General features: G+C 71.8%; 53 protein-coding genes (2 of these 53 only partly in view). 31 read left to right on the forward strand and 22 right to left on the reverse strand.

Annotated features, from left to right (window positions below; all coding sequences use genetic code 11):
* The 16 genes from prfA to ACIQE0_RS16985 all read left to right on the forward strand — a co-directional run.
* Window positions 1–1,034, forward strand: partial view of a peptide chain release factor 1 gene (gene prfA, locus ACIQE0_RS16910; protein ID WP_366333840.1) — the 3' portion only. It extends 46 nt beyond the left edge of the window; only the last 1,034 of its 1,080 coding nucleotides appear in the window; its start codon lies beyond the left edge, outside the window; it ends in the stop codon at window positions 1,032–1,034.
* Between the two features lie 36 nt (window positions 1,035–1,070).
* Window positions 1,071–1,916 carry a peptide chain release factor N(5)-glutamine methyltransferase gene (gene prmC, locus ACIQE0_RS16915; protein WP_366333838.1) on the forward strand — a complete coding sequence of 282 codons (846 nt, stop codon included), beginning with the start codon at window positions 1,071–1,073 and terminating at the stop codon, window positions 1,914–1,916.
* Between the two features lie 70 nt (window positions 1,917–1,986).
* Window positions 1,987–2,634 (forward strand): L-threonylcarbamoyladenylate synthase, encoded by a 648-nt coding sequence (locus ACIQE0_RS16920; protein WP_366333836.1) that lies wholly within the window; start codon window positions 1,987–1,989, stop codon window positions 2,632–2,634.
* Window positions 2,634–3,329 (forward strand): protein-tyrosine-phosphatase, encoded by a 696-nt coding sequence (locus tag ACIQE0_RS16925; RefSeq protein ID WP_366333834.1) that lies wholly within the window; start codon window positions 2,634–2,636, stop codon window positions 3,327–3,329. The genes ACIQE0_RS16920 and ACIQE0_RS16925 overlap by 1 nt, the downstream gene beginning before the upstream one ends.
* 236 nt (window positions 3,330–3,565) lie before the next feature.
* A complete protein-coding gene (gene glyA / locus ACIQE0_RS16930; protein WP_366333832.1) occupies window positions 3,566–4,951 on the forward strand; it encodes a serine hydroxymethyltransferase in 1,386 nt (461 codons plus the stop codon).
* A gap of 125 nt (window positions 4,952–5,076) precedes the next feature.
* A complete protein-coding gene (locus ACIQE0_RS16935) occupies window positions 5,077–6,429 on the forward strand; it encodes an MraY family glycosyltransferase (RefSeq protein ID WP_366333830.1) in 1,353 nt (450 codons plus the stop codon).
* 289 nt (window positions 6,430–6,718) lie between these two features.
* Complete coding sequence (locus tag ACIQE0_RS16940; protein ID WP_366333828.1) at window positions 6,719–7,156, forward strand: hypothetical protein; 438 nt, start codon at window positions 6,719–6,721, stop codon at window positions 7,154–7,156.
* A 279-nt stretch (window positions 7,157–7,435) separates the two neighbouring features.
* Window positions 7,436–8,230, forward strand: coding sequence for a F0F1 ATP synthase subunit A (atpB, locus tag ACIQE0_RS16945; RefSeq protein WP_402332797.1), 795 nt, complete (start codon window positions 7,436–7,438; stop codon window positions 8,228–8,230).
* A 77-nt stretch (window positions 8,231–8,307) separates the two neighbouring features.
* Window positions 8,308–8,577, forward strand: coding sequence for an ATP synthase F0 subunit C (gene atpE / locus ACIQE0_RS16950; protein WP_016570924.1), 270 nt, complete (start codon window positions 8,308–8,310; stop codon window positions 8,575–8,577).
* 43 nt (window positions 8,578–8,620) lie between these two features.
* The gene (locus ACIQE0_RS16955) at window positions 8,621–9,184 is read left to right on the forward strand and encodes a F0F1 ATP synthase subunit B (RefSeq protein WP_366333826.1); all 564 of its coding nucleotides are present in this window, start codon (window positions 8,621–8,623) and stop codon (window positions 9,182–9,184) included.
* On the forward strand, window positions 9,181–9,996 hold the full coding sequence (locus tag ACIQE0_RS16960) for a F0F1 ATP synthase subunit delta (protein ID WP_366333825.1): 816 nt from the start codon (window positions 9,181–9,183) through the stop codon (window positions 9,994–9,996). The genes ACIQE0_RS16955 and ACIQE0_RS16960 overlap by 4 nt, the downstream gene beginning before the upstream one ends.
* A 210-nt stretch (window positions 9,997–10,206) precedes the next feature.
* A complete protein-coding gene (atpA, locus tag ACIQE0_RS16965) occupies window positions 10,207–11,796 on the forward strand; it encodes a F0F1 ATP synthase subunit alpha (RefSeq protein WP_366333823.1) in 1,590 nt (529 codons plus the stop codon).
* 20 nt (window positions 11,797–11,816) lie between these two features.
* The gene (locus ACIQE0_RS16970) at window positions 11,817–12,740 is read left to right on the forward strand and encodes a F0F1 ATP synthase subunit gamma (RefSeq protein WP_366333821.1); all 924 of its coding nucleotides are present in this window, start codon (window positions 11,817–11,819) and stop codon (window positions 12,738–12,740) included.
* A 5-nt stretch (window positions 12,741–12,745) separates the two neighbouring features.
* Window positions 12,746–14,188, forward strand: coding sequence for a F0F1 ATP synthase subunit beta (gene atpD, locus ACIQE0_RS16975; protein ID WP_366333819.1), 1,443 nt, complete (start codon window positions 12,746–12,748; stop codon window positions 14,186–14,188).
* 108 nt (window positions 14,189–14,296) lie between these two features.
* Entirely contained in the window at window positions 14,297–14,680 is a 384-nt protein-coding gene (locus ACIQE0_RS16980; protein ID WP_066984149.1) for a F0F1 ATP synthase subunit epsilon, read from the forward strand.
* A 118-nt stretch (window positions 14,681–14,798) separates the two neighbouring features.
* On the forward strand, window positions 14,799–15,242 hold the full coding sequence (locus ACIQE0_RS16985) for a DUF2550 domain-containing protein (protein WP_402332691.1): 444 nt from the start codon (window positions 14,799–14,801) through the stop codon (window positions 15,240–15,242).
* A gap of 292 nt (window positions 15,243–15,534) precedes the next feature.
* Here the strand turns inward: ACIQE0_RS16985 and ACIQE0_RS16990 are convergent, their stop codons facing one another.
* Both ACIQE0_RS16990 and ACIQE0_RS16995 read right to left on the reverse strand, forming a co-directional pair.
* Entirely contained in the window at window positions 15,535–16,224 is a 690-nt protein-coding gene (locus ACIQE0_RS16990) for a response regulator transcription factor (RefSeq protein ID WP_366333814.1), read from the reverse strand.
* Window positions 16,221–17,450 carry a sensor histidine kinase gene (locus ACIQE0_RS16995; RefSeq protein WP_402332694.1) on the reverse strand — a complete coding sequence of 410 codons (1,230 nt, stop codon included), beginning with the start codon at window positions 17,448–17,450 and terminating at the stop codon, window positions 16,221–16,223. The genes ACIQE0_RS16990 and ACIQE0_RS16995 overlap by 4 nt, the downstream gene beginning before the upstream one ends.
* A gap of 246 nt (window positions 17,451–17,696) precedes the next feature.
* Here ACIQE0_RS16995 and ACIQE0_RS17000 point away from each other — a divergent pair, with 246 nt between their 5' ends.
* The gene (locus ACIQE0_RS17000; RefSeq protein WP_366333923.1) at window positions 17,697–18,284 is read left to right on the forward strand and encodes a hypothetical protein; all 588 of its coding nucleotides are present in this window, start codon (window positions 17,697–17,699) and stop codon (window positions 18,282–18,284) included.
* A 47-nt stretch (window positions 18,285–18,331) separates the two neighbouring features.
* On the opposite strand, the gene ACIQE0_RS17005 is transcribed toward ACIQE0_RS17000, so the two are convergent.
* The 3 genes from ACIQE0_RS17005 to ACIQE0_RS17015 form a co-directional block, all read right to left on the reverse strand.
* Window positions 18,332–18,904 carry a cob(I)yrinic acid a,c-diamide adenosyltransferase gene (locus ACIQE0_RS17005; RefSeq protein ID WP_384098141.1) on the reverse strand — a complete coding sequence of 191 codons (573 nt, stop codon included), beginning with the start codon at window positions 18,902–18,904 and terminating at the stop codon, window positions 18,332–18,334.
* A gap of 10 nt (window positions 18,905–18,914) precedes the next feature.
* A complete protein-coding gene (locus tag ACIQE0_RS17010) occupies window positions 18,915–19,697 on the reverse strand; it encodes an ABC transporter permease (RefSeq protein ID WP_402332697.1) in 783 nt (260 codons plus the stop codon).
* A 77-nt stretch (window positions 19,698–19,774) separates the two neighbouring features.
* Complete coding sequence (locus tag ACIQE0_RS17015) at window positions 19,775–20,557, reverse strand: ATP-binding cassette domain-containing protein (RefSeq protein WP_366333806.1); 783 nt, start codon at window positions 20,555–20,557, stop codon at window positions 19,775–19,777.
* Between the two features lie 80 nt (window positions 20,558–20,637).
* On the opposite strand from ACIQE0_RS17015, the gene ACIQE0_RS17020 reads away from it, so the two are divergent.
* The 4 genes from ACIQE0_RS17020 to ACIQE0_RS17035 all read left to right on the forward strand — a co-directional run bounded on the left by ACIQE0_RS17020 (window position 20,638) and on the right by ACIQE0_RS17035 (window position 25,740).
* A complete protein-coding gene (locus ACIQE0_RS17020; RefSeq protein ID WP_402332700.1) occupies window positions 20,638–21,279 on the forward strand; it encodes a TetR/AcrR family transcriptional regulator in 642 nt (213 codons plus the stop codon).
* A 143-nt stretch (window positions 21,280–21,422) separates the two neighbouring features.
* A complete protein-coding gene (locus tag ACIQE0_RS17025; protein ID WP_366333802.1) occupies window positions 21,423–22,271 on the forward strand; it encodes a 3-hydroxyacyl-CoA dehydrogenase family protein in 849 nt (282 codons plus the stop codon).
* Window positions 22,272–22,417: 146 nt separating this feature from the next.
* Window positions 22,418–22,741 (forward strand): STAS domain-containing protein, encoded by a 324-nt coding sequence (locus ACIQE0_RS17030; RefSeq protein ID WP_402332705.1) that lies wholly within the window; start codon window positions 22,418–22,420, stop codon window positions 22,739–22,741.
* Window positions 22,742–23,016: 275 nt separating this feature from the next.
* Window positions 23,017–25,740, forward strand: coding sequence for an ATP-binding protein (locus ACIQE0_RS17035; RefSeq protein WP_402332708.1), 2,724 nt, complete (start codon window positions 23,017–23,019; stop codon window positions 25,738–25,740).
* Between the two features lie 133 nt (window positions 25,741–25,873).
* Here the strand turns inward: ACIQE0_RS17035 and nucS are convergent, their stop codons facing one another.
* Window positions 25,874–26,536: an endonuclease NucS gene (gene nucS / locus ACIQE0_RS17040; RefSeq protein WP_384098151.1), complete on the reverse strand. Its 663-nt coding sequence runs from the start codon at window positions 26,534–26,536 to the stop codon at window positions 25,874–25,876.
* A 252-nt stretch (window positions 26,537–26,788) separates the two neighbouring features.
* On the opposite strand from nucS, the gene ACIQE0_RS17045 reads away from it, so the two are divergent.
* Window positions 26,789–27,181, forward strand: coding sequence for an SCO5389 family protein (locus ACIQE0_RS17045; RefSeq protein WP_366333794.1), 393 nt, complete (start codon window positions 26,789–26,791; stop codon window positions 27,179–27,181).
* Between the two features lie 119 nt (window positions 27,182–27,300).
* Here ACIQE0_RS17045 and ACIQE0_RS17050 read toward each other — a convergent pair whose 3' ends face one another.
* Window positions 27,301–28,350, reverse strand: coding sequence for an LLM class flavin-dependent oxidoreductase (locus tag ACIQE0_RS17050; protein WP_402332712.1), 1,050 nt, complete (start codon window positions 28,348–28,350; stop codon window positions 27,301–27,303).
* Window positions 28,351–28,613: 263 nt separating this feature from the next.
* Here ACIQE0_RS17050 and ACIQE0_RS17055 point away from each other — a divergent pair, with 263 nt between their 5' ends.
* Entirely contained in the window at window positions 28,614–28,928 is a 315-nt protein-coding gene (locus ACIQE0_RS17055; RefSeq protein WP_366333790.1) for an ATP/GTP-binding protein, read from the forward strand.
* Window positions 28,929–28,950: 22 nt separating this feature from the next.
* Here the strand turns inward: ACIQE0_RS17055 and ACIQE0_RS17060 are convergent, their stop codons facing one another.
* The 7 genes from ACIQE0_RS17060 to mce all read right to left on the reverse strand — a co-directional run bounded on the left by ACIQE0_RS17060 (window position 28,951) and on the right by mce (window position 39,415).
* Window positions 28,951–30,075: an ABC transporter permease gene (locus tag ACIQE0_RS17060; protein WP_402332716.1), complete on the reverse strand. Its 1,125-nt coding sequence runs from the start codon at window positions 30,073–30,075 to the stop codon at window positions 28,951–28,953.
* Window positions 30,072–31,334, reverse strand: coding sequence for an ABC transporter ATP-binding protein (locus tag ACIQE0_RS17065; RefSeq protein WP_402332719.1), 1,263 nt, complete (start codon window positions 31,332–31,334; stop codon window positions 30,072–30,074). Before ACIQE0_RS17065 ends, ACIQE0_RS17060 begins: the two co-directional genes overlap by 4 nt.
* A 123-nt stretch (window positions 31,335–31,457) precedes the next feature.
* A complete protein-coding gene (locus ACIQE0_RS17070) occupies window positions 31,458–32,231 on the reverse strand; it encodes an ABC transporter permease (protein ID WP_366333784.1) in 774 nt (257 codons plus the stop codon).
* Between the two features lie 3 nt (window positions 32,232–32,234).
* Complete coding sequence (locus ACIQE0_RS17075; protein ID WP_402332721.1) at window positions 32,235–33,263, reverse strand: ABC transporter ATP-binding protein; 1,029 nt, start codon at window positions 33,261–33,263, stop codon at window positions 32,235–32,237.
* A 157-nt stretch (window positions 33,264–33,420) separates the two neighbouring features.
* The gene (locus ACIQE0_RS17080) at window positions 33,421–34,359 is read right to left on the reverse strand and encodes a cellulose-binding protein (RefSeq protein WP_366333780.1); all 939 of its coding nucleotides are present in this window, start codon (window positions 34,357–34,359) and stop codon (window positions 33,421–33,423) included.
* A gap of 114 nt (window positions 34,360–34,473) precedes the next feature.
* Complete coding sequence (gene scy, locus ACIQE0_RS17085; RefSeq protein WP_402332725.1) at window positions 34,474–38,772, reverse strand: polarized growth protein Scy; 4,299 nt, start codon at window positions 38,770–38,772, stop codon at window positions 34,474–34,476.
* A 202-nt stretch (window positions 38,773–38,974) separates the two neighbouring features.
* Window positions 38,975–39,415, reverse strand: a complete 441-nt coding sequence (gene mce / locus ACIQE0_RS17090; protein WP_366333776.1) for a methylmalonyl-CoA epimerase — start codon at window positions 39,413–39,415, stop codon at window positions 38,975–38,977.
* Window positions 39,416–39,552: 137 nt separating this feature from the next.
* Here mce and ACIQE0_RS17095 point away from each other — a divergent pair, with 137 nt between their 5' ends.
* Together ACIQE0_RS17095 and meaB are read left to right on the forward strand one after the other, a co-directional pair.
* The gene (locus tag ACIQE0_RS17095) at window positions 39,553–40,755 is read left to right on the forward strand and encodes an acetyl-CoA C-acetyltransferase (RefSeq protein WP_402332728.1); all 1,203 of its coding nucleotides are present in this window, start codon (window positions 39,553–39,555) and stop codon (window positions 40,753–40,755) included.
* A gap of 88 nt (window positions 40,756–40,843) precedes the next feature.
* Complete coding sequence (gene meaB, locus ACIQE0_RS17100) at window positions 40,844–41,803, forward strand: methylmalonyl Co-A mutase-associated GTPase MeaB (protein ID WP_366333772.1); 960 nt, start codon at window positions 40,844–40,846, stop codon at window positions 41,801–41,803.
* Window positions 41,804–41,928: 125 nt separating this feature from the next.
* Here meaB and ACIQE0_RS17105 read toward each other — a convergent pair whose 3' ends face one another.
* The 5 genes from ACIQE0_RS17105 to ACIQE0_RS17125 all read right to left on the reverse strand — a co-directional run bounded on the left by ACIQE0_RS17105 (window position 41,929) and on the right by ACIQE0_RS17125 (window position 47,308).
* Entirely contained in the window at window positions 41,929–43,347 is a 1,419-nt protein-coding gene (locus ACIQE0_RS17105; RefSeq protein WP_402332732.1) for a hypothetical protein, read from the reverse strand.
* A 1,302-nt stretch (window positions 43,348–44,649) separates the two neighbouring features.
* Window positions 44,650–45,126 carry a MarR family transcriptional regulator gene (locus ACIQE0_RS17110; protein ID WP_366333768.1) on the reverse strand — a complete coding sequence of 159 codons (477 nt, stop codon included), beginning with the start codon at window positions 45,124–45,126 and terminating at the stop codon, window positions 44,650–44,652.
* Window positions 45,127–45,249: 123 nt separating this feature from the next.
* Complete coding sequence (locus ACIQE0_RS17115; protein ID WP_402332736.1) at window positions 45,250–46,023, reverse strand: AIM24 family protein; 774 nt, start codon at window positions 46,021–46,023, stop codon at window positions 45,250–45,252.
* Window positions 46,020–46,670: an AIM24 family protein gene (locus ACIQE0_RS17120; protein WP_366333764.1), complete on the reverse strand. Its 651-nt coding sequence runs from the start codon at window positions 46,668–46,670 to the stop codon at window positions 46,020–46,022. Before ACIQE0_RS17120 ends, ACIQE0_RS17115 begins: the two co-directional genes overlap by 4 nt.
* Window positions 46,670–47,308 (reverse strand): AIM24 family protein, encoded by a 639-nt coding sequence (locus ACIQE0_RS17125; RefSeq protein ID WP_402332739.1) that lies wholly within the window; start codon window positions 47,306–47,308, stop codon window positions 46,670–46,672. Before ACIQE0_RS17125 ends, ACIQE0_RS17120 begins: the two co-directional genes overlap by 1 nt.
* 222 nt (window positions 47,309–47,530) lie before the next feature.
* Between ACIQE0_RS17125 and ACIQE0_RS17130 the strand changes: the two genes are divergently transcribed.
* Window positions 47,531–47,881, forward strand: a complete 351-nt coding sequence (locus ACIQE0_RS17130) for a DUF3817 domain-containing protein (RefSeq protein ID WP_366333760.1) — start codon at window positions 47,531–47,533, stop codon at window positions 47,879–47,881.
* Window positions 47,878–48,186 (forward strand): MTH1187 family thiamine-binding protein, encoded by a 309-nt coding sequence (locus ACIQE0_RS17135; protein ID WP_366333759.1) that lies wholly within the window; start codon window positions 47,878–47,880, stop codon window positions 48,184–48,186. The genes ACIQE0_RS17130 and ACIQE0_RS17135 overlap by 4 nt, the downstream gene beginning before the upstream one ends.
* A gap of 47 nt (window positions 48,187–48,233) precedes the next feature.
* On the opposite strand, the gene ACIQE0_RS17140 is transcribed toward ACIQE0_RS17135, so the two are convergent.
* Entirely contained in the window at window positions 48,234–49,223 is a 990-nt protein-coding gene (locus tag ACIQE0_RS17140) for a DUF5937 family protein (RefSeq protein WP_366333757.1), read from the reverse strand.
* A gap of 76 nt (window positions 49,224–49,299) precedes the next feature.
* On the opposite strand from ACIQE0_RS17140, the gene ACIQE0_RS17145 reads away from it, so the two are divergent.
* The 4 genes from ACIQE0_RS17145 to ACIQE0_RS17160 all read left to right on the forward strand — a co-directional run bounded on the left by ACIQE0_RS17145 (window position 49,300) and on the right by ACIQE0_RS17160 (window position 53,632).
* A complete protein-coding gene (locus ACIQE0_RS17145; RefSeq protein ID WP_402332743.1) occupies window positions 49,300–50,640 on the forward strand; it encodes an MFS transporter in 1,341 nt (446 codons plus the stop codon).
* Window positions 50,641–50,736: 96 nt separating this feature from the next.
* Window positions 50,737–51,246 carry a MarR family winged helix-turn-helix transcriptional regulator gene (locus ACIQE0_RS17150; protein WP_402332745.1) on the forward strand — a complete coding sequence of 170 codons (510 nt, stop codon included), beginning with the start codon at window positions 50,737–50,739 and terminating at the stop codon, window positions 51,244–51,246.
* 130 nt (window positions 51,247–51,376) lie between these two features.
* Window positions 51,377–51,709, forward strand: a complete 333-nt coding sequence (locus tag ACIQE0_RS17155) for a DUF3817 domain-containing protein (RefSeq protein WP_384098186.1) — start codon at window positions 51,377–51,379, stop codon at window positions 51,707–51,709.
* A 222-nt stretch (window positions 51,710–51,931) separates the two neighbouring features.
* Window positions 51,932–53,632, forward strand: coding sequence for a methylmalonyl-CoA mutase family protein (locus tag ACIQE0_RS17160; protein ID WP_366333750.1), 1,701 nt, complete (start codon window positions 51,932–51,934; stop codon window positions 53,630–53,632).
* A gap of 34 nt (window positions 53,633–53,666) precedes the next feature.
* Here the strand turns inward: ACIQE0_RS17160 and ACIQE0_RS17165 are convergent, their stop codons facing one another.
* Together ACIQE0_RS17165 and ACIQE0_RS17170 are read right to left on the reverse strand one after the other, a co-directional pair.
* Complete coding sequence (locus ACIQE0_RS17165; RefSeq protein WP_402332748.1) at window positions 53,667–55,091, reverse strand: sensor histidine kinase; 1,425 nt, start codon at window positions 55,089–55,091, stop codon at window positions 53,667–53,669.
* A gap of 73 nt (window positions 55,092–55,164) precedes the next feature.
* Window positions 55,165–55,745: the 3' portion of a response regulator transcription factor gene (locus ACIQE0_RS17170; RefSeq protein WP_402332751.1), read on the reverse strand. 151 nt of this gene lie beyond the right edge of the window; the window shows 581 of its 732 coding nt (coding positions 152–732); its start codon lies beyond the right edge, outside the window; its stop codon occupies window positions 55,165–55,167.

Below are 55,745 nucleotides of genomic sequence, written 5' to 3' on the forward strand. Positions count from 1 at the left end.
AAAAGCGGCTGGCCGACCCAGCGGTCCACGCGGACCAGCGCGAGGCCATGCGGCTCAACAAGCGCTACGCCGAACTGACCCCGATCATCACCACGTACCGCGCGTGGAAGCAGACCGGCGACGACATCGGGACGGCCCGCGAACTGGCCGCCGACGACCCGGACTTCGCGAGCGAGGTCAAGGACCTCGAAGCCAGTCGCGAGGAGCTCACCGAGAAGCTGCGCCTGCTGCTCGTCCCGCGCGACCCCAGCGACGACAAGGACGTCATCCTGGAGGTCAAGGCCGGAGAGGGCGGCGAGGAGTCGGCGCTGTTCGCCGGCGACCTGCTGCGGATGTACCTGCGGTACGCGGAGCGGGCCGGCTGGAAGACCGAGATCCTCGACGCCAACGAGTCCGACCTCGGCGGCTACAAGGACGTCCAGGTCGCGGTGAAGACCAAGGGCGGCGGCGGGGCCACCGAGCCGGGCCAGGGTGTCTGGGCGCGGCTGAAGTACGAGGGCGGGGTGCACCGCGTCCAGCGGGTGCCCGCCACCGAGTCGCAGGGCCGGATCCACACCTCCGCGGCCGGTGTGCTGGTCACGCCGGAGGCCGAGGAGGTCGAGGTCGAGATCGTCGCGAACGACCTGCGGATCGACGTCTACCGCTCCTCGGGGCCGGGCGGCCAGTCGGTCAACACCACCGACTCCGCGGTCCGCATCACCCACCTGCCCACCGGCATCGTGGTCTCCTGCCAGAACGAGAAGAGCCAGCTCCAGAACAAGGAGCAGGCGATGCGCATCCTCCGCTCGCGGCTGCTGGCCGCGGCCCAGGAGGAGGCCGAGCGGGAGGCCTCGGACGCCCGGCGCAGCCAGGTGCGCACCGTGGACCGCTCGGAGCGCATCCGCACGTACAACTTCCCGGAGAACCGGATCTCGGATCACCGGGTGGGCTTCAAGGCGTACAACTTGGACCAGGTGCTCGACGGCGAGCTGGACCCGGTCATCCAGGCGTGCGTCGACGCCGACGCGGCGGCCAAGCTCGCCGCCGCCCAGTAAGACTGCAAGACCCAGGACGGATCGGCTGGAGGACCAGTGAACCTGCTGCTCGCGGAGGTGGCCCAGGCCACCCAGCGGCTGGCCGACGCCGGCGTGCCCTCCCCGCGCTTCGACGCGGAGGAGCTGGCCGCGCATGTGCACGGCGTCAAGCGCAGCCAGCTGCACACGGTCCCCGACGCGGACTTCGACGCCCGCTACTGGGAGGCCATCGCCCGCCGTGAGGCGCGTGAACCCCTCCAGCACATCACCGGACGGGCGTTCTTCCGCTACCTCGAACTCGCCGTCGGGCCAGGGGTGTTCGTGCCCCGCCCGGAGACCGAGTCGGTGGTCGGCTGGGCCATAGACGCGGTGCGCGCCATGGACGTCGTGGAGCCGCTGATCGTCGACCTGTGCACCGGCTCGGGGGCGATCGCCCTCGCCCTGGCGCAGGAGGTGCCGCGCTCGCGCGTGCACGCCGTGGAGCTCTCCGAGGAGGCCCTGGCCTTCGCCCGCAAGAACGTCGAGGGGTCCCGCGTCGTTCTCCACCACGGCGATGCGCTCTCCGCGCTTCCCGAACTGGACGGGCAGGTCGACCTGGTGATCTCCAACCCGCCGTACATCCCGCTCACCGAGTGGGAGTACGTCGCCCCCGAGGCCCGTGACCACGACCCGGAGCTGGCGCTGTTCTCCGGCGAGGACGGCCTGGACACCATCCGGGGCATCGAGCGGACCGCGCACCGCCTGCTGCGGCCCGGCGGCGTGGTCGTCATCGAGCACGCCGACACCCAGGGCGGACAGGTGCCGTGGATCTTCAACGAGGAGCGGGGCTGGGCGGACGCGGCCGACCACCCCGACCTCAACAAGCGGCCCCGCTTCGCCACCGCGCGCCGGGCGACGCCATGAACCGCCCCGCTCCGGCGCCCGATGCAGCCGATGCATCCGAAGTATTCGTTCCGCACGAGGAGGACCGCTAATGGCACGGCGATACGACTGCAGCGACGCGACCGACCGCGCGACCGGCCTGCGTGAGGCCGCCTCGGCCGTCCGGCGCGGCGAGCTGGTCGTGCTGCCGACCGACACCGTCTACGGCATCGGCGCGGACGCCTTCAGCCCGGAGGCCGTCGGCGACCTGCTGGAGGCCAAGGGCCGCGGCCGGGGGATGCCCTCCCCGGTCCTGGTCGGGTCCCCCAACACCCTGCACGGCCTGGTCACCGAGTTCTCCGAACAGGCCTGGGAACTGGTCGACGCGTTCTGGCCGGGGGCGCTGACCCTCGTCGCCAGGCACCAGCCGTCGCTGACCTGGGACCTGGGCGAGACCCGCGGCACGGTCGCGGTCCGGATGCCGCTGCACCCGGTCGCCATCGAACTGCTCACCGAGTTCGGCCCGATGGCCGTCTCCAGCGCCAACCTCACCGGCCACCCCTCCCCGCAGGACTGCGACGCCGCCCAGGAGATGCTCGGCGACTCGGTCTCGGTCTACCTCGACGCCGGGCCGACCCCCGCCGCCGTGCCGTCCTCGATCGTGGACGTCACCGGCAAGGTGCCGGTGCTGCTGCGCGAGGGCGCCATCAGCGCGGAGGAGCTGCGCAAGGTCGTACCCGAGCTCGAGGTGGCGCATTGATGCCGCCGCCGCAGGGACGTGGCATAGCGGGACCAGGCGCCGACCACTTCTCCGCCCCGGCGGAGAACCCGCCGTGTTTCCGCATCCTCCACGTCAGCACCGGCAACGTCTGCCGCTCGCCGATCACCGAACGGCTGCACCGGCACGCCCTCCAGGAGCGGCTGGGCTCCCCGCACGCGGTCCTCGGCTGCGGGCTGCTCGTGGAGAGCGCGGGCACCTGGGGTCATGAGGGCGCCCCGATGGAGGCGCACGCCGCGACGGTGCTCGCCGACTACGGTGCGGACCCCGCCGGCTTCATCGGCCGGGAGCTGCTCGACGAGCACGTCATCCGCGCCGACCTGGTGCTCACCGCGACCCGCGACCACCGCGCGCAGGTCATCTCGATGGGGCACTCCGCGGGGCTGCGGACGTTCACCTTGAAGGAGTTCAACCGCCTGGTTCGCGCCATAGATCCGGCCACTTTGCCGGCGCCCGACCCGGACCTGCCGGACGGCGGGCTGGTCGAGCGCGCCCGCGCGCTGGTCGGCGCCGCCGCCGCGCTGCGCGGCTGGCTGCTGGCGCCCAACCCGGAGTCCGACGAGGTCCACGACCCCTACGGCGCACCGATCACGTTCTTCCGCTCCATCGGCGACGAGATCAACCGTGCGCTCGACCCGGTCGTCACCGCCCTCACCGGGGTCCCGGCACCGGCGTAACGCACCGGCGCACGGCGGCACGGGCGCGCCCCCTGGCCCAGAAGGCCCCGGGAACGGCCCTGACGGCCTCTCTACGGCCCGCTGCCGACCCCGGGACCCGATCGGACCCGGCACGCCGCGCCCGATCCCTGTGCCGCGCCTACATTGGGATTGGGCCCTGCCGGGCGAGCAGGGCCGGACGGGCCCCGAGGGCACGTGCGACGTGCCCAGGTCCCCGCCGAGGCCCGGAGCCAGCGATGCCCGCCACCACCGCGTCATCCCGCCGCACCTCACCGGCCGGCCGCGCCCCGGCCGCCGACCCCCGGGCCGCAGCGGCGGCCGAGACCGCCGGGCAGCGGGCCAGGGACGCCGCCCGCGCCGAGGTCACCCGGCCACCCGGCTCGCCCGACTTCGCCGCGCTGCTGCGCCAGGACCCGGAGATCGCCGGCGTCCTGCTGGCGGAGAGCGGCCGGCAGAGCGACGGGCTCCAGCTGATCGCCGCCGAGAACTTCGTCTCGCCCGCGGTCCTGGCCGCCCTCGGCTCCCCTCTGGGCAACAAGTACGCCGAGGGCTATCCGGGCGCCCGGCACCACGCCGGCTGCGAGATCGTGGACCTCGCCGAGCGGATCGCGGTCGAGCGCGCCAAGGCCCTGTTCGGTGCCGAGCACGCCAACGTCCAGTCCCACTCGGGGTCTTCGGCCGTGCTGGCCGCCTACGCCGCGCTGCTGCGCCCCGGCGACACCGTCCTGGCGTTGTCCCTGCGGGACGGCGGCCACCTCACCCACGGCTCACCGGCCAACTTCTCCGGCCGGTGGTTCGACTTCGCCGGCTATGGCGTCGACCCGGCGAGCGGGCGGCTCGACCACGAGGCGATCCGCGCGCTGGCCCTGGAGCGCCGCCCCAAGGCCCTGGTCTGCGGCTCGATCTCCTATCCGCGGCACATCGACTACGCCGCCTTCCGCGACATCGCCGACGAGACCGGCGCCTACCTGATCGCCGATGTGGCGCATCCGATGGGGCTGATCGCCGGCCGCGCGGCGCCCAGCCCGGTCCCGTACGCCGACGTGGTGTGCGCCACCACCCACAAGGTGCTGCGCGGGCCGCGCGGCGGGATGATCCTGTGCCGGGCGCGGCTGGCCGAGCGGATCGACCGCGCGGTGTTCCCGTTCACCCAGGGCGGTGCCCAGATGAACGCGGTCGCCGCCAAGGCCGTGGCCTTCGCGGAGGCCGCGACGCCCGCGTTCCGGGCCTACGCCCAGCAGGTCGTCGCCAACGCCCGGGCGCTGGCCGACGGACTGGCCGCGCAGGGCCTGACGGTCACCACCGGCGGTACCGACACCCATCTGATCACCGCGGACACCGCCCCGCTCGGCCTGGACGCGCGCACCGCCCGCGGCCGGCTGGCGGCCGCCGGGATCGTGCTGGACACCTGCGCGCTGCCGAGCGCGAAACCGCCAGCGGGCGCGGCCTGCCCGACCGGAATCAGGCTGGGCAGCGCCGCGGTGACGACGCAGGGGATGGGCGAGGCCGAAATGCACCGCATCGCCGAGCTGATCGGGGCGGCGCTGCGCGAGGACGGTGCGGTGCGGGCCGCGATCGCCGGCCTGGTCGGCCGGTTCCCGCCCTACCCGGACCAGGGCTGACCTCGGGCGCGGGCGGTGCCGGAACCGCCCGCGGGGCGGCTGTCGTCCTCCCCGGTGTTCCCCTGTGTTCACGGCCAGGGTCCGGACACGCATAAGGTGTGGGGCTGTGATGGCCAGCTATCTCGATGGGGCAGCCCGTGCGTGAATACCTGCTGACGCTGTGCGTCACTGCCGCGGTGACCTACCTGCTGACCGGTCCGGTGCGGAAGTTCGCGATCGCGGCCGGTGCGGTGCCGGAGATCCGCGCGCGTGACGTGCACCGCGAGCCGACCCCCCGACTGGGCGGGATCGCGATGTTCGGCGGGCTGTGCGCGGGACTGCTGGTGGCCGCGCACCTGACCAACCTCAAGAGCGTCGCCGAGACCAACGAGCCGCGGGCACTGCTGTCGGGCGCCGCGCTGATCTGGATCCTCGGCGTGCTGGACGACAAGTGGGGCGTGGACGCCCTGGTCAAGCTGGGCGGCCAGATGATCGCCGCGGGCGTCATGGTCCTTCAGGGCCTGACGATCCTGTGGATCCCGATCCCGGGCATCGGCACCGTCTCGCTGACGCCGATGCAGGGCACGCTGCTGACCGTGGCGCTGGTCGTCATCACCATCAACGCGGTGAACTTCGTCGACGGCCTGGACGGTCTGGCGTCCGGCATGGTCGGCATCGCCGCGGCCGCGTTCTTCATGTACACCTACCGGCTCTGGTTCGGTTACGGCATCGAGGCGGCCGCGCCCGCCACCCTGTTCTCGGTCGTTCTGATGGGCATGTGCCTGGGCTTCCTGCCGCACAACATGCACCCCGCCCGGATCTTCATGGGCGACTCCGGATCCATGCTGATCGGCCTGGTGATGGCCGCCGGCGCGGTCTCGGTGACCGGCCAGGTCGACCCGGACCTGCTCAACCAGAAGGCGGGCGGTCTGCGCGAGGCGACCCACGCGATGGTGCCGGTCTACATCCCGCTGCTGCTGCCGCTGACGATCATCGCGGTGCCGGTCGCGGACCTGATTCTGGCCATTGTGCGGCGGACCTGGAAGGGCCAGTCGCCGTTCGCCGCGGACCGCGGGCACCTGCACCACCGCCTGCTGGAGATCGGCCACTCGCACAGCCGCGCAGTGCTGATCATGTACTTCTGGTCCGCGCTGATCGCGTTCGGCGCGGTGGCGTACTCCGCGAACGACGCCAGCATGTGGATCGTCCTGGGCATCGTGCTGCTGAGCGCCGTCGGCCTGGTGCTGCTCCTGCTGCCGCGCTTCACCCCGCGCGCCCCGATGTGGGCCCAGCAGCTGGTCCCGCCGCGCTACCGGCGGGTCCTGGACGGACCGGTGCAGACGACGGACACCGCGGCCGCCGGCACCGCCGAGAACGCGCCCTCAAAGGCCCCGGGGGAGGAGCGCCGACCGACGGTTCCGCCGGGCATCCACGGCGCCACGGCGATCGGCGACCGCTCACGTTTCGTGGAGCGCCGGAAGGCGGAGAGTCATCGCTGACGCCTCGTCAGGTCGCTCGAACGGGTGTCAAGAATCGGGATGGTTGACCCCATACCAGACAATCGACGGGTCGTCAGTGCACCGATGGGCGCGTTCACTCTCACGTGTGACAGGATCCACACGGGCGAGGTAAAGACCTCATCAAATAGTTTGTGATACGGTTCACGAGACCCGGCGATAGAGTCGAAGGACCGTAGTGCGACGGTTCCTTGGCCTGAAGGTTCTTCCGTCGGCCGGGTCTACGCTCGTCCCTGACGACACCACCCCCACCCAATGCCGGAGCGCCACCATGCAGTCGAATGACGCCCGACTACTTCTCCACGCCGTTGTGCCCACCATTGCCGTCGGCGCCGTCGCCACCGCCGTGAGCGGTGTGATGGCGGGCGCCACGGGTGCGCTCGGCGCAGTGGTCGGCACCGTGCTCGTGGTGCTGGTGATGGGGGCTGGACTCGTCGTCCTGCAGCAGACGGCGAAGAAACTTCCGCAGCTGTTCCAGATGATGGGCCTGTTGCTCTACACGGTGCAGATCCTGTTCGTGGCGGTGTTCCTCATCGCCTTCAAGGACACAACTCTCTTCGACACCAAGGCCTTTGCGTTCGCTCTGCTCGCAGCCACCCTCGTGTGGATCGCGGCTCAGACCCGCGGCCACATGAAGGCGAAGATTCTGTACGTGGACCCCGACTCCGTGAAGCCCAAGGCGGCGGAGACGGCGGGGTCGCCGACGTGACACGTAGGGCCGAGATAAGCGGCCTCATGCGGGCCTGCTATCGTCCGGTGCCAACTGCGGCGCTGCTGGCACAGGCGGCTGAGCTCCCGGAGTCCACGAGATGGAACGGGAAGTTCTCGCGGCCGATGCCTGTGCTCCGGACCGGCCTCGTGCCGGCCCGCCGCCCCCTAATCCGTAAGACCAGTCCAGTGCCGCTCCGTGGCTCAACGCCGCGCCGACACAACGAGGTTGCCGTACCTATGCGCCACGCTGAAGGAGCTCGCGGTGAGTGCTGAAACGATGCTCGCCTTCGAGACCGACTGCCACATCTTTTCCGGGTGCGGCTTCGATGCTCCCGGGCTTCATAACTTCGTCTTCCAGCCGCTCTTCACCATCGGCGGCTTCGAGTTCAACAAGCCGATGCTGCTGGCTCTGCTCAGCACGGTCGTCGTGGTGTGGTTCTTCTGGGCTGCATTCGGCCGGGCCAAGGTTGTTCCCGGCAAGCTGCAGATGATCGGCGAGGCGGGCTATGACTTCGTGCGCCGCGGTCTCGTCTATGACGCGCTCGGGAAGAAGGAGGGCGAGAAGTACGTCCCCTTCATGGTCTCGCTGTTCTTCTTCGTGTGGATCATGAACCTCTGGTCGATCATCCCGCTCGCCTCCTTCCCGGTGACGTCGGTGATCGCCTTCCCCGCGGGTCTCGCCGCGATCGTCTACATCCTGTGGGTCTTCCTGACCTTCAAGAAGCACGGCTTCGTCGGCGCCTTCAAGAACTTCACCGGCTATGACAAGTCGCTCGGCTGGGTCCTCCCGCTGCTGATGGTCATCGAGCTCTTCTCGAACCTGATCATCCGGCCCTTCACCCACGCGGTGCGGCTCTTCGCGAACATGTTCGCGGGCCACCTGCTGATCCTGATGTTCACCGTCGCCAGCTGGTACCTGCTGAACGGGATCGGCTTTGTCTACGCCGGCGCCTCGTTCATCATGACGATCCTGATGACGGCCTTCGAGCTGTTCATCCAGGCCGTCCAGGCGTACGTCTTCGTCCTTCTGGCCTGCAACTACGTCCAGGGCGCGCTCGCCGAGCACCACTGAGCACCCCGGCCTCCCACCACAACAGCTGTCCGGTGGCCAACCCCCACCGGTACGTGAAACGAGAAGGAAGTAACGGCATGTCCGCTGCTCTCGAGATGGTCAACCACCTCGCCGCCGCCGGCGACTCCGCCAAGACCACGGTCGTCGGCAACGTCGCCGCCATCGGTTACGGCCTCGCCGCCATCGGCCCCGGCGTCGGCGTCGGCATCATCTTCGGTAACGGCACCCAGGCCCTGGCCCGCCAGCCCGAGGCCGCCGGCCTGATCCGCACCAACCAGATCATGGGTTTCGCCTTCTGTGAGGCGCTCGCCCTGATCGGCATCGTCATGGGCTTCGTCTACAAGTAAGCCGAAGCCGCATCGACTATCCATTCAGACGGAAGGCACTGATGTGAACGCCCTGAACTTGGCGGCGGAGGTTCCTGAGAACCCCCTCGTCCCGCCGATTCCAGAGCTGGTCATCGGCCTGATCGCTTTCTTCATCGTCTTCGGCTTCCTCGCCAAGAAGCTCCTCCCGAACATCAACAAGGTTCTGGACGAGCGCCGGGCGCAGATCGAAGGCCGTATCGAGGATGCCGAGGCGACTCAGGCCGAGGCGCAGCAGGTTCTCGCGGACTACCGGGCCCAGCTCGCCGACGCCCGCCACGAGGCGGCGCGCCTGCGCCAGGAGGCGCAGGAGCAGGGCGCGACGCTCATCGCCGAGATGCGCGCCGAGGGCCAGCGGCAGCGTGAGGAGATCATCGCCGCCGGCCACGCCCAGATCGAGGCGGACCGGAAGACGGCCGCCCAGGCACTGCGCCAGGACGTGGGCAAGCTCGCCACCGAACTGGCCGGCAAGCTCGTCGGCGAGTCCCTTGAGGACCACGCCCGGCAGAGCCGGACCATCGACCGCTTCCTCGACGACCTTGAGGCGAAGACGGCGTCGGACGCGACGAAGGCTGAGGCCGGCCGATGAATGGAGCGAGCCGCGAGGCACTCGCCTCCGCACGCGAGCAGTTCAACGCGCTGACGGACAACACCTCCGTCGACGCGGCGAAGCTCGCCGAGGAGCTGGCTGCCGTCACCGCTCTGCTCGACCGCGAGGTGTCGTTGCGTCGGGTCCTCACCGACCCGGCGCAGCCCGGCGAGGCGCGGGCCGAGCTGGCCCGGCGGCTCCTCGGCGGCCAGGTCGGCGAGGCCACTCTCGACCTGGTGGGCGGCATGGTCCGCTCCCGCTGGTCGCGCTCGCGTGACCTGCCGGACGCGATCGAGGAGCTGGCCTACAGCGCCGACCTCGTCGCGGCGCAGCGGGACGGCCGCCTGGACGACGTCGAGGACGAGCTGTTCCGGTTCGGCCGGATCATCGCCGGCAGCGGTGAGCTCCGCCGTGCACTCACGGACCGGAACGCGACGGCGTCCGCCAAGACGGAACTGCTGCACACACTGCTGGGCGGCCGGGCCAACCCGGTCACCGAGCGGCTGGTGATCCGCCTTGTCGCACAGCCGCGGGGCCGTAGCCTGGAGGCAGGGCTCGACGCCCTCTCCAAGCTGGCGGCTGCCCGCCGGGACCGTATGGTCGCGGTGGTCACCTCCGCGGTGCCGCTCAGCGAAGGACAGCGGCAGCGCCTCGGCGCGGCGCTGGCCGAGCTGTACGGCCGGCAGATCCACCTGAACCTCGACGTGGACCCTGAGGTCCTCGGCGGCGTCCAGGTCCGGATCGGCGACGAGGTCATCAACGGGACCGTCGCGGAGCGCCTCGACGAGGCGTCCCGGCGGATGGCCGGCTGACCCAGCCACCAACTCAAGAGCTGCACACCCGGCGGCCGACACCGGACCCGCCGGACCGAAAGGTCCGGCCGCGGTCCGGAACGACGCCCCGGAGAACAGCACAAGCACCACGGCGGCCCGAGTTGGGCCGTAAGCGGAATCCGCTGGGGGAGACGCCCCCAGTACCCCCGCATGTAACTTCGGGCCCAACAAGGAGAGCAGGGAACCCAGATGGCGGAGCTCACGATCCGGCCGGAGGAGATCCGGGACGCACTGGAGAACTTCGTCCAGGCGTACAAGCCGGACGCGGCCTCGCGCGAAGAGGTCGGGACGGTCAGCGATGCCGGCGACGGCATCGCACACGTCGAGGGTCTGCCCTCGACGATGGCGAACGAACTGCTGAAGTTCGAGGACGGCACGCTCGGTCTGGCGCTGAACCTGGAAGAGCGCGAGATCGGTGCGGTCATCCTCGGTGAGTTCAGCGGCATCGAGCAGGGCCAGCCGGTGCAGCGCACCGGTGAGGTGCTCTCGGTCGCCGTGGGCGAGGGCTACCTCGGCCGCGTCGTCGACCCGCTGGGCAACCCGATCGACGGTCTCGGCGAGATCGAGACCGAGGGCCGCCGCGCCCTGGAGCTGCAGGCCCCGGGCGTCATGGTCCGTAAGTCGGTGCACGAGCCGATGGAGACCGGCTACAAGGCCGTCGACTCGATGGTGCCGATCGGCCGCGGTCAGCGTCAGCTGATCATTGGCGACCGCCAGACCGGCAAGACCGCCCTGGCCGTCGACACGATCATCAACCAGCGCGACAACTGGCGCTCGGGCGACCCGAAGAAGCAGGTCCGCTGCATCTACGTCGCCGTCGGCCAGAAGGGCTCCACCATCGCGTCCGTGCGCGGCGCGCTGGAGGAGGCCGGTGCCCTGGAGTACACCACCATCGTCGCCGCCCCGGCGTCCGACCCGGCGGGCTTCAAGTACCTCGCGCCCTACACCGGCTCGGCCATCGGCCAGCACTGGATGTACCAGGGCAAGCACGTCCTGATCATCTTCGACGACCTCTCGAAGCAGGCCGACGCCTACCGCGCCGTGTCCCTGCTGCTGCGCCGCCCGCCGGGCCGTGAGGCGTACCCGGGCGACGTCTTCTACCTGCACTCGCGTCTGCTGGAGCGCTGCGCCAAGCTCTCCGACGACATGGGCGCCGGTTCGATGACCGGTCTGCCGATCGTCGAGACCAAGGCCAACGACGTCTCGGCGTTCATCCCGACCAACGTCATCTCCATCACCGACGGCCAGTGCTTCCTGGAGTCGGACCTGTTCAACGCCAACCAGCGTCCGGCGCTGAACGTCGGTATCTCGGTCTCCCGCGTCGGTGGTTCGGCCCAGCACAAGGCCATGCGCCAGGTCTCCGGCCGTCTGCGCGTCGACCTCGCCCAGTACCGCGAGCTGGAGGCGTTCGCCGCCTTCGGTTCCGACCTGGACGCGGCCTCCAAGCAGCAGCTGGAGCGCGGTAAGCGCATGACCGAGCTGCTCAAGCAGGACCAGTACGCCCCCATGGCCACCGAGGACCAGGTCGTCTCCGTCTGGGCCGGCACCAACGGCAAGATGGACGACGTGCCGGTCGGCGACATCCGTCGCTTCGAGCGCGAGCTCCTCGACCACCTCCACCGGGAGAAGAAGGACCTGCTGACCAGCATCCGCGAGGGCGCCAAGATGTCGAACGACACCATCGGTGCCATCTCGGACGCGGTCGACGCCTTCAAGCGGCAGTTCGAGACCTCGGACGGCAAGCTGCTCGGCGAGGACACCCCGGCCACCGGCAAGTGACGACGGAAGGGACCTGATCCATGGGAGCCACGCTCCGGGTCTACAAGCGTCGCATCCGCTCCGTCTCCGCGACCAAGAAGATCACTCGGGCGATGGAGATGATCGCCGCCTCGCGCGTCGTCAAGGCGCAGCGTCAGGTGGCGGCATCGACGCCGTACGCCAGTGAACTGACCCGCGCGGTGACCGCGGTTGCCACGGGTTCGAACACCCAGCACCCGCTGACGACCGAGGCGGCAAAGCCCGTCCGGGCCGCGCTGCTGCTCATCACGAGCGACCGCGGTCTGGCCGGTGCCTACTCCTCCAACGTCATCAAGGCCGCGGAGCAGCTCACCGAGCGGCTCAAGGCCGAGGGCAAGGAGGTCGACGCCTACATCGTCGGCCGCAAGGGTGTGTCGTACTACGGCTTCCGCGAGCGGAAGGTCGTGGAGTCGTGGACCGGCTTCACCGACAGCCCGACGTACGCCGATGCCAAGATGATCGCCGCTCCGCTGATCGAGGCTGTCCAGAAGGACACCACCGACGGCGGGGTGGACGAACTCCACATCGTCTACACCGAGTTCATCTCGATGATGACGCAGAACGCGCTGGACGACCGTCTGCTGCCGCTCTCCCTCAAGGGAGCGTCGGAGGACGGGGCCGAGGAGCAGTCCAAGGGCGAGATCCTGCCGCTCTTCGACTTCGAGCCGTCGGCCGAGGACGTCCTGGACGCCCTGCTGCCGCGGTATGTGGAGTCGCGGATCTACAACGCGCTGCTGCAGGCCGCCGCCTCCAAGCACGCCGCCACCCGGCGTGCGATGAAGTCGGCGACCGACAACGCCGAAGAGCTCATCAAGTCGCTCTCGCGGCTTGCCAACGCGGCCCGCCAGGCCGAAATCACCCAGGAAATCAGCGAGATCGTCGGTGGCAGTGCCGCACTGGCCGACGCGACCGCGGGGAGTGACTGACAACTATGACCACCACTGTTGAGACGGCCACGGCGACGGGCCGCGTCGCGCGGGTCATCGGCCCGGTCGTCGACGTGGAGTTCCCCGTCGACGCGATGCCGGACATCTACAACGCCCTCACCGTCGAGGTCATCGACCCGGCCGAGAAGGGCAAGACCAAGACCCTGACGCTGGAGGTCGCGCAGCACCTCGGCGAGGGCCTGGTCCGGACGATCTCCATGCAGCCCACCGACGGTCTGGTCCGCCAGGCCACGGTGACCGACACCGGCAACGGCATCACCGTGCCCGTCGGTGACATCACCAAGGGCAAGGTGTTCAACACCCTCGGCGAGATCCTCAACAAGCCCGAGGCGAACGCCGAGGTCACCGAGCGCTGGGCGATCCACCGCAAGGCCCCGTCCTTCGACCAGCTCGAGTCGAAGACCGAGATGTTCGAGACCGGCGTCAAGGTCATCGACCTGCTGACCCCGTACGTCAAGGGCGGCAAGATCGGTCTGTTCGGCGGCGCCGGCGTCGGCAAGACGGTGCTCATCCAGGAGATGATCTACCGCGTTGCCAACAACCACGACGGTGTCTCCGTGTTCGCCGGTGTCGGCGAGCGCACCCGTGAGGGCAACGACCTCATCGAGGAGATGACCGACTCCGGCGTCATCGACAAGACCGCGCTGGTCTTCGGTCAGATGGACGAGCCGCCGGGCACCCGTCTGCGCGTCGCGCTGGCCGGCCTGACCATGGCCGAGTACTTCCGTGACGTCCAGAAGCAGGACGTGCTGTTCTTCATCGACAACATCTTCCGCTTCACCCAGGCCGGTTCCGAGGTCTCGACCCTGCTCGGCCGGATGCCCTCCGCGGTGGGTTACCAGCCGAACCTGGCCGACGAGATGGGTCTCCTCCAGGAGCGCATCACCTCGACCCGTGGTCACTCGATCACCTCGATGCAGGCGATCTACGTCCCCGCGGACGACCTGACCGACCCGGCGCCGGCGACCACCTTCGCCCACCTCGACGCGACGACGGTTCTCTCCCGTCCGATCTCGGAGAAGGGCATCTACCCGGCGGTCGACCCGCTGGACTCGACGTCCCGGATCCTGGACCCCCGCTACATCTCGCAGGACCACTACAACTGCGCCTCGCGCGTGAAGTCGATCCTGCAGAAGTACAAGGACCTCCAGGACATCATCTCCATCCTGGGTATGGACGAGCTCAGCGAGGAGGACCGGCTCACGGTCTACCGCGCCCGTCGTATCGAGCGCTTCCTGTCGCAGAACACCCACGTGGCGAAGCAGTTCACCGGTGTCGACGGCTCGGACGTGCCGCTGGACGAGTCGATCGCGGCCTTCAACGCGATCGCCGACGGCGAGTTCGACCACTTCCCGGAGCAGGCGTTCTTCATGTGCGGTGGTCTTGAGGACCTGAAGAAGAACGCCAAGGAGCTTGGCGTCTCCTGACCCCGTGCTCCCGGACCGGGGGCGGCCTGGCCGTCCCCGGTCCGTACGACCACTAGTATTTGACCCAACATCTGCCACACCAGGCAGGTGGAGACCCGAGGAGCCATCGTGGCTGAGCTGCACGTCGAGTTGGTCGCCGCGGACCGGCAGGTCTGGTCCGGCGAGGCCAGCCTGGTCGTCGCGCGCACCTCGTCGGGCGACATCGGCGTCATGCCCGGACACCAGCCGCTGCTCGGCGTGCTGCAGTCGGGCCCGGTGACGATTCGCACGACCGGTGAGAGCGGGGACGGCACCGTCGTCGCCGCGGTGCACGGCGGCTTCATCTCGTTCGCCGACAACAAGCTGTCTCTGCTCGCGGAGATCGCCGAGCTGTCGGACGAGATCGATGTCCAGCGCGCGGAGCGGGCTCTGGAGCGGGCGAAGTCGGAGGCCGACGCGGCCGCCGAGCGCCGCGCCGACGTCCGACTGCGTGCGGTGGCGGGCGTCCACTAAGGCTCCGCCACCGTCGAGATCGATCCTCAGCCGCGGGCTGCCCGGAGTTCCGGAGCGGTCCGCGGCTGAGGCAATGCAGGTGCGTTTCTTCGAATACATGGCGAGGAGGTCGGTCGAGATGGTCCTCGCTCTGCTTGTGAGCGGCGCGGTCGTGCTGCTGGTGCTGCTGGGGCTGTTCGTCTTCGGACTGAGGCGGCGGCTCATCCAGCGCTCCGGTGGCACCTTCGACTGCAGCCTGCGTTGGAACGTGCCGGAGGACGAGCCCAGCGGCAAGGGCTGGATCTACGGGGTGGCGCGGTACAACGGTGACCGGGTCGAGTGGTTCCGGGTGTTCTCGTACGCGCCCCGTCCCCGTCGCCTGCTGGAGCGCTCCGCCGTCGAGGTGCTGGAGCGCCGCACCCCCCAGGGGGAGGAGGAGCTCGCGCTGCTCTCCGACTCCATCGTGCTGGCCTGCGCCCACAACGGCACCCGGGTGGAACTCGCGATGAGCGAGGACGCCCTCACCGGTTTCCTGGCGTGGCTGGAGGCGGCGCCGCCGGGGCAGCGGGTCAACGTGGCCTGAGCGGAGTGCGGGGCGGGGGCTTGATGCTTGCCGGTCGTCCGGTGCTGCTTGGGCCTTGTTGCTTGCTTTTCGTCTTTCGTGCCTCGTGTCTCGGTGCTCGTTCCTCGTTCCGCGTGCCTCGTGCCTCGTCGTTCGTCTCTCCCCGTCGCCGGGTGTTGTGTCGTGAGGCTGCCGGGGTGGGCGCGGCGCGGTGACGTTCGTCCTGCTCGGTGCGGGAACAGCCGCCGTCTCGCCGTTGTTGTGGCCCCGCAGGGGGCGTACGTGCCCCCTACGGGATCCGTTCGAGCCTCCCCTACGGGGCCGGTACCCCCAACTCCTGTGCCAGGACGGCCGCTTGGACCCGGCTGCGCAGTGTCAGCTTGGCCAGGAGGCGGCTGACGTGGGTCTTGACGGTGGCCTCGGCCATCGCCAGCCGCAGCGCGATGTCGGCGTTCGACAGTCCCTGGCCCAGGCAGCCCAGCACCTCCCGTTCCCGCGGGGTCAGCGCGTCCAGCACCGTCGGGTCGGGCGTCCTGCGGTCCAGCGGCGGGCGGCCCGCCGGGCGCGGGCGGGCGAACTCGGCGATCAGCCGCCGGGTCACCGCCGGCGCGATCAGCCCCTCGCCGGCCGCCACCGTGCGCACCGCGGTCAGCAGCGCCGGCGCGTCACTGTCCTTGAGCAGGAAGCCCGCGGCCCCCGCCCGCAGTGCGCCGAAGACGTACTCGTCCAGGTCGAAGGTGGTCAGCACCAGGACGTCGGCCAGTTCCTCCGCGGTGATCCGGGCGGTGGCCGAGACCCCGTCCAGCCGCGGCATCTGAATGTCCATCAGCACCAGGTCGGGACGTAACGCGCGGGCCTGGCGGACCGCCTCCTCGCCGTCCATCGCCTCCCCGACGACATCGATGTCGGGCGCGGAACGCAGGATGAGGACCAGCCCGGCCCGTACGGCGGACTGGTCCTCGGCGACGAGGACCCGGATCGGCTGGGTGGCGGCGCCTGTCATCGTTGTTCTTCCTCTCCGGTGGCGGGCAGCGCTGCCCGGACCAGCCAGACTCTTCCGTCCGGCCCGCCTGCCGGGCCGGCTTCGAACTCCCCGCCCAACAGGGCGATCCGCTCCCGCATGCCGACCAGGCCGGCCCCGGAACCGGGCGCGCGGGGGCCCGGCCGGTCGCCGTGGGGACTGCGGACGGCGACGGTGAGCGCGCCGCCGGGAGCGTGGGCGAGCCGTACCAGGACCTCGCCGGGCGCGGCGTGTTTGAGCGCGTTGGTCAGTGACTCCTGGACGATCCGGTACGCGGCCAACGCCACCGGTGCCGGCGGCTTTCCGTCGTCCGGGCCGTCCGGTCGCCGGGCGTCGTCCAGGGCGAACGTCAGGCCGCTGGCGGCCCCGTTGGCGCGGGCCTGCTCGACCAGGGCCTCCAGGCCGTCGAGGGTGGGTGTGGCGGCCGGCTCCTCGCCGGTGGTGGCCTCGGGGTCCCGCAACAGCCCGATGAGGCGGCGCATTTCGGCCAGGCCCTGGACGCTGTTCTCGCGGATCACGGCGAGGGCCGCGCGGGTCGCGGACGGGTCGTCGATGGTCTGCGCCGCGGTGGTGTGGATGGCGATCGCCGAGAGGTGGTTGGCGACCAGGTCGTGCAGTTCCCTGGCCATGCGGGCGCGTTCGCCGACGATCGCCTGGGTGCGGTCCATCTCGGCCAGCAGCGCGGTCTGTTCGGCCCGCAGCCGGGCGGTCTGCGCGGCGTCGCGGTGGTCGCGGGTGATCACGCCGGTCCAGGCGGGCGCCATGGTGACCATCGCGATGCCGATGCCGATCAGCACCACCTGCGGGTCGGGCCAGGCGGCCGCGGTGGTGACCGTGGCCAGCACCGTCACCAGCACCGTGTAGACCGGGATGCGCCGGGCCGCGGCCGGCGATCCGTACAGCACCGCGGCGTACAGCACGTCCGTGAACATCAGGACGGTGGCGACCAGGGTGCCGGTGCAGACGTCCAGGGCCAGCGCCGGTACCGCGAGGGCCAATGCAGCCAACGGGGCGGTACGGCGCAGGAGTTCGGCCACCGCCGTCACGGCGAGCGCGACCAGGGTCAGCGAGGCGGGCAGGCCGAACAGCGGGGGACCGCCGTGCAGATCGAGCACCCACAGCAGCACTCCGGTGCACAGCCCGCCGGTCGCGAGGAGCACGTCGAGGCGGTGCGGACGGCCGGGCGCGGCGGGATGGTGGGCGGTCACCCCTCCATCAAACACGGCGGCGGGGCCGGGCGCCGCCACCTCGGGACTTCCGGCTACGCCGTGCCCGGTCCGCGCACGGGCCGTCTCCCCCTCACCGTGGCATGCCTACATCGAAAGATGCAGCGGGAGATCGTCGCCGGCGACGACGTACCGGGCGCTGCCGGCTGGAAGCCTGGGTGGGAACGCTCGGCCCGCCGGGAGCACCGGAACCGCCGGGACGCGGAGCGGCCGGAGAGGAGAGATGCCGTGGTCGTCGCCCTGATCATCGCCTGCGAGGTGGGCTTCTGGGTGCTGCTCGCCGCCGGCCTGGCACTGCGCTATCTGGCGCGGATGCCGAAGACCGGTGCGGCGGTGCTGCTGCTGGAGCCGCTGCTGGAGCTGGTGCTGCTGATCGTCACCGCGATCGATCTGAAGAACGGCGCCACCGCGGACTGGAAACACGGCCTGGCCGCCCTCTACATCGGCTACACCGTCGCCTACGGCCACTACACGATCAAGTGGGTCGACGGGCACGTCGCCCACCGCTTCGCCGGCGGCCCGCGCCCGGTCAAGCGCTACGGCATGCAGCGCTTCGTCCACGAGGCGAAGCTGTGGGTGCGCACGGTGCTGATGGCGGCGGTGGGGGCCGCGCTGCTCCAGGGCGCCATCTGGTACGTCGGCAAGGACGGGGATGTGTCCTCGCTGCGGGACTGGCAGGCAACGGGGCTGCGCATCGTGATGATCCACGCGGTGATCGCGCTGACCTACCTCATCTGGCAGAAGAAGGACCCCAAGGGCCGGACCGCGCCGGAGGGCGAGGCGCAGGGCCGGCCCCGCGAGAAGTCCCTGAACTAGGCGTTACCGCCCCGCCGTTGCCCGCAGGGCGGCCCCGGGGAACCCGGTCAGCGCTCGCCGCCCGGGACCCAGAGCACGTCCCCGACCTCCTTGTTGGCCATGCGGGCCAGGATGAACAGGAGGTCGGAGAGGCGGTTGAGGTAGGTGGCGGCGAGCGGGTTCATGGTCTCGCCGTGCTCCTCCATCGCCGCCCAGGTGGCGCGCTCGGCCCGGCGGACGATCGTGCACGCCTGGTGGAGCAGGGCCGCGCCGGGGGTGCCGCCCGGGAGGATGAAGCTGCGCAGCTTCTCCAGCTCCGCCAGGAAGCGGTCGCAGTCCGCCTCCAGCTTGTCGATGTAGGACTGTTCGACGCGCAGCGGCGGGAACTCCGGGTTCTCGACCACGGGCGTCGACAGGTCGGCGCCGACGTCGAAGAGGTCGTTCTGCACCCGCAGCAGCACCGCGGCGACCTCCTCGGGCAGCGCACCGAGCGCCAGCGCCACGCCGATCGCCGCGTTGGCCTCGTTGGCGTCCGCGTAGGCCGAGATCCGGGTGTCGGTCTTGGCGGTCCGGCTCATGTCACCGAGCGCGGTGGTGCCCTTGTCGCCGGTACGGGTGTAGATGCGGGTCAGATTCACCATACGAGCGAGACTACGCCGCGGACCGGCGGAAGGCGCGGGTGCACAGCGCCATCGACAGGGCCGTGAGACCGGCCGCGACCAGGGCGCCGCGCAGCACCACCGGCGAGGCGTAGGCACCGGTGAACGCGGCCCGCACCGCGTCCACGAGATAGCGCAGCGGCATCAGATGCGACAGCGCGTCGAGCCAGCCGGGGGCCAGCGCCATCGGCAGCATCAGCCCGGACAGCAGCATCGCGGGCATGGTGACGGCGTTGACCACCGGCCCGAACTCCTGCGGCATCCGCACCCGCAGGGCCAGCGCGTACGACAGCGAGGCCAGCGCGATGGTCAGCACCGCGACGAAGGCGAGCCCGACGAGGATGCCGCCCAGCGGCGCGCGCAGCCCCATGGCCACGGCGACGAGCACCAGCAGCACGGACTGGAGGACCAGCAGCGCGGCGTCCCGGAGCACCCGCCCCAGGAGCAGCGCGGAGCGGCTCACCGGCGTCACCCGCATCCGTTCGAGCACCCCGTACTGCTTCTCCACGATCAGCCCGAAGCCGCCGAACGACGCGCCGAACAAGGCGAGTTGGAGCAGCAGTCCGGGCACCAGCACCTGCCAGGAGTTGCCCGTGGACGACAGCGGCAGCCCGGTCAGCAGCGGGCCGAAGAAGAGCAGGTAGAGCAGCGGCATCAGGACGCCGAAGAGCATCTGGAGCCGGGAGCGCAGGGTCTGCCGGGCGTACCGCCCGAAGATCAGCGCGGTGTCGGAGAGGAAGGCGCGGGCGCGGGGGACGGGGGAGGGGAGGGACATGAGGGCACTCCTTTGCGGCGCGACGACCGAGCGGAGGCCGGCCGTCGAGCCGGGCGAGGGACGAGGGAGGCGGACGGTCACACGGCGACGGGTGCGGTCTCCTGAGGCGCGGGGCCGCGCCCGGTGAGGGCGAGGAAGGCGTCCTGGAGGGAGGCGTCGGCGGAGCCGGCGTGCGCCTGCTTGAGGGCGCCGGGGGTGTCGTCGGCGACCACCCGGCCCCGGTCGACGACGACCAGCCGGTCGGCGAGCGCATCGGCCTCGTCGAGGTAGTGGGTGGTCAGGAAGACCGTGGTGCCGTGGGTGTCGCGCAGGTGGCGGACCAGGTCCCACAGGTCGGCGCGGCTGCCGGGGTCCAGGCCGGTGGTGGGCTCGTCGAGGAAGAGGACGGCGGGGCGGTGGACGAGCCCCATCGCGAGGTCCAGCCGGCGCCGCTGGCCGCCGGAGAGCGCGGCGGTCCGGCGCTCCAGCAGCTCGGTGAGACCGAGGTCCGCAGTCAACTCCTCGGCACGCAGCGCCGCTTGACGTGCCGTCAGGCGGTAGAGGCGGGCCTGGGTGAGGAGTTCCTCGCGGACCGAGAGGGTGGGGTCGGCGCCGCCGGACTGGGCGACGTAACCGGTCACCCGGCGCACCCCCACCGGATCGCGGGCCAGGTCGTGGCCGGCGACGGTGGCGGTGCCGCCGGTGGGCGCGAGCAGCGTGGTGAGCATCCGCAGGGTGGTGGTCTTGCCGGCGCCGTTGGGGCCGAGGAGGCCGAGGATCTCGCCGCGCTCGGCGGTCAGGTCGATACCGCGGACGGCGTCGACGGGGCCGTGCTTCGTCATGAAGGTCCGGGTCAGGCCGGACGCGCTGAGGACGGGCATGGCCACAGAAAAACAGAGTCCATGAAAAATTGCAATGCCTCCAAGATTTGATGAACCCCAACGAAGGGTAGGGTGGGGGCATGGCAGAGGGGCTCAGGGAGCGGAAGAAGCGGCAGACCCGCCAGTACATCTCGGACGTGGCCACCGGGCTGATCCTGGAGCGCGGCTTCGACGCGGTGACCATCGCGGAGATCGCCACGGCGGCGGACGTCTCGGTCAACACCGTCTACAACTACTTCCCGGCCAAGGAGGACCTCTTCCTGGACCGGAGCAAGGAGCTGATCCAGCGGCTCTCCCGCTACGTCCGGGGGCGCGCCGCCGGGGAGTCGGCCGCCGCCGCGGTGCTGCACCAGCTGCGCGCGGAGGTGGAGAGCGTCTCGCCCAGGGTCGGGCTGATGGTCGGCTATGCGCGCTTCATGGAGGTCGTCCAGGGATCGGCCGCCCTCCAGGCGCGCATGTGGCACATGCAGCGCCAGCAGTACGAGGACCTGGAGGCGACCCTCCGCGAGGAGACCGGCGCCGCCGAGGACGATCCGCTGCCCCGCCTGATGGCCGGCCAGATCACCTGGCTCCATCAGATGCTGACGGTCGCCATCGCCCAGGCGATGCTGGCCGGCCGCGAGCCCGTGGAGGTCTCCCGCGAGGCGCTGGTGCTGCTGGACGAGATGGAGGAGCTGCTGGGCGAGCGGGTCCTCAACTACGCCGTGCGGACGGGCGGCTGACGGTCCCCCGGCGGCCGGCCGGGCGCGCGGGTGTGATGTCGGTCATTCCTCGCGTGACGCGCATCTCTTCCTGGCCAAACGATCGTGATCGACCGCTAACGTCGCTCAGGACCGTCAAATGCACAGGGTGTGAGGGGACAGCAGTGGCAAAGAAGCTGGCCGTCATCGGCGCCGGACTGATGGGTTCCGGTATCGCGCAGGTCTCGGCCCAGGCGGGCTGGGACGTCGTCCTCCGCGACGTCACGGACGAGGCGCTGGCCCGCGGCAAGAGCGGAATCGCCGCCTCCTACGAGAAGTTCGTCGCCAAGGGGAAGCTGGAGGCCGCCGCCGCCGAGCAGGCGCTGGCCCGCATCACCACCACCACCGACCTGGACGCGGTCGCCGACGCGGACCTCGTCGTCGAGGCCGTCTTCGAGAAGATCGAGGTCAAGCGCGAGATCTTCCAGGCGCTGGACAAGCTCGCCAAGGACGACGCGGTGCTGGCCTCCAACACCTCGGCGATCCCGATCACCAAGATCGCCGCGGCCACCTCCCGGCCCGAGCGGGTAGTCGGCACGCACTTCTTCTCGCCGGTGCCGATGATGCAGCTGTGCGAGCTGGTGCGCGGCTACAAGACCAGTGACGAAACCCTCGCCACCGCCCGGGAGTTCGCCGAGTCGGTCGGCAAGACCTGCGTCGTGGTCAACCGCGACGTGGCCGGCTTCGTCACCACCCGGCTGATCTCGGCGCTGGTCGTCGAGGCCGCCAAGCTCTACGAGTCCGGGGTGGCCACCGCCGAGGACATCGACACCGCCTGCAAGCTCGGCTTCGGGCACGCCATGGGCCCGCTGGCCACCGCCGACCTGACCGGCGTCGACATCCTGCTGCACGCCACCGACAACATCTACACCGAGTCCCAGGACGAGAAGTTCGCCCCGCCGGAGATCATGCGCCGCATGGTGGACGCCGGCGATATCGGCCGCAAGAGCGGGCAGGGATTCTACGCACACTGATGCCGCGTCAGGGCTGCACTCCAGCGGGGTCACCCCGCGGGGTGATTTCGGTATCGGTTCGCTTACAGACGGCAACTTCGCCGTGGGAGAGGCAGTCAGATCGGTAGACGACAATGCACCACAACCCATGACATCGGGGAGCGCATATGCACATCAGGGGCGACCACGCCGAGCTGGTCGTCGGGGGCCGCCTCGACGTCCGCAGCGCGGCGGACGCCCGTACGGTCCTGCACACCGCCGTGGACGCCGGGCGCGGTGATCTGGTGCTCGACCTGACCGAGCTGGACTCCTGGGACGCCACCGGCCTCGGCGTGATCATGGGTGCGCACCGACGGGCCGGCCGCCACAACCGCCGGCTCGTGCTGCGCGGGGTGCCGCCGCAGATGCAGCGCCTCCTGGTCGCCACCCGGCTCCATCGCATCCTCGCGATCGAGGGCGGCATCGAGGCGGGTTCGCTTCCCCGGGTGTGAGGCCGGGGTCATGGTGTGGTCGCGGCGGCCGCGGCCCTGGGGTGGGGCAAGTCGGGCGAATCGCATATCTCGCCTGATCTGGGGTCGTTTCCGTCAAGGTGGCACCCCGGCTGTGCCCCCGTACCGGGGCCGGGTCTATGGTTCGGTTGCCCGCCGTGTGCCATCATCCGCGGCGGGGTACCGGACCAGACGCGACGGCTGAGGACAATCGCCGGAGCCGGGGGAGTGCGGACGGCCGGAAGCACCGACGGCACGCACACCTGGGAGCTTGCAGCATGGACCCGAACACCCACCCGGGGCCCGAGGAGTACGGCGAGCAGGACGGCCCGGACGGGCCGCCGGCCACCGAGCCCGCCGGCCGGCCGGGCGGAACCGACGGCCTGGCGCGCGTCGTCCGCCTGGTCTCCGGCCCCTACCTGGTCACCGTCAACCCCGTCGACGGCTGTGAGATACAGCCCTGCCCGCCCGGCGAGCGCCCCGCCCCGCCGGAGAAGCGCGACCCGCAGGAGCGCGCCGAGGAGGCCCGCGCCGCCCAGCCGCCGGCGCCCACCGGCCCGCTCTCCTTCGCCGGCCACGAACTCCCCCTCGAAGAGCGCGACGAGGACATCGCCCGGCTGGTGCGGCTGCTCAGCCGCGGCCGCTCGGTCCGGGTCACCGGCCCCCCCGGCTCGGGCCGCACCCGGCTGCTGGACGCCGTCGCGAGCGGCGTGGCCGACCTCGCCCCGGACGGCGTGGTCCGGCTCTCCGGCTACCACCGCAGCGTCACCGACGTCCTCCACGCGCTGTTCGCCGCGGTCTACCGGGCGCCGCAGCACCGCCCGGAACGGCCCGAACTGCTGCGCCTCCTCGGCGGCGTCGGCGCGGTCGTCGTCCTCGACGACCTGGAGTTCGGCGGCGCCGCGCTCGACGAACTGCTCGCCGCCACCCCCGAGTGCGCCTTCCTCCTCGCCGCCACCCCGGACGTGCCCGCGCCCAGCGCCGAGGCCCACCTCGAAGAGGTCTTCGTCGGCGGCATCGGCAAGGACGCCGGCCTGCGGCTGCTGGAGCGCGCCCTGGAGCGCCCGCTCACCCAGGACGAGAAGAACTGGGCCGCCGACCTGTGGTTCGAGTCCGAGGGGCTGCCGCTGCGGTTCGTCCAGGCCGCCGCCCTGCTGCGGCAGCGCGACAAGGTCCGGACCGAGCCCGGCGCCCTCGACGACGGTTACGGACTCTTCCCCGAGGAGGGCACCGCCGCTCCGGTGGACCCGGCCGCCCGCGAGGTCCCGCTGCCGGCCCTCGACGAGGCCGCCGCGCCCGCCCCGCTGCTCGCCTCGCGGCTCGGCGCCGCCGCCCAGGAGACCCTCCGCCTCGCGGTCGCCCTCGGCGGCGAACTGCCGCACCAGGCGCACCTGCCGGCCCTCACCCAGGACACCCACGCCGACGCCGTCCTCGGCGATCTGCTCGGCTGCGGTCTGGTCAGCCCGGTCGGCGGCCACTACCGCCTGGCCGCCACCGTCCACGACCAACTGGCCGCCGCCGGCTACGCCGAGGACGCCACCGCCCGGGCGCACGCCGTCGCCCAGCACTACGCCTGGTGGGCCGGGCACCCCTCGGTCACCCCCGAGCGGGCCGCCGTCGAGGCCGCCGCGGTGCTGGCCGCCATGGCCGTGCTGACCGGCAGCCGGGACAACGGCCACCCGGCCGCCGCGGTGCTGCTGGCCCGTACCGCCGCGCCCGCGTTCGCCGCGGCGCTGCACTGGAGCGCCTGGGAGCGCAGCCTGCGGCACGGCCAGGAGGCCGCCCGGCTGGCCGGCGAGGTCGCCGAGGAGGCGTACTTCCACCACGACCTGGGCGTACTGGCGCTGTGCAGCGGCAACATCGACCGGGCGCGCGCCGAACTGGAGGCGTCCATCGGGCTGCGCGGGGTGCTCTCCGACCGGGACGGCGCCGTCGCCGGACGACGGGCCCTCGCGCTGGTCATCGACCGCGCCCGGGCCGCCTCGGCGGACGCGCCGACGACCCTGATGGCCTCCGTCGGCCCGGCCGCCACCGCCGCCGTCCCGACCGCCGAGGCCGCGCCTGCGGCCCACGAGACGTCCGCAGGACCGGCCGACGCGGCCTCGCCCGACGTGGTGTCCACCGCCAAGCTCCAGGCCGTCGCCCCGCCCCAGGGGCCCGCCACCGCGGCCACCGCCCGCCTGGCCGGGGCCACCCCGGCGGCCGGGCAGCCGGCCGTCTCGCCGACCGAGACCACCGCCGCCCTCCCGTCCGCCAAGGCCGCAGCCAAGGCCGCCGGGAAGCCCGCGGCCAAGAGCCCCGCCAAGGCCGCCGCGGCCGGTGGCCTTGGCGCCACCGGGGGCCTGCGCCACGGCATCCGCCGTGCCAGCCGCCGCAACCTCATCGGCGCCGGCGCCGGAGTGCTGCTGGCCGCCGTGCTCGGCACCGTCGTCACCCTCGGCATGACCTCCGACAGCAGCACCCCGCACGACGACAAGATCACCACCGAGCAGTCCCCGACGTCCGGCGACGACACCCAGCAGCCGACCCTGGACCCGAACACCGGCCTGCCCGTCACCGAAGACGGCAGCACCCGGCCCGGCCACCCCGGCACCCCGAGCCAGAAGCCCACCACCTCGCCGTCCGCGCCCGGCGCCACTGGCGCCCCCACCGACCCCGGCACCCCGACCGGCCATCCCACCTCCGGCACCCCGACCGGCCACCCCACGTCCCCCACCGGCCACCCGACCCACCCCACGCACACCCCGACCGAGAAGCCCACGGACACCCCCAGCGAGCCGACCGGTTCGCCCACGGACCCCACCCCGCCCCAGAAGCCCACGGACACCCCGACCGGTCAGCCGCCGACGACGCCCGGCGGCTCCTCCGGCGGCAGCCCGTCGGGCGGCAACTCCGCGGTGGCGCCCTCCCTCAGCAACAGGAACACCACGGGCACCACACCGTCGTCATCCGGCCAGGCGTCTTCCAGCCAGTCGGCATCCGAGGGCACCCCGGCCGGCTGACCCCCGGGGCCCCAGGCGCACCGCCCGGCCCACCCGTACACGCCGGAACGCCACGACGGCCCGGTACGCACCGCCCGCCACCAGGCGGACGGGTCGCGTACCGGGCCGTCGTCGTACGGTCGGTGCGGCGGGGTCAGAACAGCCGCAGCTTGTCGTCCTCGATGCCGCGCAGCCCGTCGTAGTCCAGCACCACACAGCCGATGCCGCGGTCGGTGGCCAGCACCCGGGCCTGCGGCTTGATCTCCTGAGCTGCGAAGACGCCCTTCACCGGGGCCAGATGCGGGTCGCGGTTGAGGAGTTCGAGATAGCGGGTGAGCTGCTCGACGCCGTCGATCTCACCGCGCCGCTTGATCTCGACGGCGACGGTCTGGCCGTCGGCGTCCCGGCACAAGATATCCACCGGGCCAATGGCAGTGGGGTATTCACGCCGAATCAGCGAGTAGCCCTCGCCCAGTGTCTCGATCCGGTCGGCGAGCAGTTCCTGGAGGTGGGCCTCCACCCCGTCCTTGATGAGCCCGGGGTCCACGCCCAGCTCGTGCGAGGAGTCGTGGATGATCTCCTCAAGGGTGATGATGAGCTTCTCGCCGCCCTTGTTCTCCACCGTCCAGACGCTGCCGTCGCCCTCCTTGAGGGTGCAGGGCGGGGACATCCAGTTGAGGGGTTTGTAGGCCCGGTCGTCCGCGTGGATGGAGACGGAGCCGTCCGCCTTCACCAGGATCAGGCGGGGTGCGGAAGGGAGATGAGCGGTGAGCCGCCCCGCGTAGTCCACGGAGCAGCGGGCGATGACGAGACGCATGGTGCGCCACGCTACTCGAAGCCGGGGCACCGGCGCGATTCGCCCCCGCTCCGGAGGCCCTTTACGGCGGAAACCGCCGCACCCCCGGCGCCCGCGCATGGCCGGTTGTATGTCCAATCTCCTGGTGCGGGCCCCATGCGCGGCATACCGTTGACGCGGGGGGTCGCGGGGCGAACACGCTCTGTCGCGAATTCCCCTTGTCCCGACCCGTCAGGCCCCTCCGCCCCGGCGGGGCCGCGAGAGGAGAACCTCATGTCGCTCGACGTCTCACCGGCCCTCCTCGAACAGGCCGAGCGAGGCGAGGTCGACGAAGCCGCGTTTGTCGACTGCGTCCGGACTTCCCTGCCCTACGCATGGGGGATGATCAGCTCACTGGTGGACCGGCTGAAGGCGGACGGCGGAGAGTTCGCCGACAACCAGACGCCCCCGCCGGACGAGCAGGCGCGCGGCCAGCTGCTGCGCGCACTGGCAAGTGACGCCATCCGCGGCTCGCTGGAACGTCACTTCGGTGTGCGCCTCGCCTTCCAGAACTGCCACCGGGTCGCGGTCTTCCCGCTCGACCCGGCCGTCGACCAGCGGCTGGCCCGATTCACCTCGGTCCGCGGCCAGTTGCTGAACCAGTCGCCGCAACTCCGCGACTGCTGATCGGAGTTGCTGCCGCTGAGCCGGCCGGCCGGAGCCCCCTTCCGGCGTCGGACACCGGCGGCAGCACCACCGACCAGCCGCGCCCGCGCCCGTGGCCCCGTCGTCCGCCGCCGGCGGGGTCACACCAGCTGCGGCAGCACCTCGGCGCCCAGCCGCCGGACGTTCTCCTCGGTGGCGGCGAGGTCCCCGGAGCCCTCCACCAGCAGCGCGAACCGCCGGATGCCGGTGCGCTCCGACGTCGCCGCCAGCCGGTCCACACACCACCGGGGCGGGCCCACCGGGTGCAGCGCGCACAGCAGTTCCGCGTACGCCAGCGGATCGCGCATCGCCCGATACCGGCCGTCGACCGTCACATGCGCCCCAAGACCCTGCCGCAGCCAGCCCGGCATCGCCTTGGTCAGCGTCTCCCTGGCGGCCGCGCGATTGTCGGCGACCTGCACCACCCCTGCCGAGACATGCTCGGCCGCGGCCACGTCGGCGGGGTCGCGCCCGGCCTGGAGCGCCGCCGCCCGCCACAGCGCGACCATCTCCGCCTTCTCCTCGTCGCCGCAGTGCATCCCCAGCAGCATCGGCAGCCCGCGCGCGGCGGCCAGCCGGACCGAGGACGGCGAGGTGCACGCCACCACCACCGGCGGCCCGGCCGTCAGCCCGTCCGGATCGTCCGGGTCGGTCAGCGCCTCGGCGGACCGCGGCACCACCGCCACCTCCCGGAAGGCGTACCGCTCGCCGTGCGCACCCACCCGCGGCTCGCGCAGCCAGCGCAGCAGCAGGTCCAACGACTCGGGGAAGCCGCGGTCGTAGGCGGCCAGGCCGGAGCCGAACACCTCCAGATCCACCCAGGGCCCGCCCCGCCCGACGCCGAGCGTGAACCGGCCCTCGGACGCCAGGTGCAGCAGCGCCGCCTGCTCGCCGAGCGCCACCGGATGCTGGGTCGGCAGCACGCTGACCGCCGTCCCCACCCCGATCCGCCGCGTCCGGCCCAGCAGCAGCGCGGCCAGCGTCGCGGCCTGCGGACACACGCCGTACGGGACGAAGTGGTGCTCGGCCAGCCAGACGTCGTGGAGTCCGGCCTCTTCCGCGACCAGTGCGGAACGCACCGCGCGGTGCAGTGCTTCCCCCTGTCCCTGACCGGGGAACTGGGCGGCCAGGATGAACGCCCCTACGCGCATCGCTCTCTGCCTCCTTGCAGCCGACGCGACCTCCCCCCTCACCCCGCAACAACGTGCGGCGCCTGCCCAGGGCACGGCCTGACGCGAAATTTCCAGATCATCGCAGAAATGTGACGGCGGGCTTTTGCCCCTGACCGCGCCGCGTACGCTGGTGACAGCCCTCCCCCAAGCTCTCCACTCCGCCTCCACGCCCGGCGACGTTCGTGCGGGGACGGCCGTGGGCAGGGGGACTCCTCATCCCGTCGACCCTGCCGAGGTGTTCTGTGTCTCCGCGTCGAAACCGCCAGCGCGGTGCGAAGCCCGCCGACCGCACGGGGGCCGGCCGCTACGGCCTGGAATCCACCGAGGAGTGGCGCGGGGAGGACTGGGTGGTCCGGCAGGTCGGCGGCTCCGGAGCGGTCAAGCACTACCGCTGCCCCGGCTGCGACCAGGAGATCCCGCCCGGCGTCCCGCACGTCGTCGCCTGGCCCCAGGGCGGCGACGTCGACGACCGCCGGCACTGGCACCGGGCCTGCTGGAACGCACGGGACCGCCGGAGCGCACGGCTCCAGCGGTCCCGGAACGCCCCCCGCTACTGAGGCGCCAAGCTGACGACACGTCCTAGACGTCGCGCTGCTCCTGGACGAGGAAGGCGGCGCCCAGCACCACGCCGGCGACGACGGTCAGGATCAGCAGCGGGGTCCAGCCGTGCGGGCCGGAGTCGAGGAACGACATGCCGTACAGGGTCGCCAGGGAGTTGGGGATCGAGTAGTTGATCAGGCCCTCGGTGAGCCACCGCATGCTCGGTGCGCCGAGCATGAAGACCGCGAGCAGCATCGGCAGCAGGACCACCCCGAACATGGCGCTGATGGCGCCGGCCGAGTGCCGCAGCAGGGAGCCCAGCGCCAGGGACAGCAGGCCGAGCATGGAGACGTACAGGCCGGCGCCGACCGTGGCCCGCAGCCATTCGTCCACCGACGGCATCCGGCCGCCGGCGATGCCGGCCATGGCGAGTGCCACGATCGTGGTAGCGAGGGTGGTGACCACGAAGGCGAGCAGGAAGAAGACGATCGCCTTGGCGCCCAGCACCCGGGCCCGGCTGGGGCAGGCGGTCATGGTGGTCCGGATCATCCCCGTCCCGTACTCGGAGGAGACCACCAGGACGCCGAGCGGGATGATGCACAGGGTGCCCAGCATCACGCTGAAGAAGCCGAAGGCGATACGGGGGTTGACCGTGACGTCCGACAGGGCGGCGGCGGCGAGCAGGCCGACGCCGACGATCAGCGCGACCATCACGCCCAGCGTCCACACCGTCGACCGCACCGACCGGATCTTGGTCCACTCGGCGGCCAGCGCATGGCCCAGGTGGGTCGGGCGGACGGGGAGGGGGGAGACGTAACCGGCCATGGGGAGCTGGTGGTTGAGGGGGGCGGGCGGCTGCTGCGGGGCCGGTGCCTGCGGGGGCTGCGGGCCCGGCGCGGGCGCGGCGGCCTTGAGCAGCATCGTGCCGCCGCCGGCGCTGCCCGGTCCGTGGGCCGACAGCGGCCGCGGCTCGGGGTGCTCGCCGGCCGGGGGCTGGGCCGGGGGGAGCGGCTGCGCCTTGAGCACCATGGTGCCGGCCTCCTGCGCGGGTGGGGGCGGCTGCGGTGCGGCGGGCGGCATCGGCCCGGCGCCGGGCGCGGGGGAGGACGGCATCGGCTGCGCACCGGGCTGCGGCTGGGGCTGCGGCTGCTGAGGGCTGGTCATCGGGCGTCCTGGGGGTGCGGCATGGGCTGGTCGGCGGGGGCGGCGGGGGCCGGCGGCACCGGCACCGCGGAGGGCTGCTGCCCGTACGGGTGGGGCGCACCGTACGGGCCGGGTGCCCCGTACGGGTGACCCTGCTGCGGGGGCACCGGGGCGGCGCCGGCGGCCTGGGCGTACGGAGCGGGCTGGGCGTACGGGTTCGGCTGGGCGTACGGGTTCGGCGGTGCGGCCGCCGCGGGCGGCAGGTGGCCCGGCACGGTCGGTTGGCCCGGCGCGTGCTCCTGGGGAGCGGCGCCCGGCGGCAGATGTCCGGCGGGCGCCGGCTGGAAGCCGGAGCGCCGGTCGTCGCTGGAGCGGTAGTCGACGGAGCCCTGCGTCATCTGCATGTACGCCTCCTCCAACGACGCCTGGTGCGGCGACAGTTCCCACAGCCGGACGTCGGCCGCGTGCGCCAGATCGCTGATCCGGGGCAGCGGCAGCCCCGTCACCCGCAGCGCGCCGTTCGCCTCCGGCTCCGCCCGGCCGCCCGCCTCGGCGACCGCCGCGGCCAGCTTCGCGCGCTGCTCCGGCGCGTCGTCCGGCGTCCGCACCCGTGCGAAGTCCGCGGAGTTGGCCGAGATGAAGTCCTTGACGGGCATGTCCGCGAGCAACCGCCCCCGGCCGATCACGATCAGGTGCTCGGCGGTCAGCGCCATCTCACTCATCAGGTGCGAGGAGACGAAGACCGTACGGCCCTCGGCCGCCAGCTGCTTCATGAGGTTCCGCACCCACAGGATGCCCTCCGGGTCCAGGCCGTTGACCGGTTCGTCGAAGAGCAGCACCTGCGGATCGCCGAGCAGCGCCGCCGCGATCCCCAGCCGCTGCCCCATCCCCAGCGAGAACCCGCCCGAGCGCCGGTGGGCGACGTCCTGCAGACCGACCACCCCCAGCACCTCGTCGACCCGCTGCGCCGGAATCCCGGAGAGCTGCGCCAGCGACAGCAGATGCGCCCGCGCGCTGCGCCCGCCGTGCACCGCCTTGGCGTCCAGCAACGCGCCCACCTGGCGCGGTGCGTTGGGGGTCCGGCGGAACGGGCGGCCGCCGATCGTGGCGTACCCCGACGTCGGGGCGTCCAGCCCCAGGATCATCCGCATCGTCGTCGACTTGCCGGAGCCGTTGGGCCCCAGGAACCCGGTCACGGTTCCCGGACGCACCTGGAACGTCAGGTCCTGCACGGCCGTCTTGGGCCCGTAGCGCTTCGTCAGGCCGACTGCCTCGATCATTCTCCGCCCCTCGCACGATGGTCGGGGCAGAGCCCCCACGTGCCCCCGTCAGGGGTATGAGGCTATCGGGATGTTGACGGTTCCCGTCGGTACGTCCGCTCGGCCGGCGCACCGGCCCCGCGCTCAGGCGTCCCGCCGCCGCAGCAGGACGAAACCGGCGATCAGCGCGGCCGCCGTCCATGCCGCCATGATGCCGAAGCCGCCCCACGGCCCGTACGGCGCCGCGTCGTTGACCGGCGCGACGACCTGCATGATCTTCGAGCCGGCCTGGTCCGGGAGGTAGCGGCCGATCTTCTGGGTCGACGAGACGTTGCTGAGGATGCTGGAGATCAGGAAGAAGAACGGCATCAGGATGCCCAGCGACAGCATCGGACTGCGCAGCATCGTGGCCACCGCCATCGAGAACAGCGCGATCATCGCCATGTACAGCCCGCCGCCGACCACCGCCCGCAGCACCCCCGGATCGCCGAGGTGCGCCCGGTGCGCGCCGAGCGCCGTCTGCCCCGCGAAGAACGCCGCGAAGCTCGTCGCCAGCCCGACCACGAAGACCAGCGCGGTGGCCACCAGCAGCTTGCAGAACAGGAACACCCCGCGCCGCGGCACGGCACCCAGCGAGGTGCGGATCATTCCCGTGCTGTGCTCGTTGGAGACCACCAGCACCCCGAAGACGATCATCGCCAACTGCCCCAGCCCCATCCCCGCGAAGCTGACGTTGGTCGGATCGAAGGCGAGCCGCCGCTGGTCCGGCAGCGAGGCGAAGTCCCGCCGCACCAGCGTGCAGATCAGCACGCCCAGCGCCACGGTCACCACCAGCGCGGTGCCCAGCGTCCACACCGTCGACCGCACCGACCGGATCTTGGTCCACTCCGACCGCAGGACCTGCCCGACGACAGCCATCCGTCAGCTCCTCTTCCGTTGCTGCCAGTTCGCGCCCCAGCCGCCCGTCGCCGCCCCGCCCGACAGCGCCCCCTCGGGCACCGCGGACGGCGCCGGCGCCCCGTCCTCCACCGCCTCCGCCGGCTCGCCGTCGTGCGCGTGGTACTCCACCGCCCCGGCCGTCAGCTGCATGAACGCCTCCTCCAGGGAGGCCTGTTGGGGACTGAGCTCGTGCAGCACCAGATGGTGCGCGGCGGCCAGTTCCCCCAGCCGCTCGGCCGGCACCCCGTCGACCTCCAGCGCCCCGCCCCGGCCCGCGGACGCCTCGATGCCCTCCCCGTGCAGCACGTCCAGCAGCCGCTCCCGCTCCGGGCACCGCAGCCGCACATACGACCGCGAGTTCTCCGCGATGAACTCCGCCATCGAGGTGTCCGCCAGCAGCCGGCCCTGCCCGATCACCACCAAGTGCTCGGCGGTCAGCGCCATTTCGCTCATCAGATGGGACGAGACGAACACCGTCCGCCCCTGGGCCGCGAGGTTCTTCATCAGATTGCGGATCCAGTGGATGCCCTCCGGATCCAGCCCGTTGACCGGCTCGTCGAACATCAGGATCCGCGGATCGCCCAGCAGCGCCCCCGCGATCCCCAGCCGCTGGCCCATCCCCAGCGAAAAGCCCTTGGCCCGCTTCCGCGCCACCGAGGTCAACCCGACCAGGTCCAGCACCTCGTCGACCCGTCTGCGCGGGATGCCGTTGCTCTGCGCCAGGCACAGCAGATGGTTGGCGGCAGTGCGCCCCCCGTGCATCGCCTTGGCGTCCAGCAGCGCCCCGACGTAGGTCAACGGGTCCTTCAGCTGCGCGTAGTGCCTGCCGTCGATCCGGACCGTGCCGGCCGTCGGATTGTCCAGACCGAGCACCATCCGCATGGTGGTGGACTTCCCCGCGCCGTTGGGACCGAGGAAGCCGGTGACGGTCCCCGGCCGTACGTCGAAGGTCAGCTGGTCCACCGCGACTGTGTCCCCGTAGTGCTTGGTCAGCCCCTTGAGCTCGATCATGTAGAGCACGCTAGGGGCGCGGTCAGGGCCCCGCCACCGGGGCGCTGCCGCCCGGAGGACCCGCCCCGCATCCCCCGGCACACGACTGCGCCCCCGCTCCGCCACAGCGGCGGTACGGGGGCGCGGACGCGCTCTGTGGAACTCTCCGACGGATTCCTCAGCGGCTCTGCTGGGCCGGCACACCGCGGGAGGTGGACTCCTCGTCGCCCGGCGCACCGGCGGCGGCCACCGCGGCACCCGTCAGCGTCGCCAGCATCTCGCGGACGTTGGTCAGCTGCGCGTTGATCGAGTCGCGGCGGTTGGTGAGCGCCGCCAGCTCGCGCTCCGATTCGCTGCGGATCCGGTCGGCCTTGGCGTTGGCGTCCGCCACGATGTCCTCGGCCTGCCGCTGCGCGGTCTCCACCGTCTGCCGGGCCCGGCGCTCCGCGTCCGTCCGCAGCTTCTCCGCCTCCAGACGCAGCTGCTCCGCCCGGTGCTCGATCTCCGCCAGCCGCTTCTCCGCCTTCGCCTGACGCGACGCGAGGTCCCGCTCGGACTGCTCACGACGCTTGGCGAGGTTGGTCTCGAAGTCCGCGGCGGCCTGCGCGGCCTTGGCGCGGGTCTCCTCGAAGAGGGCGTCCGCCTCCTCGCGCTTGGACTGCGCGTCCTTCTGTGCGTCGGAGCGCAGCGTGGCCGCCTCGCCCTTGGCCTTCTCGACGATCCGGGCGCCCTCGTCCTCGGCCTTCGCCTTGCGGTCGACCGCGAACTGCTCCGCGTCGTGACGAACCTGCTGGGCGGCCGACTCGGCCAGCTCACGGTGCTGCTCGGCGGCCCGGCGGGCCTCCTCACGCAGCTCCTTGGCCTCCTCCTCCGCGAGGCGGAGGATCTTCTCCACGCGCGCCCCGAGGCCCGCGTAGGAGGGCTCGGCGTCGGTGACCTGGGTCTGGGCGTTCTGCGTCTCGAGGTGCAGCTCCTCGATGCGCTTCTCCAGCGAGGTGATACGGGCCAGCGCACTGTCGCGATCCGCGACCAGTTTCGTAATGCGGTCATCCACCTGACCGCGGTCGTACCCACGCCGCACGAGCTCGAAGCCGAAGGGGGAGGAAGTGTCGCTCATGGGGTTCCTGTCGAAAGAGACCGGTGAGGTGATAAAGAGAATCCTAGGGGTCTTAACGGCGTGTCATCGAGTCATTGCGCGTTTGAAGTGGAGAATGACCCCTCATTTGAGTGGCTACCCTTCAGACTGCTTGCCACTCGAACGAGTTGTTCCCGCCCCCGCACCGGCCTTCACCGCACCGCCCTTGCCGTCCCCACCCCCCTGCGCCGGCACCTCGAACGACTCCAGCGCCTCCAGCACGTCCTGGACGCGGGAGATCTCGGCGTTGATGTCCTTCCGGCGACGCACCAGCACCTCCAGCTCGTGCTTGCCCTCCTCCACGAGCCGGGTCGCCTCCTGCTCCGCCTCGGTGCGCATCTTCTCCGCGTCGCGCACCGCCGCGGCCTTCTTGTTCTCGGCCTCCTTGATGAGCGCCTCGGCCTTCTTCACCGCGGCGATCCGGACCTTGCTGGCCTCGCTGTTCGCGTCCGCCATCAGCTTGTCGGCCTTCTGCTCGGCCGTCACCTGCTGCTCGGTGGCCTGCGCGATGAGCTTGTCGACCCGCTCGCCGGCGTTCTTCATCGCCTCCGACGACTCCCGGCGGGCCCGCTCGTGCAGCTCCTCGACCTCGGACTCGATCCGGACCCGCAGCTCCTCGGCCCGGTCCCTTATGGCCGTCGCGTCCCGCCGCGCCTCACTGAGCAGCGTGTCGGCGTCCGTACGGGCCTTCTCCACCCGCGCGTTGCCCTCGCCGGTCGCCTCCCGCACGATCCGGTCGGCCTCCTTGCGGGCCGCCCCGACCATCGTGTCGGCCTGCTCCTCGGCGGCGGTCGCCGCCTTCAGCGCCTCCTCCTGCGCCTTGGCGACCAGCTGATCGGCCTGCTCGGCCGCGTCACCACGGCGCTTCGCGGCGTCCTTGCGGGCCTTGTCCCGCTCCGCCTCGGCCTCGGCCTCGGCCTTCGCACGCGTCCGCTCGGCGGCCGCCTCGGCGTCCTCGCGGACCTTCGCGGCCTCCGTACGCGTCGCGTTGGCGTGCTCCTGCGCCGCGGTGACCGTCTCCGCCGCCTCGGCGCGCAGCCGGTCCGCCTCCGCCGTGGCCGTCGCCACCATCCGGTCGGCCTGCTCCCGCGCATCGGCGCGCGTACGGTCCGCCTCCCGCTCGGCGTCCGCGGTCCGCTCGGCCGCCTCCGACCGCAGCCGCTCGGCCTCGCCGGCGGCCTCCGCCACCAACTCGTCGGCCTGCGACGCGGCGCCCGCGCGCGTCTTGTTGGCCGCCGTCCGCGCCTCGTCGGCGGTCCGCTCGGCGTCCGTCCGGGCGCCCTCCAGGACCTCGTCCGCCTCGGCCCGCAACCGCTCCGCGGCCCCGGTCGCCTCCGCGACCATCTGCCGCGCCTGCTGCTCGCCCTCCGACCGCAGCCGCTCGGCGGCCTCCTGGCCCTCCCGGACCGTGCGGTCCGCGTCGTCCTGCGCCGAAGACGTCAGCTCCGTCGCCTCGTCGACGATCCGCTCCGCCTCGGCGCGCGCCTCCGTCAGCAGCCGGTCGGTCTGCTCCGCCGCCTCCGACCGCATCCGGTTCGCGTCGCTGCGCGCCTCCGCCCGGGCCCGCGCCGCGTCCTGCTCCGCCGACCCCAGCGCGTCCGACGCATCCGTCCGCAACTGCTGTGCCTTCGCGGTGGCGTCGGCGACCAGCTTCTCGGCCTTCGCCTTCGACTCCGCGCCCAGCTTCTCCGCCTCGGCGGTCGCCTCGGACACCAGGCGGTCGGCCTGCTCGGCGGCCTCGGTACGGGCGGTGCCCGCGTCCCGACGGGCCTCGTCGAGCACCCCGGCCGCCTCCGACCGCAGCCGCTCGCTCTCCTCGATGGCCTCCGAAACCGTCTGCTCGGCAAGCGACGCGGCTTCCTGAGACGCCTCCTGCGCCTCCTGACGCACCCGCGCCGCGTCCTGCGAGGCCCGCTCGCGCTCGGCGTACGCGTCCGCCCGGACCCGGTCGGCCTCCTCCTGCGCCTCGGACTTCGTACGCTCCGCGGCATGCTCGGCCGCCGAACGCAGCCCGGAGATCTCCTCGTTGGCCTGCTCGTGCAGCCCCGCGACCGCGTCCCGCACCTGCTGCGCGGTCTGCTCGGCCGCCGCCACCAACTCCGCCGCGCGCCGGTCCGCCTCCTCGACCAGCCGCTCGGCCTCCTCCTGCGCCTCGGCGACCCGCGTACGGGCCGACGCCAGCAGCTCCTCGCTCTGCTCCCGCGCGGACGTCCGCTCCTGGTGGGCCTCCTCGCGCGCCTCGCCCAGCAGCTGCTCGGCCTCCCGGCGCCGCCGCGCGGCCTCCTCCTGGGCCTCGGACAGCGCCTCCGCGGCCTCCGCGCCCGTGCGCTCGGCGGCGGCCGCCGCCTCCGCACGCACCCGGTCCGCGGTCTCCTGCGCCTCCGCCTTGAGCCGCTCGGCCTCCGCCGCCGCCTCGCTCCGCAGCCGCGCCGCCGCCGACTCCGCCTCGGCCCGCGCCGTCGACGCGTCCCCGGCGGCCTCCGCGCGCAGCCGCTCGGCCTCCTCCTCGGCCTGCTGCTGAAGCGACCGCCGCCGCTCGGCGGCCTCCGCCTTGAGCCGGGCCGCCTCCTCCTGCGTCTCCCGCCGCAGCTGCTCGGCCTCGGCGCGTGCCTCCCGCAGCGACTTCTCGGCCGCCGCCAGCTTCTCCTCGGCCTCGGTGCGCAGCCGGTCCCGCTCGGCCTGGGCCTCCGCGCGCCGCTCCTCGGCGGCCTCCTCGGCCTCCGCGCGCAGCGTCGCGACGCTCTGCTCCGCCTCGTCCGTCAGCTCCTCGACGGCCTGCTTGCCCTCGGCCAGCAGCTGCTCGGCATCGGTACGGGCCCGCTCCAGCGCCTCCTCGGCCTGCCGGCGCAGGGTCGCGGCCCGCTCGATGGCCTCCGTCCGCACCCGCTCGCTCTCCGCGACCGCGCCCGAACGGGTCTCCTCCGCATCGGACTTGGCCTTCGCCAGCAGCTCCTCGGCGGTCCCGGCCGCCTCCTCGATCTGCTGGACCGCCTCGCGGCGCGCCTCACCGCGGATCCGCTCGCCCTCGGCGACCGCGTCGGCCCGCAGCTGCTCCGCCTCACCGCGCAGCCGCCGCGCCTCCTCCTGGAGTTCGGCGGTCTTGGCCCGGTACTCCTTGGTGTCGTTCTTCGCCGCGCCCTTGAGCTGCTCAGCGGTGTCGTGCGCCTGCTCGCGCAGGCGGTCCGCCTCCGCCTCCGCCTCCCGGCGCAGCCGCTCCGCCTCCTCGACGGCGGTCTTCGTCGTGGCCTTGGCGTCCTCGGACGCCTTGGTCAGGATCTCCTCCGCGGCCCGCGCGGCCTTCGCCAACTGCGCGGCGGAATCCTCCGCGACCTTCGAGCGCGCGGTGTCCTGCGCCTCGGCGACCAGCCGCTCCGACTTCGCCCGGGCGTCCGCCCGCAGCTGCTCGGCCTCCGCCGTGACCGCCTCGGCCTTCTTGGTCGCCTCCGCGACCAGCCGCGCGACCTCCGCCTTCGCCGTCCGCGTGCGCTGCTCGTTCTCCGACTCCGCCGACGACAACCGCTTGGCGGCCGCCTGCTGCGCCTCCTCGACCAGCTTCTCCGACTCGGCCCGCGCCTCGCGCAGCGCGGACTCGGCCTCCTGCATCTGCGCCTCGGCGGCCCGCGTCAGCTCCGCGGCCTGCCGCCGCGCCTCGTCCGACTCCGCACCGGCACTGGAGCGCAGCTGCTCGGCCTGGTCGGTGGCCTCCTGGGCCTGGCTCGACGCCGCGTTCAGCAGCCGCTCGGCATCCGTGCGTGCCCGGCGCAGGATGGATTCCGCTTCGGCCCGCGCCTCCTCGGCGGCCGTGCCCAGCCGCTCCCGCGCCCGGTCGGCCAGCCGCTGCGCCTCGGCCCGCGCCGTCGCCAGCGCCTGCTCGGCCTCCGCCCGGGACTCCTCCAGCAGGCGACGCGCCTGCGACTCCGTACGGGCCCGCAACTGCTCGGCCCAGGCGACGTTCTCGTTGACGTGCGATTCGACGGTCTGGCGGCGCTCGTTGAGCTCCTCGTCCAGCCGCTGCCGACGCGCGACCGCCTCGGCATGCAGCTCGGCCTCCATACGGGCCTGCTGCTCCGCCGACTCCTGCAGCAGCCGCTGGGTCTGCGCCCGCGCCTCCCGCACCTCGCGCTCGGCGTCCGAACGCAGCTGCTCGGCCTGGATCTGCGCGGTGCGCAACAACTGCTCGGCCTGGTGGCTGAGGTTGTCGTAGGCAGGCCGGGAGGCGAGGTTGCGGCGCGCCTCATGGAGCTTGGCACGCAACACCTCGACCTGGTAGCCGAGGTCGTCGGCGTGCTGGACCGCCTTGTCCCGCTCGGTCTTCAGCCGCTCCATCTCGGCCTCGAACTGCGAGAGATGGTCGGCCTCAGCCCACTGACGATCCTGGCGCTCGTTGCCCCGCACTGCGCGGTCCCATCCGTCCCCTGGTCATGGCGGCGGCCGGCTCCGGCGCCGATCCCGTACACGTCGCCGCATACCGGAACTCGCGCCCTTCGGAGCTGACCCTTCCGAAGAAATGGTGTCAGATCATCGGCAGAGTATGGACGCAAGCCCCACTCCCGTACCCCGGCCGAAGCTGCACTCTACCGGCCGGGGAAGCGGAAGGTCAGTGGCCAGTCGCGTCGGGGAGCGCGGCGGTGACGAGTTCGGTCAGCACACCGTGGCAGTCCTTGGGGTGCAGGAAGGTGATCCGCGACCCCATCGAACCCCGCCGGGGCTCGTCGTAGAGCACTCGGACGCCCTTGTTCCGGATGTCCTCGGCCGCCCCGTCCACGTCCGCGGTGCCGAACGCGATGTGATGTACGCCCTCGCCGTTCTTGGCCAGCCACTTGCCCACCGCGGAGTCCTCCCGGGTCGGCTCCAGCAGCTGGAGGTAGGAGGCGCCGCCGTCCGAGGTCTCGTTGATCTTCAACATCGCCTCGCGGACACCCTGCTCCTCGTTGACCTCGGTGTGGAACACCTCGAAGCCATACGTGGCACGGTAGAACTCGACGGTCTTGTCGAGGTCGAAACAGGCGATCCCGATGTGGTCGATTCGCGTCAGCATGGTTCCAGTGCACCGCCCGCACGGCTGGTTACGCAACGTGCGCGCGATCACACCCGCTTCCCGGTGACCCGGCGTCTACCCCTCAGTACATTGACGGGAACCCTCGTTAACTTCCCTGCACAGGAAGGCCGCATCGTATGTCTGCAACGAACGGCACCACCTCCGTCATCGTGGCCGGCGCGCGCACCCCCATGGGCCGCCTCCTGGGGTCGCTGCGCAGCTTCTCCGGGGCCGACCTGGGCGGTGTGGCCATCAAGGCGGCGCTGGACCGCGCGGGTATCGGCGGCGACCAGGTGCAGTACGTGATCATGGGTCAGGTGCTCCAGGCCGGGGCGGGGCAGATCCCGGCGCGCCAGGCCGCGGTCAAGGCCGGCATCCCCATGGGCGTCCCCGCGCTGACCGTCAACAAGGTCTGCCTCTCCGGCCTGGACGCCATCGCGCTGGCCGACCAGCTCATCCGCGCCGGGGAGTTCGACATCGTCGTCGCCGGCGGCCAGGAGTCCATGACCAACGCCCCGCACCTGCTGCCGAAGTCCCGCGAGGGCTTCAAGTACGGCGCGGTGGAGATGCTCGACGCCATGGCGCACGACGGCCTCACGGACGCCTTCGAGGGCATCGCCATGGGCGAGTCGACCGAGAAGCACAACACCCGCCTCGGCATCGCCCGCCCCGAGCAGGACGAGGTCGCCGCGCGGTCCCACCAGCGGGCCGCCGCCGCGCAGAAGAACGGTCTGTTCGAGGCGGAGATCACCCCGGTCGAGATCCCGCAGCGCAAGGGCGACCCGGTGCTCTTCAGCAAGGACGAGGGCATCCGCGGCGACACCACCGCCGAGAGCCTGGGCAAGCTCCGCCCGGCCTTCGCCAAGGACGGCACGATCACCGCCGGTTCGTCCTCGCAGATCTCCGACGGCGCCGCCGCGGTCGTCGTCATGAGCAAGGCAAAGGCCGAGGAACTGGGCCTGGAGTGGATCGCCGAGATCGGCGCGCACGGCAACGTCGCCGGCCCCGACAACTCCCTCCAGTCGCAGCCGTCCAACGCCATCAACCACGCCCTGGCCAAGGACGGCCTCACCGTCGCGGACCTCGATCTGATCGAGATCAACGAGGCGTTCGCCGCGGTCGCCGTGCAGTCGACGAAGGACCTCGGGGTTTCCCCGGAAAAGGTGAATGTCAACGGTGGCGCCATCGCGCTGGGCCACCCCATCGGCATGTCCGGCGCCCGTATCGTGCTGCACCTCGCGCTGGAGCTGCGGCGGCGCGGCGGCGGGATCGGCGCGGCGGCGCTGTGCGGTGGCGGCGGCCAGGGCGATGCGCTGATCCTGCGCGTACCGGGCAAGTGACCGCTGGCCGCGCGCCGGCCGGGACCGGCGCGCGGCGCGGCAGCAGCGCGTACCAGCCAGTGAGTCGAGGTCGAAGGAGCCGAGCGCGATGGTGGACGTCCCCCAGCTGGTGGAACAGGCCCGGCAGGGCCGGCCGAGGGCGGTGGCCCGGCTGATCTCCCTCGTCGAGGGGGCGGCGCCGGAACTGCGCGAGGTGATGGCGACGCTCGCGCCGCTGACCGGCAACGCCTACGTGGTCGGCCTCACCGGCTCGCCCGGCGTCGGCAAGTCCACCACCACCTCCGCCCTGGTCACCGCCTACCGCAAGGCCGGCAAGCGGGTCGGCGTGCTGGCCGTCGACCCGTCCTCGCCGTTCTCCGGCGGTGCGCTGCTCGGCGACCGGGTCCGGATGAGCGAGCACGCCTCGGACCCCGGGGTCTACATCCGCTCCATGGCCACCCGCGGCCACCTGGGCGGCCTGGCCTGGGCCGCCCCGCAGGCGATCCGGGTGCTGGACGCCGCCGGCTGCGACGTGGTCCTGGTCGAGACCGTCGGCGTCGGCCAGTCCGAGGTCGAGATCGCCTCGCAGGCCGACACCAGCGTGGTGCTGCTGGCCCCCGGGATGGGCGACGGCATCCAGGCCGCCAAGGCCGGAATCCTGGAGATCGGCGATGTCTACGTCGTCAACAAGGCCGACCGGGACGGCGCCGACGCCACCGCCCGCGAACTGAACCACATGCTGGGCCTGGGGGAGTCCCGGGCGCCCGGCGACTGGCGGCCGCCGATCGTCAAGACGGTCGCGGCCCGGGCCGAGGGCGTCGACGAGGTCGTCGCGGCGCTGGAGAAGCACCGGGCCTGGATGGAGGAGCGGGGCGTGCTGGCCCAGCGGCGGCTGGCCCGCGCCGCCCGCGAGGTCGAGACGATCGCCGTCACCGCCCTGCGCTCCCGGATCGGCGACCTCTCCGGCGACCGCCACCTCGGCGCCCTGGCCGAACGCATCGTCGCCGGCGAGACGGACCCGTACCGCGCGGCGGACGAACTCGTCGCCGGCCTCACGAACGGCTCGTAGGGCCCACCCGGCGGAGCCGTCTCACCCCCGCGTCGCCCCCCGGGCCGGCGCGGGGGCGCTCCCGGGCGCATCCGGCCACGCGCCGGGCCGCACCCGGCTGCGCCCCCAGGTGCATGCTGAGGGGATCAGCCCCAAGGGAGTGGGTAATCGAAATAAGTGCGGGCAGGTCTGACCTCAAAATCCAGTCGACTTACCGTCATGTTTGACGGCGGGTTGGCCCGTAGCCTTGCCTCGATGTCATCCACCTGTTTGGTGTCCGTGCTGTCAGGCCCCTTTTGCTCGCACATGATTCGGTAATGGGCCTGGGAGAAATCGCTGCACCGCTTCCGCCAGAAGATTTCAATCAGGTCCGTCCTGTTGGCGGCCAGAATCTTGTCGTTGAACGTCGGAAGTACTCTTGTCGGCATTCCCGCGAGATTCTCCTGGACCGCTCCACTCGCCAGTTTGCTGAGCTTGCCGCTCAATTCCGACCCCATGTTGTAAAAGGCGAAGTTCACTTGAGTCACGGCACTCATGTAACCTGCCCACTGCCCATCGGTGTAGGGTACTGTCGATGCCTTCTTGCTGATAGCTGCAAGCGTCAGGGCGCGCGCATACGCCAGCTGTGATTCCAGCTCCTTCCACGTTTCACTGAGAAGCAGTGAAACGTCCTTCGACATGTTGTTTGTGACGTCGCTCAGGAGATTGTTCCAAGCTTTGTCGCGTGCCGTGTAAAGCTCCGTATAGACGCTACTTCTGAGTTGATTGTTGCTGATGATGATTGCGGCTATCGATACCAAGCTCTTGGCGATCGAGGCGCCGATGTTGGCCAGCGGGGCGACCATGACCGGCAGTGAAGAACTAATGACTCCGATCGCGAACTTCGCTATTTCGACGGCAAGGTCGACCCCGTACAATACGATGTTGGCGGTATTGCCGGCGTAAATCGCTTCCTTCAGCTTGATCGCGCTGGCCACCTCCGAGGAGATGGCTGACCCCATAATGCCGGCGACGGCCCTCGCGTCCCCGTTCAACCCGGCTTCCATGCCCCCCTTTATGGAATCGAAGAAAAGCCCCGAGTGCTGGTAGGACCGTCCGAAATCGGCGAGGAATCCGGCCGCGCCGAAGACCTGCCCCAGGAGGGGCGTGTAGGCCTTCCCTGGATTGTTGAGGGATTCTTTGAGGTCGTCGGTGACTCCTGCGCCCTTGAGGATTTTGTCGAACTCCTGGCGCGCGAGATCTGCGATCTGTTGGTCGGACATCTGCGCGAGCCCGTCTCGTGGCCCCGGCTGACTCTCGGGTCCCCCGGCCAACTGATTGACGAACTGTTGCGCCACTTGGAGCTGTTCGTTGTTCAGGCCCTTCTGATTGAGCTTGGACAGCATCTGCTGTCGCTGCGCTTCGGTGATGACGGCCCCACCGGCACGCGCGCTTGCCATCGACTTGACACTCGCAGATGAGGATCTGTCGAGGGCATGGGCTGCCGGGAGTCCGGAAACTCCCAGCATCGCGAGGCATATGGTGAGGGTTACGGTGGGTTTCGCCGCCTTGCGGGCGTACTTCATGAGAACTCATCTCGCTGAGTGAGAAGCATGGGAGATGTGGATCCCTGCTCACGGAACCGCAGCCCCGAGACCATCCCGCCGCCGACGGGGGAAAGGAATATGCGGGGCTGGAGTCACGACCCATACGTGGATCCTGACAAGTGGGCAGCAGGCAGCTTTCCGTGGAACAGGTTGCTGATTTACGGGAGGTGACGGACAGTCGGGAGGTGCCTGCCGATTCGGCCACCCGGGTCCGGTACGTGACTGTGCATGCACGGCAGAGCCGTTGTGGCATGAGGTGTGCGGACGGTGGAGTTCGGCGTACTGGCGCATTCGCCGTGGTGCTGCTGTGCAGAGGCATCCGCACGGGGGTCTCCGGCCGGAGACGTGCTCAAACGATGTGTGCAGACACAGGTTTGAGCGCGCTACACGTCGAGGCGGTGCGGTGCGGGAGGTTTGTGCAACTCGGCGGGTGATCCATGGATAACCGCCTCCTCCCGGCCGGGTGCATGCTTATCGTCGCGGAGGTCTCGGGAATCGAACCGCCGAGTAGGCCAGTCGCCTGGCCGCGCGACACGACAAAGTTAACAAGGTCATCAGCGAACGCACCGGGGACAAAGTCCCTGTCGTCCGGGGCCAAAGTCCCAAGGCGGAAGCACGGTTGGGGTCGCTCCGGGTGCCGTACACGGAGCGCAGGGACGAGGCGAGGAAGCGGCCGGTGGTGCTGACGGAGGCCGGTGCGATCGGCTGAGGAGCGTTGTTGAGGCGGCGGCGCAGCTCGACGACTGCTGCGTTCTCCGGGCGAACAGCTTCCGCAACTCTCCACGATGCTGCGCCCGATGGGTGGTCAAGACGGGAATCTGACGCGGCCCCAGGTCGGGCTCGATCCCCTCGGTCGGAGGATCGTCGATCCGTACTGACGGGCCGCCAAGCAGCCGTACGGCGCCCCCGGTAGTCAGCGGCGCACCGCGCGATGGCTCAGGTGTTGTGGATGTCTCGTCAGCCCGGCTGTTCTGTTGGCGTGTCCGGAGCGAGATCGCATAGCGGACCGGGCCGCACCCCGCCGACCGGGCCGCACTCGGCCACGCCGCCCGGGGGCGAGACCGCGCAGCCGGCCGGTACCGAGGCGGCGGGAATGTCGTCGACATCCCCTCCGCCCGCCGCCCACCGAAGGAAGGCGAGGATCCCTGGCCACCACGAAATCCGAAGCCAGGCAGTGCGGGGTGGCCACGGACAACCCACCCCGCCGCCAGGGCGAGCCCCCCAACGACAGGCCCCGGCGGAATGCCCGGCTCCCCGCACCGCAACGTGCGGCGTCGAAACTCAGGGGTTGCCGCGGTGCTCCCGGAGGTGCTCGGCGACCGGGGTGAGGGAGGCGCGGAAGGAGTCCAGGTCCTCGGGCGCGAAGAGGTCGATGAAGTGGCGGCGGACCGAGGCGACGTGGTGCGGGGCGACCCGGCGCATGGTGTCCCAGCCGGCCTCGGTGAGGACGGCGTAGAGGCCGCGGCGGTCCGACTCGCAGCTCTCGCGGCGCACCAGGCCGGCGTTCTCCATGCGCGTGATCTGGTGCGAGAGGCGGCTCTTGGACTGGAGCGTGGTGGCGGCCAGGTCGCTCATCCGCAGCCGGTGGTCCTCGGCCTCGGAGAGGTTGACCAGGATCTCGTAGTCGTTGTTCGTCAGGCCGAACGGCTGGAGATCGCGCTCCAGTTGGTGCATCAGCAGCCTGCTGACGTCCAGGTGGGTGCGCCAGGCACGCTGCTCCTGGTTGGTCAGCCAGGGAGTGTCGCTGTCGGTCGTCATGGATGAATTCTACCCGTGAAAGTTGAATAATGAATTAGTCATGGCGTGTGACATTGCGGTAGGCGGCCGGTCCGCGGCCCGCAGTTGTTCAGGCGTTCGACGTCACCGTCCGCAGACTACCGCTCACAGCCCGAAGCGGCGCTGGAGCCCCCCTAGGGCGCCCGACGGCTCCGGCACTTGTGAGCCACTTTCCTGTGGCGGGACGCCGCCGCCCGGGACGCCCTCCTCCGCCGGCAGCGCGCCGGTCGCCCGCTCCGGCAGCAGTTGTTCGGTGGATTGCAGCAGGACCGTCCCGGCGCCGGTGAACTCGAACTGGTGCTCCTCGCCGGAGGCACCGCCGATACCGGTGTGGGCGCGCAGTCCGCCGAGGAATCCGCGCAGGTAGTGGTGGTCGTAGTGGTGGCAGGGGGAGGGGCAGTCGGCCCAGCCCACCAGGGCCTGCGGGTCGACCCGGATCGGCGGTTCGACGAAGACCACCGGGCCGTTGGAGGCGGCGACGAACGTGCCGGTGCCGATGAGGGTGAGGAAGCCCGGGATGATCGACTGCTTCAGGGAGAGAGATGGCTGAAAGGCGAGCAAGTTGCCGGAGCGAATAGTGAGGTTGCCCTCGTCCAGGTCATAGGAGTTCACGTCGAAGGACCGGTCGGCCAGGAGCATTTTCCCCTGGCCCTCGGCGACCACCCAGTCCGCGGCGTGCAATGGCGAATGGAAACTCCCGGCGATGAGGCCGTCGAGGCGGCCGTACCCGATGCCGTGGAAGTCGATCTGCCCGTAGTAGGCGATCATCTTCCCTTTCTGGAGGAACCACCGGCCGTCGAGGGCGACGCTGAAGGCGTAGTCGTTGACGTTGCCGTCGGCGGGGAGGGTGAAGACGTCGTGGATGACGGGACCGGTCACAGTTTCTCCTCGGACGCCTGGACGTAGACGGTGCCCTGGCCGGACAGCTCCAGTTGGAACCCCTCGCCCGAGCCGCGGCCGATCATCTCGCGCCAACCGATGGCGGTGGACAGGCGGTTGCGGACCTCGCCGCGGTGGGCGACGTAGGCCTGGGGGTCGACGTGGACCGGGCGCTGCGGGGTGATCGGCAGCTCGATGACGCCGCCGTGGGCCATCACCGCGGCCGAGCCGTGGCCCTGGAGCGTGGTGGTGAACAGGCCCTGGCCGGTGGCCTGTCCGCGCACCAGGCCCAGCACGCCGCCCTGTTGGCCGAGGAACATCGTGCCCTGGTGGAGCGAGCCGTCGAAGGCCAGCAGCCGGTCGGCCTCCACATAGAGGGTGTCGCCGGTCAGATCGACGACATGGACGTGATGGCCGCCGTGACCGAACATGACTGTGCCGCTGCCGTCCACGGTCATCAGGGGCGTCGCCTCGCCGGCGATCCGGCGGCCGATCATGGAGCCGAGACCGCCCTGGCCGCCCTGGATGTTCGGGGTGAAGGTGACCTCGCCGCGGTAGGCGATCATCGCGCCGCGCTGGCTGAACAGCCGCTGACCGGGGACGATCCGGGCTTCCACCATGCGGGAGTTGAGGGCCGTGAACGGCATCAGACGTCACCGCCCGCGGTGTTGCGCTCGCTGGGCTGCACATAGACCAGCCCCTCGCCCTCGAAGCGGATCTGGAACGCCTCGCCCGAGCCCTCGCCGAGGAACGTGCGGAAGTTCACCCCGGATTCGAAGTGCTGCTTCAGCTTCCCGGTGTGCGCGATGTACGCGCCCGGGTCGACCTGGAGCGGGTACTGCGGGGTGACGCGCAGCACCACGGCCGGGCCGTCGGAGGTGATCGCGGCCTGCCCGTGGCCCTCGACGGTGGTGGTGAACAGGCCGTTGCCCTGCGACGCGCCGCGCAGCCCGGTGAACGTCGTACCGGTGTGCAGCGCCTCCTCGGTGCAGAGCAGGTTGGTCGCCTCCACGAACAGCTTCTCGCCCTGGAGGCGGACGAGGTTGATCTCACTGGCGCGGTCGGCGAAGTAGCAGGTGCCCTGGCCCTTCACCTGCATCACGGCCATCTGCTCACCGGTCAGCCGCCGGGTGACCATGCCGCGCAGCCCCTCACCACCGCCGGTCATCTTCTTGAACGTCATCTCGCCGTCGTAGGCGACCATCGCGCCGTTCTTCGCCTTGACGGCGTCGCCCGCCAGGTCGACGGCGAGGACCTTGCTTCCCTGGACCCGAAACTGTGCCACGCCCCAGACCGTAGTCGGCGGCGGCCGGGAGGGGCAGGGCTTTCGGTCCGGAGCCGGCCCCGGCCTCTCCCCGAGCCGGTCGCGGAGGCCGCTGCCGGCCGGTCCGTGCCGTGCGGCGGCCCCCGGCGCAGTGATCGCCGCGGCGGCTGTAACAATGGGGCGGACGCTTGTGAACTCTTGCACAAGCCAGTGACGCCTCCCCTCCGCCCGAACGAGGTTCCCGTGGACATCAAGACCGCCGCTGCCCTGCACCGACTGCGCCTGGCATCCATCCCGGAGGCGCTCTCCTTCCCGGCGCTGCTGATATTCGGCACGGGTTTCCGGATCTTCCTCGGCTACGACAAGCTCGTCATGCCGCTCGGCCTGCTGCACGGCGTCCTGTTCACCATCTACGTGGTGCTGCTGCTGGACGCCTGGAACCGCACCAAGTGGCCCGTCAAGCGCGTGGCGTTCCTCTTCGTCCTCGCGGTGCTGCCGTTCGGCGGCCTGTACGCGGACAAGGTGCTCAAGCGCGAGGAGGCGGCCGGCGTGATCGCCGCCCGCGCCCGCCGGGAAGGTACGGTGAACGCATGATCGTCGCCTTCTCCGTGAGCCCGCTGGGCGTCGGCGAGGACGTCGGCGAGTACGTCGCCGACGCCGTCCGGGTCGTCCGCGAGTCCGGGCTGCCCAACCGCACCGACGCCATGTTCACCTCCATCGAGGGCGAGTGGGACGAGGTCATGGACGTCGTCAAGCGCGCGGTGGCCGCCGTCGAGGCGCGCGCCGGACGGGTCTCGCTGGTCCTCAAGGCCGACATCCGGCCGGGCGTCACCGACGGCCTCACCGCCAAGGTGGAGACCGTCGAGCGCCATCTGGCCCGGGGGACGCAGGGCGCCTGACGGGGCCGGCCGGCAGGGCCCGCCCGGTGCCTCGGGTCGGGCAGTTCCTAGCCGCCGGTCGCCACGGCGATGCCCAGCGGCGTCCGCTCGTAGAGCACCTGGTGTCCGTGCCGGCGCGAGGTCAGCAGGCCGGCGTCGCGCAGCACGGACAGGTGCGCCGAGACCGACGAGGCGGCCAGGCCCAGCTGGTGGGCCAGCGTCGAGGTGGTCGCCGGTGCGTCGAGGGCCGTGAGCACCGCGGCCCGGTTGGGGCCCAGCAGCCGCGCCAGCGCCGGGCCGCCCGCCGGCCGCTGCCACAGCCCGCCGATACCGCGCGCCGGATAGATCACCGTCGGCTGCCACGGCGGATCGAAACCGCTGATCACGTCCGGCCAGACGAACGCGCTCGGCAGCAGGAGCAGCCCCCGCCCCTGAAGGTCCTGGAGCTGCGGGAAGTCCGTACGGGTGCGGACGGTCAGCGTGCCGTCGTCCGACCAGGACAGCCGGGGATGCAGATCGGCGAACAGCAGGCGCAGCCCGCCGCTCGCCAACTGGCGTGAGCGGTAGGCGATTTCCGCCTCCAGCAGGGCCCGCAGCCGGGGCCAGTCGGGCTCCAGCAGGGCCTCCCAGGCCCGTTCGGTGACGTCCGCCAGTTCCTGCACCGCCCGCGCCGGGTCGGCCAGCGCCGCCCGGCCGTGCGGCGAGTCCGCCGCCCCGGGGACGCAGGCCAGCGACTTGGCCATCTCGGCGCGGGCCAGCGCCGGATCGGTGGCCCGCAGGCGCGCCAGTTCCGCCGCGAAGTCGGCCAGCGGGACGTCCGGCGGGCGGCCCAGGAAGTCGGGGGTGTATCCGGGCCGCCGCCCCGGCATGAACAGCCACAGCGGGGAGAGGTCCAGCCCCGCCACCTTCTCCCGCATCCGCCGCAGCCACGGCAGGTGGTAGCCGTGCCGGTCGGTGCGCCGCAGGGTCCGCAGCGCCTCGTGGGTCTCGCACAGCGGCGAGATCGCGAACCGGATCCGCAGCAGGTCGTCCGCCCCGAAATGCAGCTCCAGCGGCATCGCCGGCCTCCCTCCCCAGGATTCGGCTGGAGCCGAAACACTACGGCCCGGCAGGCGGGCCCGGCAGCCTGACGCCATGCCGACGCCCACCGGGCCCGCACGACCGGGCCCCGCTCCCGCCTGTCCGCCGCCCGACACCGGACCGGAGGGCCCCCGCGAGGCGGCCGGGCCGTCCGGCGGCGGCTACCGCGCCGTCTTCGCCGTCCCCGAGTTCCGCTACGTCTTCGCCGCCCACCTCCTGTCCTCGCTGGGCGTGGTGGTCTGCGAGATCGCGCTGTCCGTCCTGGTCTACCGGCTGACCGACTCGCCGTTGCTCAGCGCGCTGACCTTCGCGCTCGGGCTGCTGCCGTATGTCGTCGGCGGCACGCTGCTGTCGGCCGTCGCCGACCGCTGTCCGGCCCGCCGGGTCCTGGTCGTCTGCGACACGGTCTGCGCGGCGGCGGCCGCGGCCATGGTGCTGCCCGGGACGCCGGTGGCCGTCCTGCTCGGGCTGCGCTGTCTGATCGCGGCGGTCGCGCCGGTCTTCGCCGGCACCCGGGCCGGATCGCTCGGCGAGATCCTCGGGGAGGGCGATCTGTTCGTCCTGGGACGCTCGGTGATCCGGATCGTCAACCAGGGGGCGCAGCTGGCCGGGTTCGCCGCCGGAGGGCTGCTGCTGGTCGCCGTCACCCCGGGGGCGGTGCTCGGCATCACCGCCGGGACGTTCACCGCCTCGGCGCTGCTGCTGCGGCTGGGCACGGTGTCCCGCCCGGCGCGGGGGGCGCGTCGACCCGGAGCGCCGTCCCCCGGCGGTGCGCTGCTGGGCGCCTCGCTGGCCGGCACCCGGCGGCTGCTGGCCGACCGGCGGGTCCGGGCGCTGCTGCTGCTCAGCTGGGTGCCGCCGGCGGTCGTGGTCGTCCCGGAGGCGCTGCTGGTCCCGTACGGGGGCCTGCTGGGAGTGGGGTCGGCGGGGCAGGGGCTGCTGATGTGCGGGATGCCGATCGGGGCGGTGGTCGCCGAGACGCTGGTGGGGACGTTCCTCGGGCCGCGCGCCCGGGCGCGGCTGACCTTCCCTCTGGGGATGTTCGCGGTGCTGCCCTCTCTCGGGTTCGCCGCGCGGCCGTCGCTGGGCTGGGCCCTGGTCCTGCTGGTGCTGACCGGCATCAGCATCGCGTACAACTTCGGCGTCGACCGGTGGTTCGTCGCCGCGGTGCCCGAGGAGCTGATGGGGCAGGCGATGACGGTGATGCAGGCGGGTCGGATGACGATCATGGGCTCGGCGATGGGGCTGGCCGGGGTGGCCGCCGAGTTCGCGCCGCTGCCGGTGGTGATGCCGGCCGGGGGCGTGCTGGGGGCCGTGGCGGTCCTGGCGGTGATCGCCGAGGTGCGGCGTTCGGGGGCGCGGGAAGCGGCGGCGGAGGAGACGGCGGCCGCGTGAGTCCCGGTGCGTCCCGCCGGACGGGCGGACCACTGGCCGAGACCGGAAGTTGAGACGGGGCTGACCAGCATATGGCCGCCCGGTAGGGTCAAGGACGTGCCGAAGCCGCTCAGCCTTGCCTTTGACCCCATCGCGCGCGCCGACGAGCTCTGGAAGCAGCGTTGGGGCTCCGTGCCCTCCATGGCCGCGATCACCTCGATCATGCGGGCCCACCAGATCCTGCTGTCCGAGGTGGACGCGGTGGTCAAGCCCTACGGCCTGACCTTCGCGCGCTACGAGGCGCTGGTGCTGCTGACCTTCTCCAAGGCGGGCGAGCTGCCGATGTCGAAGATCGGCGAGCGTCTGATGGTGCACCCCACGTCGGTGACCAACACCGTCGACCGGCTGGTGAAGTCGGGACTGGTCGCCAAGCGGCCCAACCCGAACGACGGCCGGGGCACCCTGGCGTCCATCACGGACAAGGGCCGCGAGGTGTGCGACGCGGCCACCCGGGACCTGATGGCGATGGACTTCGGGCTCGGGGCGTACGACGCGGAGGAGTGCGCGGAGATCTTCGCGCTGCTGCGGCCGCTGCGGGTGGCGGCGGCGGACTTCACCGAGGACTGAGCGTGTCCATGGCGGCCGACTGACCCGTTTTCCCAGGTCGGCGGGGTTCCCCGCGAGGCTCTTCCGGCGACGCTCCGTGGAACGGGGGGTGGCGAAGATCGCCCCTGAAGGGGCCGTTACGCTCTGGGGCATGAAGCGAAGCGTGCTGACCCGTTACCGGCTGATGGCCTACATCACCGCCGTGATGCTGCTCGTGCTCTGCGCCTGCATGGTGTTCAAGTACGGCTTCGGGATGGGCAAGGATCTGACCCTCGTCGTCGCCCAGGTCCACGGCGTGCTCTACATCATCTACCTGGTCTTCGCCTTCGACCTCGGCTCCAAGGCGCGCTGGCCGTTCGGCAAGCTGCTGTGGGTGCTGGTCTCCGGGACGATCCCGACCGCCGCGTTCTTCGTGGAGCGCACCGTGGTCCGCGACGTCGAGCCGCTGCTGGCGGACGCCGAGCCGGACCTGGTCAAGGCCTGACGGCGGGGCCCGGTCGCCGGGCGCTCGCGTACGCGCCTCTCCCGTTGCGGGAGGGGCGCGTCTGTGCGTTCCGGAGGGTTTCCGGCCGCGGGCGGTTTCCGGTCCGCGGGCGTGGGGCAGCCCCCGCCGGGGGGTTGCGCGGCCCCTAGGGGACGGCCCCCACCCGGAATCAGGGCCGTTTCCCATCGACAGATAGTTGGACGTCCTAGTAAATTCGAAGGCATGGACGCTGACGCGATCGAAGAGGGCCGCCGCCGCTGGCAGGCCCGGTACGACTCCGCCCGGAAGCGCGACGCGGACTTCACCACGCTCTCCGGCGACCCCGTCGAGCCGGCCTACGGGCCGCGCCCCGGCGACACGGTCGAGGGCTTCGAGCGGATCGGTTGGCCGGGTGAGTACCCCTTCACGCGCGGCCTGTACCCGACCGGCTACCGCGGCCGGACATGGACGATCCGCCAGTTCGCCGGCTTCGGCAACGCCGAGCAGACCAACGAGCGCTACAAGATGATCCTCAAGGCCGGCGGCGGCGGCCTCTCGGTGGCCTTCGACATGCCGACCCTCATGGGGCGCGACTCCGACGACCCGCGCTCGCTCGGCGAGGTCGGGCACTGCGGCGTCGCCATCGACTCCGCGGCCGACATGGAGGTCCTGTTCAAGGACATCCCGCTGGGCGACGTCACGACGTCCATGACGATCAGCGGGCCCGCCGTGCCGGTCTTCTGCATGTACCTGGTCGCCGCCGAGCGCCAGGGCGTCGACCCCGCGGTGCTCAACGGCACGCTCCAGACCGACATCTTCAAGGAGTACATCGCGCAGAAGGAGTGGCTCTTCCCGCCCGAGCCGCATCTGCGCCTGATCGGCGACCTGATGGAGCACTGCGCGCAGGGCATCCCCGCCTACAAGCCGCTGTCGGTCTCCGGCTACCACATCCGCGAGGCGGGCGCGACGGCCGCCCAGGAGCTGGCGTACACCCTCGCCGACGGCTTCGGCTACGTCGAGCTCGGCCTCTCCCGCGGGCTGGACGTCGACACCTTCGCGCCCGGCCTGTCGTTCTTCTTCGACGCCCATGTGGACTTCTTCGAGGAGATCGCCAAGTTCCGTGCCGCGCGCCGGATCTGGGCCCGCTGGATGCGCGACGTCTACGGGGCGCGCAGCGAGAAGGCGCAGTGGCTGCGGTTCCACACCCAGACCGCCGGCGTCTCGCTCACCGCCCAGCAGCCGTACAACAACGTCGTGCGCACCGCGGTGGAGGCGCTGGCCGCGGTGCTCGGCGGCACCAACTCGCTGCACACCAACGCCCTGGACGAGACCCTGGCGCTGCCCAGCGAGCAGGCCGCGGAGATCGCGCTGCGCACCCAGCAGGTACTGATGGAGGAGACCGGCGTCGGCAACGTCGCCGACCCGCTGGGCGGTTCCTGGTACGTGGAGGCGCTGACCGACCGGATCGAGGCGGACGCCGAGAAGATCTTCGCGCAGATAAAGGAGCGCGGGGCGCGCGCGGTGCCGGACGGGCAGCACCCGGTCGGCCCGATCACCTCCGGCATCCTGCGGGGCATCGAGGACGGCTGGTTCACCGGCGAGATCGCCGAGTCCGCGTTCCGCTACCAGCAGGCGCTGGAGAAGGGCGACAAGAAGGTCGTCGGCGTCAACTGCCACGAGGGGTCGGTCACCGGCGACCTGGAGATCCTGCGGGTCAGCCACGAGGTCGAGCGGGAGCAGGTGCGCCTCCTGGCGGACCGCCGGGCGGCCCGTGACGACGCCCGGGTGCAGGCCGCGCTGAAGGACATGCTGGCCGCCGCCCGCAGCGACCGGAACATGATCGAGCCGATGCTGGCCGCGGTCCGCGCGGAGGCGACCCTCGGGGAGATCTGCGACGTGCTGCGCGAGGAGTGGGGGCTCTACACCGAGCCGGCCGGCTTCTGACGCCGCCCGCCGCCCGCCGCCGGTCGGCTGCCCGTCACTCCACCCCCTCGGGAGGGTGCGGGGTGACGGGCAGCCGCAGGCGGAAGAGCGCGCCGCCGCCGGGCGCCCGCTCCGCGGTGAGCTCGGCGCCGTGCGCGCGGGCGATCTGGCGGGCCATGGCCAGGCCGAGGCCCGAGCCGGGGAGCGCCCGGGCGGCGCCGGCGCGGTAGAAGCGGTCGAAGACGTACGGCAGGTCGCCGTCGGCGATGCCGGGGCCGTGGTCGCGGACGGTGAGGTCCAACGCGCCCGCGACGGGCGTGAGTTCGGTCTCGACGGGGCCGCCGGGCGGGGAGAACTTGGCGGCGTTGTCCAGGAGGTTGGACAGCAGCCGGGTCAGCCGGGCCGGGACGCCGGGGAGGGCGGTGGTCGCGGCCTCGGGGGCGATGCGGGTGGTGAAGGCGACGTCCGGCCAGTGCTCGCGGGCCGCGCCCACCGCGTGTGCCAACAGGGCCGCGGGGCGGACCTGTTCGAGCAGCGGCGTCGGCTCCTCGTCCCGGGCGAGCTCGATGAGGTCGTTGACCAGGGTGGTGACCTCGCGCAGCTGACGGCCCAGGGCCGCCGCCGCCCGGTCCCGTTGGGCGTCGGTCAACCGGTCGGCGCGGGCGAGGAGTTCGGCGTTGGTGCGCAGCGCGGTGAGCGGGGTGCGCAGTTCGTGGGAGGCGTCGGCGACCAGGCGGCGCTGGGCGGTGACGGACTGCTCCAGCTCACCGAGCATGGTGTTGAAGCTGGCCGCGAGCCGGGTCAGCTCGTCCTCGCGGGCGGGCGGGCCGGCCGGGAGGTCGATGCGGTGCCGGGGGTCGCGGGTGGTGGCGATCCGCTCGGCGGTGGCGGTCAGCCGGGCGACCGGGGCCAGACCGGTGCGGGAGACCCAGTAGCCCAGGCCCGCGGCGAACAGGACGCCCGCGCCGCCGACCGCGGCCAGAGCCCGGGCGGCCTGGCGCACCCCGCGGTCGACGGTGTCGGAGCGCAGCGCCACCTGGAGCGCCTCGTCCTTGCCGGGCAGCGGGGAGGTGTACATCCGCACCGGATACCCGGCGACGGTGAGGTCGGTGTAGAAGGGCGCGTGGCGGCCGGCGGCCACCTCGCGGGTGGTCGGGGAGACCGGCAGGGCGGGGGAGCGGCCGTGGGCGTCCCGCGCCGGGTCGGTGGGGACGACCTGGACGCAGGGGACGGCCTCGTAGCGGCAGGAGGTGTCGGCCGCGGTCGGGCCCCAGTTCCGGGTGCGGTGGGCGAGTTGGGCGGCGGTCTGCGCCAGGTTGAGGTCCATCTGGCGGGTCAGCTGGACCCGGAGGACGACGAACGCGGCCGCGCAGACGCCCACCGCGACCAGGGCCACCGCGGCGGAGGCGGCCAGCGCCAGCCGGGTGCGCAGCGGGCGGCGGCGGACCCAGCGGCCGCCCAGGCGGCGCCGGCCGGTCATGCCGCGGGCCCGTTCGGCCCGTTCGGCCCGTCCGGCTCGGACGTGCGGGGTGCGCGCCGCTGCGCGTGCGGGGTCATGCGCCCTCCGGACGGTCCAGGCGGTAGCCGACGCCGTGCACGGTGTGGACGAGCCGCGGCTCACCGCCGGCCTCCAGCTTGCGGCGCAGGTAACCGACGTAGACGGCCAGCGAGTTGGAGTCCGGGCCGAAGTCGCGGCCCCAGACCCGCTCCAGGATCGTCTCCCGCGGCAGCACCTGGCCGGGGTGGGTCAGGAGCAGTTCCAGCAGGGCGTACTCGGTGCGGCTGAACTCCAGCGGGCGGTCGGCGCGGTGGCCGGTGCGGGTGGCGGGGTCGACGACCAGGTCGGCGAAGGCCAGCCGGGCGGTGTCGGCGGCGCCCGCCGCGGCCCGCCGCAGCAGGGCGCGGACCCGGGCGATCAGCTCGTCCAGGGCGAACGGCTTGACCAGGTAGTCGTCGGCGCCGGCCTCCAGGCCGTCGACCCGGTCGCTGACCGCGTCCAGGGCGGTCAGGACCAGGATCGGGGTGCGGTCGTCGAGGGCGCGCAGCCGGCGGCAGACCGCCAGGCCGTCCAGCACCGGCATCATCACGTCGAGGACCAGGGCGTCCGGCTGCCAGCTGGCGACGGCGGAGAGCG

Origin of the sequence: Streptomyces sp. NPDC093097, from assembly GCF_044754325.1 — a bacterium.
Classification (GTDB): domain Bacteria; phylum Actinomycetota; class Actinomycetes; order Streptomycetales; family Streptomycetaceae; genus Streptomyces.

Bases quoted from the DNA above. Each gene is read 5' to 3' on its own strand.
- atpE (WP_016570924.1), top strand. From the start codon at position 8,308: ATGTCCGCTGCTCTCGAGATGGTCAACCACCTCGCCGCCGCCGGCGAC.
- ACIQE0_RS17080 (WP_366333780.1), bottom strand. From the start codon at position 34,359: ATGAGCGACACTTCCTCCCCCTTCGGCTTCGAGCTCGTGCGGCGTGGG.
- ACIQE0_RS16985 (WP_402332691.1), top strand. From the start codon at position 14,799: ATGGTCCTCGCTCTGCTTGTGAGCGGCGCGGTCGTGCTGCTGGTGCTG.
- atpB (WP_402332797.1), top strand. From the start codon at position 7,436: ATGCTCGCCTTCGAGACCGACTGCCACATCTTTTCCGGGTGCGGCTTC.
- ACIQE0_RS17010 (WP_402332697.1), bottom strand. From the start codon at position 19,697: ATGTCCCTCCCCTCCCCCGTCCCCCGCGCCCGCGCCTTCCTCTCCGAC.
- ACIQE0_RS17135 (WP_366333759.1), top strand. From the start codon at position 47,878: ATGATCGTCGCCTTCTCCGTGAGCCCGCTGGGCGTCGGCGAGGACGTC.
- atpA (WP_366333823.1), top strand. From the start codon at position 10,207: ATGGCGGAGCTCACGATCCGGCCGGAGGAGATCCGGGACGCACTGGAG.
- glyA (WP_366333832.1), top strand. From the start codon at position 3,566: ATGCCCGCCACCACCGCGTCATCCCGCCGCACCTCACCGGCCGGCCGC.
- ACIQE0_RS17120 (WP_366333764.1), bottom strand. From the start codon at position 46,670: ATGCCGTTCACGGCCCTCAACTCCCGCATGGTGGAAGCCCGGATCGTC.
- ACIQE0_RS17005 (WP_384098141.1), bottom strand. From the start codon at position 18,904: ATGGTGAATCTGACCCGCATCTACACCCGTACCGGCGACAAGGGCACC.
- ACIQE0_RS17020 (WP_402332700.1), top strand. From the start codon at position 20,638: ATGGCAGAGGGGCTCAGGGAGCGGAAGAAGCGGCAGACCCGCCAGTAC.
- ACIQE0_RS17075 (WP_402332721.1), bottom strand. From the start codon at position 33,263: ATGATCGAGCTCAAGGGGCTGACCAAGCACTACGGGGACACAGTCGCG.
- ACIQE0_RS17050 (WP_402332712.1), bottom strand. From the start codon at position 28,350: ATGCGCGTAGGGGCGTTCATCCTGGCCGCCCAGTTCCCCGGTCAGGGA.
- ACIQE0_RS17155 (WP_384098186.1), top strand. From the start codon at position 51,377: ATGAAGCGAAGCGTGCTGACCCGTTACCGGCTGATGGCCTACATCACC.
- ACIQE0_RS17105 (WP_402332732.1), bottom strand. From the start codon at position 43,347: ATGAAGTACGCCCGCAAGGCGGCGAAACCCACCGTAACCCTCACCATA.
- ACIQE0_RS16920 (WP_366333836.1), top strand. From the start codon at position 1,987: ATGGCACGGCGATACGACTGCAGCGACGCGACCGACCGCGCGACCGGC.
- ACIQE0_RS17165 (WP_402332748.1), bottom strand. From the start codon at position 55,091: ATGACCGGCCGGCGCCGCCTGGGCGGCCGCTGGGTCCGCCGCCGCCCG.
- ACIQE0_RS16990 (WP_366333814.1), bottom strand. From the start codon at position 16,224: ATGACAGGCGCCGCCACCCAGCCGATCCGGGTCCTCGTCGCCGAGGAC.
- ACIQE0_RS17095 (WP_402332728.1), top strand. From the start codon at position 39,553: ATGTCTGCAACGAACGGCACCACCTCCGTCATCGTGGCCGGCGCGCGC.
- ACIQE0_RS17060 (WP_402332716.1), bottom strand. From the start codon at position 30,075: ATGACCAGCCCTCAGCAGCCGCAGCCCCAGCCGCAGCCCGGTGCGCAG.
- atpD (WP_366333819.1), top strand. From the start codon at position 12,746: ATGACCACCACTGTTGAGACGGCCACGGCGACGGGCCGCGTCGCGCGG.
- ACIQE0_RS17065 (WP_402332719.1), bottom strand. From the start codon at position 31,334: ATGATCGAGGCAGTCGGCCTGACGAAGCGCTACGGGCCCAAGACGGCC.
- mce (WP_366333776.1), bottom strand. From the start codon at position 39,415: ATGCTGACGCGAATCGACCACATCGGGATCGCCTGTTTCGACCTCGAC.
- ACIQE0_RS17145 (WP_402332743.1), top strand. From the start codon at position 49,300: ATGCCGACGCCCACCGGGCCCGCACGACCGGGCCCCGCTCCCGCCTGT.
- ACIQE0_RS17140 (WP_366333757.1), bottom strand. From the start codon at position 49,223: ATGCCGCTGGAGCTGCATTTCGGGGCGGACGACCTGCTGCGGATCCGG.
- ACIQE0_RS17070 (WP_366333784.1), bottom strand. From the start codon at position 32,231: ATGGCTGTCGTCGGGCAGGTCCTGCGGTCGGAGTGGACCAAGATCCGG.
- ACIQE0_RS17015 (WP_366333806.1), bottom strand. From the start codon at position 20,557: ATGCCCGTCCTCAGCGCGTCCGGCCTGACCCGGACCTTCATGACGAAG.
- ACIQE0_RS17045 (WP_366333794.1), top strand. From the start codon at position 26,789: ATGTCGCTCGACGTCTCACCGGCCCTCCTCGAACAGGCCGAGCGAGGC.
- ACIQE0_RS17030 (WP_402332705.1), top strand. From the start codon at position 22,418: ATGCACATCAGGGGCGACCACGCCGAGCTGGTCGTCGGGGGCCGCCTC.
- ACIQE0_RS16940 (WP_366333828.1), top strand. From the start codon at position 6,719: ATGCAGTCGAATGACGCCCGACTACTTCTCCACGCCGTTGTGCCCACC.
- ACIQE0_RS17160 (WP_366333750.1), top strand. From the start codon at position 51,932: ATGGACGCTGACGCGATCGAAGAGGGCCGCCGCCGCTGGCAGGCCCGG.
- ACIQE0_RS17035 (WP_402332708.1), top strand. From the start codon at position 23,017: ATGGACCCGAACACCCACCCGGGGCCCGAGGAGTACGGCGAGCAGGAC.
- ACIQE0_RS16970 (WP_366333821.1), top strand. From the start codon at position 11,817: ATGGGAGCCACGCTCCGGGTCTACAAGCGTCGCATCCGCTCCGTCTCC.
- ACIQE0_RS16925 (WP_366333834.1), top strand. From the start codon at position 2,634: ATGCCGCCGCCGCAGGGACGTGGCATAGCGGGACCAGGCGCCGACCAC.
- ACIQE0_RS17110 (WP_366333768.1), bottom strand. From the start codon at position 45,126: ATGACGACCGACAGCGACACTCCCTGGCTGACCAACCAGGAGCAGCGT.
- ACIQE0_RS16960 (WP_366333825.1), top strand. From the start codon at position 9,181: ATGAATGGAGCGAGCCGCGAGGCACTCGCCTCCGCACGCGAGCAGTTC.
- meaB (WP_366333772.1), top strand. From the start codon at position 40,844: ATGGTGGACGTCCCCCAGCTGGTGGAACAGGCCCGGCAGGGCCGGCCG.
- nucS (WP_384098151.1), bottom strand. From the start codon at position 26,536: ATGCGTCTCGTCATCGCCCGCTGCTCCGTGGACTACGCGGGGCGGCTC.
- ACIQE0_RS16935 (WP_366333830.1), top strand. From the start codon at position 5,077: ATGGGGCAGCCCGTGCGTGAATACCTGCTGACGCTGTGCGTCACTGCC.